At 35.6% G+C, this 57,671-nt stretch carries 63 protein-coding genes (2 of these 63 cut by a window edge); 15 read left to right on the top strand and 48 right to left on the bottom strand.

The annotated features are described in order from the left end of the window. The 33 genes from carA to rpsL all read right to left on the bottom strand — a co-directional run. Positions 1–580, bottom strand: partial view of a glutamine-hydrolyzing carbamoyl-phosphate synthase small subunit gene (gene carA, locus EYD45_RS13415; RefSeq protein ID WP_130965062.1) — the 5' portion only. It extends 545 nt beyond the left edge of the window; only the first 580 of its 1,125 coding nucleotides appear in the window; the start codon lies at positions 578–580; its stop codon lies beyond the left edge, outside the window. A 188-nt stretch (positions 581–768) separates the two neighbouring features. After that, positions 769–1,242 (bottom strand): 50S ribosomal protein L17, encoded by a 474-nt coding sequence (rplQ, locus tag EYD45_RS13410; RefSeq protein ID WP_130965061.1) that lies wholly within the window; start codon positions 1,240–1,242, stop codon positions 769–771. 71 nt (positions 1,243–1,313) lie between these two features. Then, entirely contained in the window at positions 1,314–2,306 is a 993-nt protein-coding gene (locus tag EYD45_RS13405) for a DNA-directed RNA polymerase subunit alpha (RefSeq protein ID WP_130965060.1), read from the bottom strand. A 100-nt stretch (positions 2,307–2,406) separates the two neighbouring features. Then, positions 2,407–3,012, bottom strand: a complete 606-nt coding sequence (rpsD, locus tag EYD45_RS13400; RefSeq protein WP_130965059.1) for a 30S ribosomal protein S4 — start codon at positions 3,010–3,012, stop codon at positions 2,407–2,409. Positions 3,013–3,241: 229 nt separating this feature from the next. Beyond that, complete coding sequence (rpsK, locus tag EYD45_RS13395) at positions 3,242–3,625, bottom strand: 30S ribosomal protein S11 (RefSeq protein ID WP_130965058.1); 384 nt, start codon at positions 3,623–3,625, stop codon at positions 3,242–3,244. A gap of 102 nt (positions 3,626–3,727) precedes the next feature. Then, positions 3,728–4,102 (bottom strand): 30S ribosomal protein S13, encoded by a 375-nt coding sequence (gene rpsM / locus EYD45_RS13390; protein ID WP_130965057.1) that lies wholly within the window; start codon positions 4,100–4,102, stop codon positions 3,728–3,730. 101 nt (positions 4,103–4,203) lie between these two features. Then, positions 4,204–4,320: a type B 50S ribosomal protein L36 gene (gene ykgO, locus EYD45_RS13385; protein ID WP_013305171.1), complete on the bottom strand. Its 117-nt coding sequence runs from the start codon at positions 4,318–4,320 to the stop codon at positions 4,204–4,206. A 95-nt stretch (positions 4,321–4,415) separates the two neighbouring features. Further along, a complete protein-coding gene (gene infA, locus EYD45_RS13380; RefSeq protein WP_007094967.1) occupies positions 4,416–4,631 on the bottom strand; it encodes a translation initiation factor IF-1 in 216 nt (71 codons plus the stop codon). A 10-nt stretch (positions 4,632–4,641) separates the two neighbouring features. Further along, complete coding sequence (gene secY / locus EYD45_RS13375; protein WP_130965056.1) at positions 4,642–5,994, bottom strand: preprotein translocase subunit SecY; 1,353 nt, start codon at positions 5,992–5,994, stop codon at positions 4,642–4,644. Between the two features lie 14 nt (positions 5,995–6,008). After that, positions 6,009–6,461, bottom strand: a complete 453-nt coding sequence (gene rplO / locus EYD45_RS13370) for a 50S ribosomal protein L15 (RefSeq protein WP_130965055.1) — start codon at positions 6,459–6,461, stop codon at positions 6,009–6,011. 16 nt (positions 6,462–6,477) lie between these two features. Continuing rightward, positions 6,478–6,657 (bottom strand): 50S ribosomal protein L30, encoded by a 180-nt coding sequence (gene rpmD / locus EYD45_RS13365; RefSeq protein WP_130937899.1) that lies wholly within the window; start codon positions 6,655–6,657, stop codon positions 6,478–6,480. Between the two features lie 12 nt (positions 6,658–6,669). Beyond that, a complete protein-coding gene (gene rpsE / locus EYD45_RS13360) occupies positions 6,670–7,194 on the bottom strand; it encodes a 30S ribosomal protein S5 (RefSeq protein ID WP_130937898.1) in 525 nt (174 codons plus the stop codon). A 6-nt stretch (positions 7,195–7,200) separates the two neighbouring features. Continuing rightward, on the bottom strand, positions 7,201–7,557 hold the full coding sequence (gene rplR / locus EYD45_RS13355) for a 50S ribosomal protein L18 (RefSeq protein WP_130965054.1): 357 nt from the start codon (positions 7,555–7,557) through the stop codon (positions 7,201–7,203). Positions 7,558–7,567: 10 nt separating this feature from the next. Continuing rightward, on the bottom strand, positions 7,568–8,110 hold the full coding sequence (gene rplF, locus EYD45_RS13350; protein ID WP_130965053.1) for a 50S ribosomal protein L6: 543 nt from the start codon (positions 8,108–8,110) through the stop codon (positions 7,568–7,570). A gap of 18 nt (positions 8,111–8,128) precedes the next feature. Next, a complete protein-coding gene (rpsH, locus tag EYD45_RS13345; RefSeq protein WP_130965052.1) occupies positions 8,129–8,527 on the bottom strand; it encodes a 30S ribosomal protein S8 in 399 nt (132 codons plus the stop codon). Between the two features lie 75 nt (positions 8,528–8,602). Beyond that, complete coding sequence (gene rpsN / locus EYD45_RS13340; RefSeq protein WP_130965051.1) at positions 8,603–8,872, bottom strand: 30S ribosomal protein S14; 270 nt, start codon at positions 8,870–8,872, stop codon at positions 8,603–8,605. Positions 8,873–8,875: 3 nt separating this feature from the next. Continuing rightward, a complete protein-coding gene (gene rplE, locus EYD45_RS13335; protein WP_130965050.1) occupies positions 8,876–9,427 on the bottom strand; it encodes a 50S ribosomal protein L5 in 552 nt (183 codons plus the stop codon). A 2-nt stretch (positions 9,428–9,429) separates the two neighbouring features. After that, positions 9,430–9,741: a 50S ribosomal protein L24 gene (gene rplX / locus EYD45_RS13330; RefSeq protein ID WP_130965049.1), complete on the bottom strand. Its 312-nt coding sequence runs from the start codon at positions 9,739–9,741 to the stop codon at positions 9,430–9,432. Between the two features lie 12 nt (positions 9,742–9,753). Beyond that, positions 9,754–10,122: a 50S ribosomal protein L14 gene (gene rplN / locus EYD45_RS13325; protein WP_130965048.1), complete on the bottom strand. Its 369-nt coding sequence runs from the start codon at positions 10,120–10,122 to the stop codon at positions 9,754–9,756. A 2-nt stretch (positions 10,123–10,124) separates the two neighbouring features. Further along, the gene (gene rpsQ / locus EYD45_RS13320; RefSeq protein ID WP_130937891.1) at positions 10,125–10,382 is read right to left on the bottom strand and encodes a 30S ribosomal protein S17; all 258 of its coding nucleotides are present in this window, start codon (positions 10,380–10,382) and stop codon (positions 10,125–10,127) included. An 11-nt stretch (positions 10,383–10,393) separates the two neighbouring features. Beyond that, a complete protein-coding gene (gene rpmC / locus EYD45_RS13315) occupies positions 10,394–10,582 on the bottom strand; it encodes a 50S ribosomal protein L29 (RefSeq protein ID WP_130965084.1) in 189 nt (62 codons plus the stop codon). Between the two features lie 12 nt (positions 10,583–10,594). Continuing rightward, a complete protein-coding gene (gene rplP / locus EYD45_RS13310) occupies positions 10,595–11,014 on the bottom strand; it encodes a 50S ribosomal protein L16 (protein WP_042245202.1) in 420 nt (139 codons plus the stop codon). Positions 11,015–11,034: 20 nt separating this feature from the next. Further along, on the bottom strand, positions 11,035–11,754 hold the full coding sequence (rpsC, locus tag EYD45_RS13305; protein WP_130965047.1) for a 30S ribosomal protein S3: 720 nt from the start codon (positions 11,752–11,754) through the stop codon (positions 11,035–11,037). 9 nt (positions 11,755–11,763) lie between these two features. Next, complete coding sequence (gene rplV / locus EYD45_RS13300; RefSeq protein ID WP_130965046.1) at positions 11,764–12,171, bottom strand: 50S ribosomal protein L22; 408 nt, start codon at positions 12,169–12,171, stop codon at positions 11,764–11,766. A gap of 6 nt (positions 12,172–12,177) precedes the next feature. Beyond that, the gene (gene rpsS / locus EYD45_RS13295; RefSeq protein ID WP_027880209.1) at positions 12,178–12,456 is read right to left on the bottom strand and encodes a 30S ribosomal protein S19; all 279 of its coding nucleotides are present in this window, start codon (positions 12,454–12,456) and stop codon (positions 12,178–12,180) included. Positions 12,457–12,459: 3 nt separating this feature from the next. After that, complete coding sequence (gene rplB / locus EYD45_RS13290; protein WP_130965045.1) at positions 12,460–13,287, bottom strand: 50S ribosomal protein L2; 828 nt, start codon at positions 13,285–13,287, stop codon at positions 12,460–12,462. 5 nt (positions 13,288–13,292) lie between these two features. Next, positions 13,293–13,583, bottom strand: coding sequence for a 50S ribosomal protein L23 (gene rplW / locus EYD45_RS13285; RefSeq protein ID WP_092579375.1), 291 nt, complete (start codon positions 13,581–13,583; stop codon positions 13,293–13,295). Positions 13,584–13,590: 7 nt separating this feature from the next. Then, the gene (gene rplD, locus EYD45_RS13280) at positions 13,591–14,220 is read right to left on the bottom strand and encodes a 50S ribosomal protein L4 (RefSeq protein WP_130965044.1); all 630 of its coding nucleotides are present in this window, start codon (positions 14,218–14,220) and stop codon (positions 13,591–13,593) included. Further along, complete coding sequence (gene rplC, locus EYD45_RS13275; protein WP_130965043.1) at positions 14,220–14,837, bottom strand: 50S ribosomal protein L3; 618 nt, start codon at positions 14,835–14,837, stop codon at positions 14,220–14,222. Before rplC ends, rplD begins: the two co-directional genes overlap by 1 nt. Positions 14,838–14,999: 162 nt before the next feature. Further along, entirely contained in the window at positions 15,000–15,305 is a 306-nt protein-coding gene (gene rpsJ / locus EYD45_RS13270) for a 30S ribosomal protein S10 (RefSeq protein ID WP_007650482.1), read from the bottom strand. An 11-nt stretch (positions 15,306–15,316) separates the two neighbouring features. After that, a complete protein-coding gene (gene fusA, locus EYD45_RS13265; protein ID WP_130965042.1) occupies positions 15,317–17,443 on the bottom strand; it encodes an elongation factor G in 2,127 nt (708 codons plus the stop codon). Positions 17,444–17,446: 3 nt separating this feature from the next. Further along, complete coding sequence (rpsG, locus tag EYD45_RS13260) at positions 17,447–17,923, bottom strand: 30S ribosomal protein S7 (protein WP_130965041.1); 477 nt, start codon at positions 17,921–17,923, stop codon at positions 17,447–17,449. Positions 17,924–17,943: 20 nt separating this feature from the next. Then, complete coding sequence (gene rpsL, locus EYD45_RS13255) at positions 17,944–18,318, bottom strand: 30S ribosomal protein S12 (protein ID WP_042245171.1); 375 nt, start codon at positions 18,316–18,318, stop codon at positions 17,944–17,946. Between the two features lie 177 nt (positions 18,319–18,495). Here rpsL and EYD45_RS13250 point away from each other — a divergent pair, with 177 nt between their 5' ends. The 5 genes from EYD45_RS13250 to rlmB all read left to right on the top strand — a co-directional run bounded on the left by EYD45_RS13250 (position 18,496) and on the right by rlmB (position 26,836). After that, positions 18,496–20,190, top strand: coding sequence for a POTRA domain-containing protein (locus EYD45_RS13250; RefSeq protein WP_130965040.1), 1,695 nt, complete (start codon positions 18,496–18,498; stop codon positions 20,188–20,190). A 233-nt stretch (positions 20,191–20,423) separates the two neighbouring features. Continuing rightward, entirely contained in the window at positions 20,424–23,738 is a 3,315-nt protein-coding gene (locus EYD45_RS13245) for a SusC/RagA family TonB-linked outer membrane protein (RefSeq protein ID WP_130965039.1), read from the top strand. Positions 23,739–23,755: 17 nt separating this feature from the next. Beyond that, positions 23,756–25,267, top strand: a complete 1,512-nt coding sequence (locus EYD45_RS13240) for a RagB/SusD family nutrient uptake outer membrane protein (protein ID WP_130965038.1) — start codon at positions 23,756–23,758, stop codon at positions 25,265–25,267. A gap of 42 nt (positions 25,268–25,309) precedes the next feature. Continuing rightward, positions 25,310–26,035 carry a hypothetical protein gene (locus EYD45_RS13235; protein ID WP_130965037.1) on the top strand — a complete coding sequence of 242 codons (726 nt, stop codon included), beginning with the start codon at positions 25,310–25,312 and terminating at the stop codon, positions 26,033–26,035. A 63-nt stretch (positions 26,036–26,098) separates the two neighbouring features. Then, on the top strand, positions 26,099–26,836 hold the full coding sequence (rlmB, locus tag EYD45_RS13230) for a 23S rRNA (guanosine(2251)-2'-O)-methyltransferase RlmB (protein ID WP_130965083.1): 738 nt from the start codon (positions 26,099–26,101) through the stop codon (positions 26,834–26,836). A 9-nt stretch (positions 26,837–26,845) separates the two neighbouring features. On the opposite strand, the gene EYD45_RS13225 is transcribed toward rlmB, so the two are convergent. Then, the gene (locus tag EYD45_RS13225) at positions 26,846–27,577 is read right to left on the bottom strand and encodes a rhomboid family intramembrane serine protease (protein WP_130965036.1); all 732 of its coding nucleotides are present in this window, start codon (positions 27,575–27,577) and stop codon (positions 26,846–26,848) included. A 186-nt stretch (positions 27,578–27,763) separates the two neighbouring features. On the opposite strand from EYD45_RS13225, the gene EYD45_RS13220 reads away from it, so the two are divergent. Then, complete coding sequence (locus tag EYD45_RS13220; RefSeq protein ID WP_130965035.1) at positions 27,764–29,047, top strand: replication-associated recombination protein A; 1,284 nt, start codon at positions 27,764–27,766, stop codon at positions 29,045–29,047. A gap of 10 nt (positions 29,048–29,057) precedes the next feature. On the opposite strand, the gene EYD45_RS13215 is transcribed toward EYD45_RS13220, so the two are convergent. The 6 genes from EYD45_RS13215 to radC are packed head-to-tail and all read right to left on the bottom strand — an operon-like array spanning position 29,058 to position 34,611. Next, entirely contained in the window at positions 29,058–29,921 is an 864-nt protein-coding gene (locus tag EYD45_RS13215) for a hypothetical protein (protein WP_130965034.1), read from the bottom strand. Further along, on the bottom strand, positions 29,911–31,326 hold the full coding sequence (locus EYD45_RS13210) for a DUF5723 family protein (RefSeq protein WP_130965033.1): 1,416 nt from the start codon (positions 31,324–31,326) through the stop codon (positions 29,911–29,913). Before EYD45_RS13210 ends, EYD45_RS13215 begins: the two co-directional genes overlap by 11 nt. Continuing rightward, positions 31,326–31,877 carry a hypothetical protein gene (locus EYD45_RS13205; protein ID WP_130965032.1) on the bottom strand — a complete coding sequence of 184 codons (552 nt, stop codon included), beginning with the start codon at positions 31,875–31,877 and terminating at the stop codon, positions 31,326–31,328. The genes EYD45_RS13210 and EYD45_RS13205 overlap by 1 nt, the downstream gene beginning before the upstream one ends. 36 nt (positions 31,878–31,913) lie before the next feature. Then, entirely contained in the window at positions 31,914–32,606 is a 693-nt protein-coding gene (locus EYD45_RS13200) for a YjjG family noncanonical pyrimidine nucleotidase (protein WP_130965031.1), read from the bottom strand. Further along, entirely contained in the window at positions 32,593–33,897 is a 1,305-nt protein-coding gene (locus tag EYD45_RS13195) for a polysaccharide deacetylase family protein (RefSeq protein WP_130965030.1), read from the bottom strand. Before EYD45_RS13195 ends, EYD45_RS13200 begins: the two co-directional genes overlap by 14 nt. 15 nt (positions 33,898–33,912) lie before the next feature. Continuing rightward, positions 33,913–34,611 carry a RadC family protein gene (gene radC / locus EYD45_RS13190; RefSeq protein ID WP_130965029.1) on the bottom strand — a complete coding sequence of 233 codons (699 nt, stop codon included), beginning with the start codon at positions 34,609–34,611 and terminating at the stop codon, positions 33,913–33,915. Positions 34,612–34,772: 161 nt separating this feature from the next. Between radC and EYD45_RS13185 the strand changes: the two genes are divergently transcribed. Both EYD45_RS13185 and EYD45_RS13180 read left to right on the top strand, forming a co-directional pair. Then, positions 34,773–35,408, top strand: a complete 636-nt coding sequence (locus tag EYD45_RS13185) for an MOSC domain-containing protein (RefSeq protein WP_130965028.1) — start codon at positions 34,773–34,775, stop codon at positions 35,406–35,408. After that, a complete protein-coding gene (locus EYD45_RS13180) occupies positions 35,401–36,561 on the top strand; it encodes an N-acetylmuramoyl-L-alanine amidase family protein (RefSeq protein ID WP_233702652.1) in 1,161 nt (386 codons plus the stop codon). The genes EYD45_RS13185 and EYD45_RS13180 overlap by 8 nt, the downstream gene beginning before the upstream one ends. On the opposite strand, the gene EYD45_RS13175 is transcribed toward EYD45_RS13180, so the two are convergent. The 3 genes from EYD45_RS13175 to EYD45_RS13165 all read right to left on the bottom strand — a co-directional run bounded on the left by EYD45_RS13175 (position 36,558) and on the right by EYD45_RS13165 (position 40,614). Beyond that, on the bottom strand, positions 36,558–37,949 hold the full coding sequence (locus EYD45_RS13175) for a hypothetical protein (RefSeq protein WP_130965027.1): 1,392 nt from the start codon (positions 37,947–37,949) through the stop codon (positions 36,558–36,560). The two genes, EYD45_RS13180 and EYD45_RS13175, sit on opposite strands and share 4 nt — an antisense overlap. 177 nt (positions 37,950–38,126) lie before the next feature. Further along, complete coding sequence (locus EYD45_RS13170) at positions 38,127–39,482, bottom strand: UDP-N-acetylmuramate--L-alanine ligase (protein WP_130965026.1); 1,356 nt, start codon at positions 39,480–39,482, stop codon at positions 38,127–38,129. A gap of 181 nt (positions 39,483–39,663) precedes the next feature. Further along, positions 39,664–40,614, bottom strand: a complete 951-nt coding sequence (locus tag EYD45_RS13165) for a tetratricopeptide repeat protein (protein WP_130965025.1) — start codon at positions 40,612–40,614, stop codon at positions 39,664–39,666. A 217-nt stretch (positions 40,615–40,831) separates the two neighbouring features. On the opposite strand from EYD45_RS13165, the gene EYD45_RS13160 reads away from it, so the two are divergent. The 3 genes from EYD45_RS13160 (at position 40,832) to EYD45_RS13150 (ending at position 49,137) form a co-directional block, all read left to right on the top strand. Continuing rightward, complete coding sequence (locus tag EYD45_RS13160; RefSeq protein ID WP_233702650.1) at positions 40,832–47,107, top strand: alpha-2-macroglobulin family protein; 6,276 nt, start codon at positions 40,832–40,834, stop codon at positions 47,105–47,107. A 156-nt stretch (positions 47,108–47,263) separates the two neighbouring features. Continuing rightward, positions 47,264–47,722 carry a hypothetical protein gene (locus EYD45_RS13155; RefSeq protein ID WP_130965024.1) on the top strand — a complete coding sequence of 153 codons (459 nt, stop codon included), beginning with the start codon at positions 47,264–47,266 and terminating at the stop codon, positions 47,720–47,722. Beyond that, positions 47,719–49,137: a T9SS type A sorting domain-containing protein gene (locus EYD45_RS13150; protein ID WP_130965023.1), complete on the top strand. Its 1,419-nt coding sequence runs from the start codon at positions 47,719–47,721 to the stop codon at positions 49,135–49,137. Before EYD45_RS13155 ends, EYD45_RS13150 begins: the two co-directional genes overlap by 4 nt. 2 nt (positions 49,138–49,139) lie before the next feature. Here the strand turns inward: EYD45_RS13150 and EYD45_RS13145 are convergent, their stop codons facing one another. Further along, a complete protein-coding gene (locus EYD45_RS13145; protein ID WP_394343501.1) occupies positions 49,140–49,862 on the bottom strand; it encodes an SDR family oxidoreductase in 723 nt (240 codons plus the stop codon). 87 nt (positions 49,863–49,949) lie between these two features. After that, positions 49,950–50,474 (bottom strand): DUF4136 domain-containing protein, encoded by a 525-nt coding sequence (locus tag EYD45_RS13140; RefSeq protein WP_130965022.1) that lies wholly within the window; start codon positions 50,472–50,474, stop codon positions 49,950–49,952. 47 nt (positions 50,475–50,521) lie between these two features. On the opposite strand from EYD45_RS13140, the gene EYD45_RS13135 reads away from it, so the two are divergent. Beyond that, positions 50,522–51,646 carry an alpha/beta hydrolase family protein gene (locus tag EYD45_RS13135; protein ID WP_130965021.1) on the top strand — a complete coding sequence of 375 codons (1,125 nt, stop codon included), beginning with the start codon at positions 50,522–50,524 and terminating at the stop codon, positions 51,644–51,646. On the opposite strand, the gene EYD45_RS13130 is transcribed toward EYD45_RS13135, so the two are convergent. Genes EYD45_RS13130 through EYD45_RS13120 form a run of 3 tightly spaced genes read right to left on the bottom strand, consistent with a single transcriptional unit; the run spans position 51,643 to position 54,590 of the window. Further along, positions 51,643–52,365, bottom strand: coding sequence for an ion transporter (locus EYD45_RS13130; protein WP_130965020.1), 723 nt, complete (start codon positions 52,363–52,365; stop codon positions 51,643–51,645). The genes EYD45_RS13135 and EYD45_RS13130 overlap by 4 nt on opposite strands. 60 nt (positions 52,366–52,425) lie before the next feature. Beyond that, the gene (obgE, locus tag EYD45_RS13125) at positions 52,426–53,424 is read right to left on the bottom strand and encodes a GTPase ObgE (RefSeq protein ID WP_130965019.1); all 999 of its coding nucleotides are present in this window, start codon (positions 53,422–53,424) and stop codon (positions 52,426–52,428) included. Positions 53,425–53,480: 56 nt separating this feature from the next. Next, positions 53,481–54,590, bottom strand: coding sequence for an adenylate kinase (locus EYD45_RS13120; protein ID WP_130965018.1), 1,110 nt, complete (start codon positions 54,588–54,590; stop codon positions 53,481–53,483). Between the two features lie 138 nt (positions 54,591–54,728). Between EYD45_RS13120 and EYD45_RS13115 the strand changes: the two genes are divergently transcribed. The 3 genes from EYD45_RS13115 to EYD45_RS13105 all read left to right on the top strand — a co-directional run. Beyond that, the gene (locus EYD45_RS13115; RefSeq protein WP_130965017.1) at positions 54,729–55,883 is read left to right on the top strand and encodes a 5-(carboxyamino)imidazole ribonucleotide synthase; all 1,155 of its coding nucleotides are present in this window, start codon (positions 54,729–54,731) and stop codon (positions 55,881–55,883) included. Between the two features lie 140 nt (positions 55,884–56,023). Then, positions 56,024–56,506, top strand: a complete 483-nt coding sequence (gene purE, locus EYD45_RS13110; protein ID WP_130965016.1) for a 5-(carboxyamino)imidazole ribonucleotide mutase — start codon at positions 56,024–56,026, stop codon at positions 56,504–56,506. 154 nt (positions 56,507–56,660) lie between these two features. After that, positions 56,661–57,671 carry the 5' end (the start) of a M3 family metallopeptidase gene (locus tag EYD45_RS13105; protein ID WP_130965015.1) on the top strand. 1,029 nt of this gene lie beyond the right edge of the window, so the window shows 1,011 of its 2,040 coding nt (coding positions 1–1,011); the start codon lies at positions 56,661–56,663; its stop codon lies off the right edge, out of view.

Below are 57,671 nucleotides of genomic sequence, written 5' to 3'. Positions count from 1 at the left end.
TATTCTTCTTAATCCCGATATCTAAAGCGGCCACTTTATAAGTAGCATTTTCGTTGCCAAAATAATAAGGCTCTTTGGTTGACACTTTACTTGCCAACTCTAAACCTTCCATACTCGGCACTTCGGCTAGTTGCTTTTTTAGACCTTCAATGTTATCAACTTCAGTAGAGATGACTGCGTTCATTGCACCGTGTTCTCTAATGTAGCTTACCAAAGCTCTTGTATCTACATCTGAAATCGCTAAAAGATTATTCTTATCGAGAAAATCTTCTAAAGAACCATCAGCTGCAGGACGTGAGTATTCGTAACTAAAGTTCTTTACGATTAAACCTGCTATTTTTATAGAATCTGATTCTACTTCATCAGCATTGGTACCATAATTACCAATATGCGCATTGGTGGCTACCATTAATTGCCCGAAATATGAAGGATCGGTAAAAATCTCTTGATATCCCGTCATACCCGTATTAAAACATACTTCCCCGAAAGCCGTTCCTTGCTTTCCTCCTACTGCTTTTCCATAAAAAATTGTACCATCTGCAAGTAGAATGATGGCGTTTTGTTTTTTCTGATATTTCATGTGTTTACGTTGTTTTCTTATGCGTTAGGGATTGAGGCATTTGTTGAAGCTCCTCGACGCAGGAGAGAGCGACTGCCGAAAGCCCGACCCGACCAAAGGAGGGTAACGCCAAAAGTTTTACAAAAATTCAAAAAAAAAGGATAAACTAAAAATAGTTTATCCTTTATATATTAAATGCTTATTAACATTTATTCTTCTTCGTTTGATGCGTTAGTTTCAACTGGTACTGCTGCTGCAGGTTTACTACCGCCTCTTCTACTTCTTCTAGTAGTTTTCTTAGCTTTTTTACCAGCGTTGTAGATTTCGTTGTAATCTACTAACTCTATCATCGCCATGTCAGCGTTATCACCTAATCGATTACCCAACTTGATAATTCTAGTGTAACCTCCTGGTCTGTCACCAACTTTAGTCGCAACGTCTCTGAACAACTCAGTTACAGCTTCTTTTTGCCTTAGCTTACTAAAAACAATACGTCTGTTATGTGTTGTATCTTCTTTAGATTTTGTTACTAGAGGCTCCACAAATTTCTTTAAAGCTTTTGCCTTAGCAACCGTCGTGTTAATACGTTTGTGCTCTATTAAAGAACATGCCATATTAGCCAACATTGCTTTTCTGTGTGCAGTTTTTCTCCCTAAGTGGTTGAATTTTTTTCCGTGTCTCATGACTTTTGTTTTAAACTTCTATCTTGCTACCAAACTCTTTTGAGGAGCAAATTATAGAAGAGTTGATTAATTTAATCTTTATCTAATTTATATTTGCTTAAGTCCATTCCGAAATTCAAACCTTTAACGTGTACAAGCTCTTCAAGCTCAGTTAAAGATTTTTTACCGAAGTTACGGAACTTCATCAAATCATTTTTATTAAATGATACTAAGTCTCCTAAAGTATCTACTTCTGCAGCTTTTAAACAGTTAAGCGCACGAACAGATAAATCCATATCGATAAGCTTTGTTTTAAGCAACTGACGCATATGAAGCGATTCTTCATCATACGTTTCAGTTTGTGCAATTTCATCCGCTTCTAAAGTAATACGCTCATCTGAGAATAACATGAAGTGGTGGATTAAAGTTTTTGCAGCTTCAGTTAACGCATCCTGAGGTGTAATTGAACCATCTGTGATGATTTCAAATACTAGCTTCTCATAATCCGTTTTTTGCTCTACACGGTAGTTCTCAATGCTGTACTTCACATTTTTGATTGGTGTGTAGATAGAATCTGTAAAGATTGTTCCCATTGGTGCAGAAGGCTTTTTGTTTTCTTCTGCTGGTACGTAACCTCTACCTTTTTCTATAGTGATTTCCATGTTAATGCTCACCTTAGGATCTAAATTACAGATAACCAATTCTGAATTTAATACTTGGAATCCTGAGATAAACTTCTGGAAGTCTCCTGCTAATATTTGCTCTTGCCCAGAAATTGAAATTGAGATAGACTCATTATCAATATCTTCTATTTGTCTTTTAAAACGAACTTGCTTTAAGTTTAAGATGATTTCTGTTACATCTTCAACTACCCCAGCAATCGTAGAAAACTCATGGTCTACACCTTCGATTCTTACTGATGTGATTGCAAATCCTTCTAAAGAAGATAATAATACTCTTCTTAATGCATTACCCACTGTTAAACCATAACCTGGTTCTAAAGGTCTGAATTCGAATTTTCCTTCGAAATCAGTAGAATCGATCATGATTACTTTGTCGGGCTTTTGAAAACTAAATACTGCCATTTGTGTGTTTCTTCGTTTTAATTGTTATTTGGTTGCGCGGTTTATAAGTTTGAAGAAGTACAAATAAACCCTTTGGCCAAATACCAATGTTGTTAATTTATTATTTGGAATATAATTCGACGATAAATTGCTCGTTGATATTTTCTGGAATTTGGATTCTAGCAGGAACAGAAACGTAAGTACCAGACTTAGTATCGTTGTTCCAAGTAATCCATTCGTAAACATGACTTGAATTCGAAAGTGATCTTTCGATAGCTTCAAGTGATTTTGATTTTTCTCTTACAGCAACAACATCTCCTGCTTTTAATTGGTAAGAAGGAATGTTAACGATTTCACCATTAACTGTAATGTGTCTGTGAGACACTAATTGACGTGCACCGCTTCTTGATGGAGAAACTCCCATTCTGTAAACTACGTTATCTAAACGAGATTCACAAAGTTGTAATAATACCTCACCAGTAATTCCTTGAGCAGCTCTTGCTTTCTTAAATAAGCCTCTAAACTGACGCTCTAAAATACCGTAAGTGTATTTTGCTTTTTGCTTTTCAGCTAATTGAATAGCGTACTCAGATTTTTTACCACGACGTCTGTTGTTTCCGTGTTGCCCAGGAGGGTAATTTCTTTTTTCAAAAGATTTATCTTCTCCGAAGATAGCTTCGCCGAATTTACGAGCGATTTTTGTTTTAGGACCAGTATATCTTGCCATTTTTAATTGTTTTTGAGAGTAGTTATGAATTAAGGTCTTAATCTTATCCTTCGATAACCATTAACCTCTCGTTGATACTTGTGTTAATATTGATTTTTTAGGTGTGCAAATTTATGCAAAAAATTAATACCATCTGACAAACAGATGATATTAATTTTATTTACGATTTATGAGTAACGATTTACGATTAAGAAATTCTAAAATCGTGATTCGTACATCTAAAATTTAGTTAGACTCTTCTACGTTTTGGTGGACGACATCCATTATGTGGTAGTGGCGTTACATCAATAATTTCAGTAACCTCAATACCTGCATTGTGAATAGAACGAATAGCAGATTCTCTACCATTTCCAGGACCTTTTACGTATACTTTTACTTTTTTCAATCCAGCTTCTAATGCTACACCAGCAGCATCTTCAGCAGCTAATTGAGCAGCATAAGGTGTATTTTTCTTTGATCCTCTAAATCCCATTTTACCAGCAGAAGACCATGAGATAACGTCTCCCTTCTTATTAGTTAATGAAATGATGATATTATTGAAAGAAGCGGTAACGTGTGCCTCTCCAACTGCATCTACTATTACTTTACGTTTTTTAGTACTTGACTTTGCCATTTATTTTTTAGTTTTTAGTTTATAGTTTATAGTCGCTAGAATCCTAAACCGTATCAATTTCAAACAGATTCTTTCCAACGTCTATAGACTAAAGACTATGTATTATTTAGTTGCTTTTTTCTTGTTAGCAACAGTTTTTCTTCTACCTTTTCTTGTTCTAGAGTTGTTTTTAGTACGTTGCCCTCTTAAAGGAAGACCCGCTCTGTGACGAATACCTCTGTAACAACCAATATCCATTAATCGCTTAATGTTCAATTGTGTTTCAGAACGTAATTCACCCTCAATAGTATAAGATCCAACAGCCTCACGGATTGCTCCTATTTCGTCATCTGTCCAATCTTGTACTTTAGTGCTTTCATCAACCTTAGCCGTTGCTAAAATTTCTTGTGCTCTACTTTTACCTATTCCGTAGATATAAGTTAAAGAGATAACTCCTCTTTTTTGTTTTGGTATGTCTACACCTGCAATTCTTGCCATATTGTTTTTAGTTTCTATTGTTAGCTTTTAGTTGTTAGAATCCTAAACCTTTCGATTTCGAACAGATTCATCTAACGTCTAAAAAACTAATGACTTAATTTTTAACCTTGTCTTTGTTTAAATCTAGGATTCTTTTTGTTTATCACGTAAAGTCTTCCTTTTCTACGCACAATTTTACAATCTGCGCTTCTCTTTTTAACTGATGCTCTTACTTTCATCTTAATTTTAGTTTAAAAGTTCAAAAGTTTAAAGTTTAAAAGTTGAATGACTTTACTTTACAACTTTCTACTTTATTACTTTACAACTTAATGTATTAATATCTATAAGTTATACGAGCCTTAGTTAAATCGTAAGGACTCATTTCTAATTTTACTTTATCTCCTGGTAATAATTTGATATAGTGCATACGCATCTTACCAGAAATATGCGCAGTCACAATGTGACCATTTTCTAATTCAACACGGAACATCGCATTAGATAATGCTTCTATAATTGTTCCATCTTGTTCTATTGCTGCTTGTTTTGCCATAATATCTTTATTAAGCTACTGCTTTTCTATTTTTACCAGTTTTCATCAAGCCATCATAGTGTCTATTCAGCAAATAAGAATTGATTTGCTGCATAGTATCAATCGCTACACCAACCATAATCAATAATGATGTACCTCCAAAGAATAATGCCCAACCTTGTGTTACGTTCATTAGTTTTACAATAAATGCAGGGAATACCGCTATTAATGCTAAAAATATTGAACCTGGCAAGGTAATCTGAGACATTATTTTATCTAGATATTCTGATGTTTCAGAACCTGGACGAATCCCTGGAATAAAACCACCACTACGTTTCAAATCATCTGCCATTTTATTAGTAGGCACTGTAATAGCTGTGTAGAAGTAGGTAAACACAATAATCAGTAAAGCAAAAATTACGTTGTACCAAAATCCAAAAATATCAGAAAAATTAGTCTGCATCCACAAACCAGCTGCTGTATCTTTTAAGAAAGATGATCCTCCAATTAATCCAGGCACAAACATGATAGCTTGTGCAAAAATGATTGGCATTACACCAGATGCATTTAACTTCAATGGAATGTATTGTCTTGATCCACCAGCTGCAGCTCGTTCATAACCACCAGAAGCAGTTCTTCTTGCATACTGTACAGCTATTTTTCTAACTGCCATTACTAACATTACTGATGCCAATATGATGACGAACCACACTACTAGTTCAATCAAAATCATGATTAAACCACCGTTAGATTCTGTTACCCTTGCAGCATACTCTTGCACAAACGACTGAGGCATAGTTGCAATAATACCCACCATAATTAAAAGTGAAATACCGTTACCGATACCTTTATCCGTAATCTTCTCTCCTAACCACATAGCGAAAATACACCCAGTTACTAAGATAATTACAGATGAGAAATAGAATAATCCACCTGTTCCTAATAGGAAAGCTGATTGTGGAATTCCTAGAGCCGGTAAACTTGCTAAATATCCTGGTGCCTGTACCAAACAAATAGCAATGGTTAACCAACGTGTTATTTGTGTAATTTTCTTTTGTCCACTAGCACCTTCCTTTTGTAGCTTTTGCAAATAAGGAATAGCGATACCCATTAACTGTACAACAATAGAAGCCGAAATGTAAGGCATGATACCAAGCGCAAAAACCGAAGCATTAGCAAAAGCTCCACCTGTAAAGGCATTAAGTAACCCTAACAAACCTCCATCAGTACTATCAGCTAAACCGCTTAACTGTGCAGCATCAATACCAGGCAATACCACTTGGGCACCAAATCGATAAACCAATAGCAGACTCAATGTAACGATGATTCTGTTTCTTAGTTCTTCAATTTTCCAAACATTTTTTATTGATTCTATAAATTTCATACGTTAATGTATTCTTATAAAGTTATCGCTTCTCCTCCTGCCGCTTCAATTGCAGCTTTTGCTGAAGCAGAAAACTTGTGAGCAGATACTTTTAATTTAGCTTTTAATTCACCTCTACCTAAAATTTTAACTAGATCATTTTTTCCAGCCAATCCATTTTCAAATAGAGCATTAAAATCTACTGTATCCTTTACTTTTTTATCTTCTACTAACGCTTGCAATGTATCAAGATTGATTGCTTGATATTCTACACGGTTAATATTTGTAAAACCAAACTTTGGCACACGTCTTTGCAATGGCATTTGTCCACCTTCAAATCCTAATTTCTTAGAATATCCAGAACGAGACTTTGCTCCTTTGTGACCACGTGTAGCAGTACCACCTTTACCTGAACCTTGTCCGCGACCTACTCGCTTGCCTTGTGTTTTTACCGATCCTTTTGCCGGTTGTAAGTTACTTAAATTCATTTTTCAGTATTATATGTTAAGCTTCTTCAACAGAAACTAAATGTGAAACTTTTGCTACCATACCCAAAATATTTGGTGTAGCCTCGTGTTCTTTTACTTGTCCAATCCTTTTAAGACCTAAAGCTTCTAAAGTTCTTTTTTGTCTTTGCGTACGATTGATAGCGCTTTTAACCTTTGTTACTTTAATTTTTCCCATCGTTGATAGTTATTAAGCGTTAAAAACTTTTTCAAGTGAAATACCTCTATCCTTAGCGATAGCATTCGCATCTCTTAATTGTAATAAAGCATCAAAAGTTGCTTTTACCACATTGTGAGGGTTAGATGATCCTTGAGATTTTGATAATACATCGTGTACACCAACTGCTTCAAGAACTGTTCTAACAGCACCACCAGCGATTACACCAGTACCAGGAGCTGCAGGAATAATGTTTACTCTTGCTCCACCGTATTTACCTTTTTGCTCGTGAGGTAACGTTCCTTTCCTAATAGGAATACGAACCAAGTTTTTCTTAGCATCTTCAACAGCCTTTGCAATTGCACTAGCCACGTCTTTAGACTTCCCTAAACCTTGGCCTACAACACCAGCTTCATCACCAACAACAACGATTGCTGAAAAACCGAATGCTCTACCACCCTTTGTTACTTTAGTAACTCTTTGCACACCAACTAAACGATCTTTAAGATCTAGTCCACCTGGTTTTACTAATTCTGCGCTTTTATATTTTTGATACATAATTTCTTAGAATTTAAGTCCGCCTTCTCTAGCGCCTTCAGCTAATGATTTTACTCTTCCGTGATATAAGTAACCACCTCTATCAAAAGAAATAGTTTCAATACCTGCTTTTAACGCTTTTTCAGCAATAGCTTTTCCAACTAAAGCCGCAACTTCAGTTTTATTTCCTTTTGCTTTAGCGATATCCTTATCTCTAGAAGATGCAGCGCTTAAGGTTTTACCAGAAACGTCATCAACTATTTGAGCATAGATCTCTTTATTACTTCTATAAACAGCTAACCTTGGTTTTGCTTCTGTACCAGAAACAACCTTACGGATTCTGTTTTTAATTCTTAATCTTCTTTGATTCTTTGTCAATGCCATAACTCAATTATTAAGCTGATTTACCTGCTTTTCTTCTTAATTCTTCACCAACAAACTTGATTCCTTTTCCTTTATAAGGCTCTGGCTTACGGAAACCACGAATCTTAGCGGCTACTTGACCAACTAATTGTTTGTCGTGAGACGTTAGTTTTACGATTGGGTTTTTACCTTTTTCAGAAATCGTTTCGATTTTTACTTCCGGTGCAATGCTCATAACAATATTATGAGAAAAACCTAAAGCTAAATCTAATTTCTGTCCTTGGTTTGATGCTCTGTAACCTACACCAACCAATTCAAGTTCTTTTGTCCATCCTTTAGACACACCTTCAATCATGTTGTGCATTAATGATCTGTATAAACCATGTTTTGCTTTTTGATCTTTAGTATCTGAAGAACGTGTTACCAAAACATTACCCTCTTCAACTTTGATTTCAATTGAATCAAAGTTTTGAGTTAATTCTCCTAATTTCCCTTTTACAGTTACAACGCCATCTTTAACGTCTACTGTTACACCTTCTGGAATTGCTACTGGATTATTTCCTATTCTTGACATTTCTTTCTGGCTTTAATATTAGTAAACGTAACATAAAACTTCACCACCTACATTGTCTCTTTGTGCTTGCTTACCTGTCATTACACCGTGAGATGTTGAAACTATGGCAATACCAAGACCGTTAAGTACTCTAGGTAGTTCCTTAGCACCAGCATACTTACGTAAACCTGGTGTACTAATACGTTGAATTTTCTTGATTACAGGTTCTTTAGTTTCTTTATTGTACTTAAGTGCAATTTTGATGGTGCCTTGTACAGTAGAATCATCGAACTTGTAGCTTAAAATATATCCTTGCTCGAATAATATTTTAGTGATGTCTTTCTTTAAGTTAGACGCAGGAATCTCTACCACTCTGTGGTTAGCTCTAATTGCATTTCTAACTCTCGTAAGATAATCCGCTATTGGATCTGAATACATATTTATTAATTTGCGGTAATGGTTTTCTCAACTGCCTCTCAGCCTTGAACCTTCTACCAATTTATAATTCGTTTTTTACCAGCTTGCTTTCTTAACACCTGGAATTAACCCTTGGTTAGCCATTTCTCTAAATGTAACACGAGAAATTCCAAATTGTCTCATATAACCTTTAGGTCTTCCAGTAAGCTTACATCTGTTATGCTGACGTATAGGAGAAGCATTTTTAGGCAACTTTTGCAATGCTTCATAATCTCCAGCTTCTTTTAAAGCCTTACGTTTTGCAGCATACTTAGCCACTGTTTTAGCTCTTTTTACCTCACGGGCTTTCATTGATTCTTTAGCCATATCTTAATTCTTTTTAAAAGGTAATCCTAATTCGCTTAATAATGATTTTGCTTCTTTATCAGTTTCTGCTGAAGTCACAAAAGTAATATCCATACCTGAGATTTTATTCACTTTATCAATGTTAATCTCTGGGAAGATAATTTGTTCAGTAACTCCTAAATTGTAGTTACCTCTTCCGTCAAAACCAGTAGCTCTAATACCGCTGAAATCTCTAACACGTGGAAGTGCTGAAGTTACCAAACGGTCTAAAAACTCATACATTCTCTCACCACGTAAAGTTACTTTTGCCCCAATTGGCATACCTTTACGTAATTTAAAAGATGCAACATCTTTTTTAGACATTGTAGCTATAGCTCTTTGTCCAGATATTGTGGTTAACTCTTCCACAGCGTGGTCAATTAACTTTTTGTCTGCAACTGCTGCCCCTACACCTTTAGATATTACTATCTTTTGTAGTTTAGGAACTTGCATTACATTTTTATATCCAAATTCGTCTGTAAGAGCTGCAATTACTCTGCTTTTATACTCTTCTTTAAGTCTTGGTGAATATGCCATAACTATATTACTTCATTAGATTTTACTGAAAATCTCACTTTCTTATCACCTTCCATTTTGTATCCTACTCTTGTTGTTTCTCCTTTTGAAGTTAACAATGACAAGTTAGATACGTGGATTGGTGCTTCTTTTTCTACGATTCCTCCTTGAGGATTTTGTGCACTAGGTTTGGTATGTTTCTTTACCATATTTACACCCTCAACGATCGCTTTATTCTTATCCTTAAATACCTGTTGTACTTTACCTTCTGATCCTTTGTGGTCTCCAGCAATTACTTTTACGGTATCTCCAGTTTTTATTTTAAGCTTTCCCATCTTATTAATGTATTAAAGCACTTCAGGTGCTAATGATACAATTTTCATGAATTGTTTATCACGAAGTTCTCTAGCAACAGGCCCAAATACACGCGTACCTCTCATCTCACCCGTTGGGTTTAATAAAACACATGCATTGTCATCAAATCTTATATAAGATCCATCAGGACGTCTTACTTCTTTTATAGTACGTACAACCACTGCCGTAGAAACTGCTCCTTTTTTAATGTTTCCATTAGGAGTAGCATCTTTTACAGAAACTACAATTTTGTCTCCTACAGAAGCGTATCTTCTTTTAGTACCTCCTAGCACACGGATAGTTAAAACTTCCTTCGCACCAGTGTTATCAGCTACTTTTAATCTTGATTCTTGTTGTACCATAATTATTTAGCTCTTTCAATTATTTCAACTAATCTCCAACATTTAGATTTACTCATAGGTCTTGTTTCCATGATCCTAACAGTATCACCTTCGTTGCAGTCATTTTGCTCGTCGTGCGCTACGTACTTTTTTGTTTTAAGTACGAACTTACCATACATAGGGTGCTTTACTTTTTTAACCTCAGAAACCACAATAGACTTCTGCATCTTGTTACTAGTAACAACTCCTATACGTTCTTTTCTTAAATTTCTTGTTTCCATATTCAGCAGAATTATTGTTCTCTTTTAGTTAATTCGGTTGCAATTCTTGCTACAGTTCGTCTCATCGAGCGCAACTGAATTGGGTTTTCTAAAGGAGATATTGCATGAGATAACTTAAGGTCTGAATAGCTCTTTTTTACTTCACCAAGCTTTTCTTGTAGCTCAGCTACTGATAATTCTTTAATTTCTGATTGTTTCATCATCTTAAATTATTATGCTTCGTAATCTCTAGCAATTATAAACTTAGTTTTAACCGGTAATTTTTGAGCTGCCAAACGTAATGCTTCTTTTGCAACGTCTAAAGGCACACCACCTACCTCAAATAAAACACGCCCAGGTTTAACCACAGCTGCCCAATATTCAACGGCACCTTTACCTTTACCCATACGTACTTCAAGAGGCTTTTTTGTGATAGGCTTGTCTGGAAATATTTTAATCCAAAGTTGCCCTTCTCTTTTCATGTAACGTGTAGCGGCAATACGTGCTGCTTCAATTTGACGCGATGTTAAAAAGTTCGAGTCTAATGATTTTATCCCAAAAGTCCCACTTGAAAGTTGGTGCCCTCTTCCGGCATTCCCTTTCATGCGTCCTTTTTGCTGTTTACGAAATTTTGTTCTTTTAGGCTGTAACATTTCTTGTTCTCTTTAAAAAATTACTTTCTACGACGTTGGTTTCTGTTGTCTCTTCCACCACGTCCACCTTTTCCTTTTTGCTTGGATAAACCAACCAAAGGAGAAAGCTCTCTTTTACCATATACTTCGCCTTTCATGATCCATACTTTTACACCTAATCTACCATAAGTAGTGTGTGCTTCAACTAAAGCATAATCAATATCGGCTCTAAAGGTTGATAAAGGAATACGTCCTTCTTTGTAATGCTCGCTACGTGCCATTTCCGCACCGTTTAAACGACCACTAATTTGAATTTTTATTCCTTCAGCATTCATACGCATTGTAGCAGCGATAGCCATTTTGATTGCACGACGGTAAGAGATACGATTCTCAATTTGTCTTGCAATACTTGATGCTACTAAAAATGCGTCAAGTTCAGGTCTTTTAATCTCGAAGATGTTAATCTGAACTTCTTTTCCAGTAATCTTTTTAAGCTCTTCCTTTAACTTGTCTACCTCTTGACCACCTTTCCCGATAATAATACCAGGGCGAGCAGTAGTGATAGTAACGGTTACAAGCTTAAGAGTTCTTTCTATAATTACTCTACTTACACTAGCTTTAGATAAACGTGCATGTACGTATTTTCTAATCTTATCGTCTTCGGCAAGTTTATCACCATAATCGTTTCCTCCGTACCAGTTAGATTCCCATCCTCTGATAATTCCTAAGCGATTTCCGATTGGATTTGTCTTTTGTCCCATACTTCTATCTTAGCTTTGTGTGTTATTGTTAGCACCAACCACTAATGTTACGTGGTTAGAACGTTTTCTAATTCTGTGTGCACGACCTTGAGGTGCTGGACGCAATCTCTTTAACATTGATCCACTATCCACCTTAATCTCCTTTACGAATAATTCCGCAGTTTCAACATCGGCATCTTCATTTTTAGCTTGCCAGTTCGCGATAGCTGATAATAACAACTTCTCTAAACGACCAGATGCTTCCTTATTGTTAAACTTTAAGATATTAAGTGCTTTATCTACCTTTTCACCTCTTACTAAATCGGCTACTAAACGCATTTTTCTTGGTGACGTAGGACAGTTATTAAGCTTAGCAAAAGCAACGTGCTTTTTTGCTTCCTTAATAGCGTCTGCCATTTCTTTTTTACGACTTCCCATAGCTTACTACTTTTTACCTTTATTTTTAGCACCTGCATGCCCACGGAATGAACGTGTTGGTGAAAATTCTCCTAATTTATGACCTACCATGTTTTCAGTAACATATACTGGTACAAATTGACGGCCATTGTGTACTGCTATAGTTTGTCCAACAAAATCTGGAGTAATCATACTAGCACGAGACCAAGTTTTAATTACAGTTTTCTTGTTAGCTTCAACATTTGCAGCTACTTTCTTTTCTAATTTATAATGAACGTAAGGTCCTTTTTTTAATGATCTTGCCATGTCTTATTTCTTTCTACGTTCTACAATATATTTATTACTCGCTTTTGTTTTAGAACGGGTTCTATAACCTTTAGCAGGTATACCATTTCTAGAACGTGGGTGTCCACCTGAAGCACGACCTTCACCACCACCCATTGGGTGATCAACTGGGTTCATTCTAACAGGGTTTGTGCGTGGTCTTCTACCTAACCATCTTGTTCTACCGGCTTTACCACCAACGATTAACTGGTGATCTGAGTTTGAAATAACCCCGATAGTTGCCATACAAGTAGTTAACACTAAACGTGTCTCTCCTGATGGTAATTTAATGGTAGCAAACTTGCCATCTCTTGCCATTAACTGAGCAAAAGCACCAGCACTACGCGCCATAACAGCACCTTGACCTGGGCGTAACTCTACACAAGAAATAATAGTTCCTAATGGAATTTCACTTAGTGGCATTGCATTTCCTATTTCAGGGGCAACACCTGTAGCACCAGATACTACATTTTGCCCAACTTGTAAACCATTTTGAGCAATAACGTAACGCTTCTCACCATCTTGATAATTCAATAAAGCAATAAACGCTGTTCTGTTTGGATCGTACTCAATAGTTTTAACTTCGGCAGGAATTCCAGCTTTGTCTCTTTTGAAATCGATAATACGATACTTCTTTTTATGACCGCCACCTTTATAGCGCATGGTCATTTTTCCTTGACTGTTTCTACCACCAGACCTTTTTTTCGGAGCTAATAAACTTTTCTCCGGCTTATCAGTAGTAATGGCGTCATACCCATTTACTACTCTAAATCGCTGTCCTGGTGTGATTGGTTTTAATTTTCTTACTGACATTCTAATTACATATTAGCATATAAATCAATCATCTCACCTTCCGCCAGTTGTACAATTGCCTTTTTAACAGCATTTGTTTTACCATGTTGTATACCAGTTTTTGTGTACTTGGTACTACGATCTGGACGGACATTTATAGTACGAACTTTTTCAACAGAAACACCATAAGCAGCTTCCACCGCTTTTTTGATTTCTACCTTGTTCGCCTTTGTGTTCACTGCGAACCAATAGCAGTTTTTTAACTCGCTATCTGCTGTCGCTTTTTCTGTGATTATAGGTTTAATTAAGATACTCATCTGTTTCTTATTTACTTAAGTTTGTTTCAATTCCTTCTAAAGCACCTTCTAAAAGCACCACTTGATTTGCATTTAAAATCTTATAAGTGCTTAATTCTGAATTAGTTATCACTTCAGAACCTTTTAAATTGCGCGATGACAAATATACGTTATTATTCGACCCACCCAACACAAACAAAGTTTTTTTGTTTTCTAGCTCTAAAGCCTTTAAAACTGCAGTGAAGTTTTTAGTTTTAGGAGCATCAAAACTGAAGTCTTCTAAAACTGTAATTGCTTTTTCATTTGCTTTGATACTCAATGCAGATTTACGAGCTAGACGCTTAACGTTTTTGTTTAATTTGAAACCGTAGTTTCTCGGTCTTGGACCAAACATACGTCCACCACCTTTAAACACACCACTCTTTATACTACCTGCTCTTGCAGTACCAGTTCCTTTTTGCTTTTTAATCTTACGTGTAGATCCAGTAATCTCTCCTCTTTCTTTAGATTTGTGAGTACCTTGTCTTTGGTTTGCTAAATATTGTTTAACATCCAAATACACAGCGTGATTATTAGGCTCAATAGCAAACACATCTTTAGAAAGGTCTGCCTTTCTACCTGTGTCTTTTCCGTTTATATCTAAAACTGCTACTTTCATTACTTCTGAATTGTTACATAAGCGTTTTTGTGTCCAGGCACACACCCTTTCACTACAAGTAGATTCTTTTCAGGAACTACTTTTAAAACTCTTAAATTTTGAACTTTCACTTTTTCACCACCCATTCTTCCGGCCATTTTCATGCCTTTGAATACACGTGCAGGATAAGATGCAGCTCCGATAGAACCCGGTGCTCTTAAACGATTATGCTGACCGTGAGTAGCTTGACCTACACCACCGAAACCATGACGTTTTACAACACCTTGAAATCCTTTTCCTTTTGAGGTACCAGCCACATCAACAAATTCACCTTCAACAAAGTGTTCAACTGTGATAGCATCTCCTAATTTGTACTCCTCATCAAAACCTTTGAATTCTACGACCTTGCGTTTTACAGAAGTACCCGCTTTTTTAGCATGACCTAAGTCTGCTTTAGTAGCGCTTTTTTCTGTCGCGTCATCGAAACCAAGCTGGATAGCTTCATAACCATCCACTTCTTCAGTTCTGACTTGGGTAACGATACATGGTCCAGCTTCGATTACTGTACAAGGAATGTTCTTCCCGTTTTCATCAAAGATGCTGGTCATACCGATTTTTTTTCCAATTAACCCAGACATATTATTTATTATTAATTATTACTATTTGGTTGAAACATAATTCAACCTTCTTATTTAAAAATTTCAGGGACGAAATACCTTTCGTCCCTGAAATGTATTTATCCGTTTTTCCCGCGACCACATCGGTGGGACATGTCTTTCGGTATAAAACCGAAATTATACTTATACTTTTATCTCTACTTCAACACCACTTGGTAATTCAAGCTTCATCAAGGCATCAATGGTTTTTGATGACGATGAGTAGATATCTAATAATCTCTTGTAAGAAGATAATTGAAACTGCTCTCTTGATTTCTTGTTAACGTGTGGAGAACGTAATACAGTGAAAATTTTCTTGTGCGTTGGTAATGGAATTGGTCCAGTTACTACAGCTCCAGTACTTTTTACTGTTTTTACAATCTTATCAGCAGATTTATCTACTAAATTGTGATCGTAAGACTTAAGTTTTATTCTGATTTTTTGACTCATTTTCTTAAATTTTAAGCTTCAACGCCTTTAGCTGCTTTAATTACTTCTTCAGATATGTTAGAAGGAGTTTCAGCATAATGTGAAAATTCCATTGTTGATGTCGCACGACCTGATGACAATGTTCTTAATGTTGTTACATATCCAAACATTTCAGAAAGAGGTACTATAGCCTTAACTACTTTAGCTCCAGCACGATCACTCATGTCACTTACTTGACCTCTTCTTCTATTCAAATCCCCTACAATATCACCCATATTTTCTTCCGGAGTGATTACTTCTAACTTCATCATTGGCTCCATAATCACCGCTTTTGCAGCTTTTGCAGCAGCTTTAAAACCAAGTTTTGCAGCTAACTCAAATGATAATTGATCAGAATCCACATCGTGGTAAGAACCATCAGTTAATGTCACTTTCATAGCATCAACTTCATATCCTGCCAATGGGCCATTTACCATCGCCATCTTAAATCCTTTCTCAACAGAAGGCACAAATTCTTTAGGAACGTTACCACCTTTAATTTCAGAAACGAATTCTAAACCTTGTTTACCTTCTTCAGCAGGCTCCAATGTAAATACAATATCTGCGAATTTACCACGTCCACCAGATTGTTTCTTGTAAACTTCTCTGTGTTCTGCACGTTGTGTAATTGCTTCTTTGTACTCTACTTGTGGCTGTCCTTGGTTTACTTCAACCTTAAACTCACGCTTCAAACGGTCCACAATAATATCTAAGTGAAGCTCACCCATTCCAGAAATAATAGTCTGTCCTGAAGCTTCGTCAGTTCTAGCAGTAAATGTTGGATCCTCTTCAGATAGTTTAGCCAACGCCATTCCTAATTTATCAACATCAGCCTTAGTTTTAGGCTCAACAGCGATACCAATTACAGGATCTGGAAAATCCATAGATTCCAACACGATAGGATGTTTTTCATCCGACATCGTATCACCAGTCTTAATATCTTTAAATCCTACCGCAGCTCCAATATCACCTGCTTCGATAAAATCGATAGCGTTTTGTTTATTAGAGTGCATTTGGTAAATACGTGAGATACGCTCTTTTTTACCTGAACGGTTGTTCAAAATATAAGAACCAGCATCTAAACGACCAGAATATGCTCTAAAGAATGCCAAACGACCTACGAAAGGATCGGTAGCAATCTTAAATGCTAAAGCTGCAAATGGATCCTTAGGATCTGGTTTACGTACAACTTCATCACCAGTATTAGGATCTGTTCCTACAATGTTATCTCTATCTAAAGGTGATGGCAAATAACGACAAACAGCGTCTAATAAAAACTGCACACCTTTGTTTTTGAAAGCAGAACCACAAACCATAGGAATGATAGCCATATCCATCACAGCAGCTCTAAGTGCAGCGTGCACTTCTTCTTCTGTAATAGAATCTTCATCTTCCATGAACTTCTCTAAAAGGTTTTCATCATAAGTGGCAACCTCTTCAATTAATAAGGCTCTATATTTTTGTGCTTCTTCTTTTAATTCTTCTGGAATATCGATAACATCAAAAGTTGCCCCTTGTGTTTCGTCATGCCATACAATAGCTCTGTTCTTAACTAAGTCAACGATACCTTTAAAATCTGCCTCATCTCCAATGTTCAATACAATTGGTACAGCGTTAGACTTCAACATATCTTTTACCTGTTGACAAACAGCCATAAAGTTCGATCCTTGACGGTCCATTTTGTTAACGAAACCGATTCTTGGCACTTTATAGTTGTCAGCCAGTCTCCAGTTAGTTTCAGATTGAGGCTCAACACCATCAACCGCACTAAACAAGAAAACCAACCCGTCAAGTACACGTAAAGAACGGTTTACCTCAACCGTAAAATCCACGTGACCCGGAGTGTCAATAATATTAAAATGATATCCTTTAGTTTCAGGAGTAGGCTCCCCATTTTCGATTGGGAATTTCCATGTACAAGTTGTTGCAGCAGAAGTAATAGTAATACCTCTTTCCTGCTCTTGCTCCATCCAGTCCATAGTTGCAGCACCGTCATGTACTTCACCTATTTTATGAGAAACACCCGTATAATAAAGAATACGCTCTGTAGTGGTAGTTTTTCCTGCGTCAATATGCGCAGCAATACCTATATTTCTAGTATATTTTAAATCTCTTGCCATGTTTTAAAATCTAAAGTGAGAGAATGCCTTGTTAGCTTCTGCCATTTTATGTGTATCAACTCTTTTCTTAACCGCTGCACCCTCTTCTTTAGCTGCTGCTAAAATTTCAGCTGCTAAACGCTGTGCCATTGACTTTTCGTTACGTTTTCTAGCATAACCAATTAACCATTTCATGGCAGTTGATATTTTTCTATCTGGACGAATTTGCATTGGAATTTGGAATGTTGCACCACCAACACGACGACTACGTACTTCTACGTGAGGCATCACATTACCTAAAGCATCTTTCCATATTTCTAAAGCTGATTTTTCTTCGTCAGTTTTCTTTGAATCTACAATATCAATTGCATCGTAGAATACTTTGAACGCCACAGACTTCTTACCATCCCACATCATGTTGTTCACAAAACGTGTCACCAACTGATCGTTAAATCTTGGATCTGGTAAAAGTGGTCTTTTTTTCGCTGCTCTTTTTCTCATGTCTTCTTCTTAAAGTTTAATTACTTTTTAGGGCGTTTAGCACCATACTTAGATCTACGTTGGGTTCTTCCAGCAACACCTGCTGTATCTAAAGCCCCACGAACAACGTGATATCTAACACCTGGCAAATCTTTTACCCTTCCACCTCTAACCAATACTATCGAGTGCTCTTGTAAATTATGTCCTTCACCACCGATGTATGCATTAACCTCGTTTCCGTTTGTTAAACGTACCCTTGCTACCTTTCTCATTGCTGAGTTTGGTTTTTTAGGAGTAGTTGTGTAAACACGAGTACATACACCACGTCTTTGCGGACAAGAATCCAAAGCAGCCGATTTACTCTTCTTGGTTATTTTGGCTCTTCCTTTTCTTACTAATTGTGAAATTGTTGGCATATATTTCTATATAAAATTTTATTAACCTCTATTTAGAGGCGTGCAAAGGTAGAAATTAAAATTAATTATTCAAACCCTAATTCATTAATTTTGAAGAGTTTTTGAAATTAAATTTTTAGAGCATATTAAAAGTGTACTTTTTCCGTTAGATTTACACTTAAATACACAGAAATTAGCGTGCGCAAAACTTCATTTCTTGTCCTTATTAGTTATACATTTTTTTCTTCTGAAGTATTTAGTCAAAATTTACAGCTGAATATTTATGGCGAAACTGAGGTTGAAACGAAAATAATTGACTCTGTTGGTTATCAAAAAAATCATAAAAATTTCCTTTCTGTTACATCTGAAGTTGATTCTTTAAGAAAACATCTTAACACTATTGGATATATCGAAAATAAGTTGATCGATATTAAAAAAGAAAATGATTCTTTATTTAACGCGAAACTTTACTTAAAGCAAAAATTCAACACCATATATATATACTATTCAAAAAATGACTTGAACACTTCTCTTTTGAATTCAATTTCAAAAGAAGTAACCGATACCTGTTTCATCATTGATATTTCATCAATTGAAAATAGCCTTAACTTTTTGAATTCTGAAATAGCAAATAGTGGCACTCCTTTCTCAAAATTGAAACTTTCAAACATTAAGCGAAAAGATAGCATCAACCTTAAAGCAGATTTAATTGTGAGCTCTAATAAAACAAAAAGAACCATTGATGACATCAAAATAGTTGGGTATGAAAAATTTCCAAAATCCTTTCTGAAACATTATTTGAAATTAAAAACCTCTCAAACTTTCGATTTGTCTGAAATTGAAAAGAAGACCGAACAACTCAACAACCTAAGATTTGCCAACCAAGTAAAATCTACCGAAGTTTTATTTCAAGAAGATTCCACGTCCTTATATATATATGTAGAAAAATCCAAAAGCAACACCTTTGATGGCTTTTTAGGTTTTGGCACAAATGATGAGACCAATAAATTAGAGTTTGATGGATTTCTCAATTTACGATTGATTAATAATTTGAATTATGGTGAAACTTTTAGCTTACTATACAAAAGCGACGAAATTGATCAGGATACATTTGATGCACGTTTAGAGCTACCCTATCTCTTTAGATCACCAATTGGTGTAGATTTGAATCTCAGAATATTCAAAAAAGATTCCTCATTTACCACAGTTGACCAGAAGGCAAGAATTAATTACCAAATAAACGCGTTACACAAAGTATCGGCTGGAATTTCTAGTACTGAATCGAGTAATTTGCGCTCCGACACTTCGATTATTTCTTTACAAGATTACAATACCAGCTATTTTACGGCTTTTTATGAATTTCTGAAACCTCAATTTTATGATGTGCTATTTCCGATAAAATCAAATTTCTATATAGAAACCAATTTTGGCAATAGAACTGCTTCAAACATTAAAACTGAGCAATCTTTAATCACACTAAAAGCGTTTAACAACTTTCAACTGAATAGAAAAAACAGTATTTATTTGAATGTTGATGCTTCAAATCTAATCTCCGACAACTATTTTGAAAATGAACTGCTACGCTTTGGAGGTATCAACTCCATTAGAGGTTTTGAGGAAAATAGTTTGTTCGCTTCTTTATTTGGTGTTTTAAATACCGAATATAGATACCGCTTGAGTAATTCTATATTTATACATTCCATAACTGATGTCGCATATTTCGAAAACAAATCCTCCAATCTAAAAGAAAAACTATTTGGTTTTGGTTTTGGTTTTGGGGTTCTTACCAATTCTGGACTTCTCAAATTCAATTATGCCAACGGCAAAAATGAGAATCAAAAATTTAAGTTATCAAATTCTAAGATTCATATTAGCTTGGTAGCTAATTTTTAATTATTTGTAATGATTCCGATAAAATAGAGACTATTACACGTAGTGGTCTCTTTTTTCTTGTCTATTTGTGAAATGATTTATAACCAGATTTGGCATTTCTCAACCAAAATAGACACGTGAAAGACTCATTTCGTAACTATTTTTTAGAAAAAACATCAATTTTAACGCAATTTTGTTGCTTTGTTAACTTTATTTTATGATTTTTGGCATTGACTAATTCAAATAATTATAACATGAAAACAAAGTTTAGTGGATTTTTAACGCTATTACTAGCGTTTGTTGTGCATTTATCTTTTGCACAAGAAAAGACAATATCTGGTGTTGTTAGTGACCAAAACGGGCTACCATTACCAGGAACTACTGTCTTAGTAAAAGGTACAACAAATGGTACCTCTGCCGATTTTGATGGTAATTACTCAATAAAAGCTAATCAAGGGGCTACTCTTGTCTTTAGTTTTGTTGGCTACACAACAAAGGAAGTTGCGGTTGGGGCATCAAATACAATTAATGTTACCATGGTTGAAGATGCGGAAGCTCTTGAAGAGGTACTAATTGTAGGTTATGGTACCGCAACAAAACAATCATTTGCTGGTACAGCAGCTTCTATAAGCACCGAAAATATAGAAGCAAAAAACTTTACCAACGTAACACAGGCTCTTGCTGGTGAGGTTGCCGGTGTTACAGTAATAAATACATCAGGACAACCAGGTACTATCGCAACGGTGCGTGTAAGGGGATATGGTTCTCCTCTTGGTAACAGAGCGCCTTTATATGTAGTAGATGGCGTGCCTTTTTCTGGCACATTCGAGTTAAATTCTATTAATCCAGCTGATATAAAAAGCACAACCGTATTAAAAGATGCCACAGCAACCGCTATTTATGGTTCTAGAGGTGCTAATGGTGTGATTTTGATTACTACAAAAAATGGGTCTGCATCTGAAAAAGGATCGATAGAGGTAGACTTAAAAACTGGTGTTAATGTACAGATAATACCGCGTTATGATGTTATCGACTCTCCTGAACAATATGTTGGTTTAGTATGGGAAGGTTTATTTAACAGAGGTGTTGTTACTGGAAATGCTGATCCTGTTGATTTTGCTAACAATACGCTTTTAGGCGATAATGGTATTGGAGCTGGTTATAACATGTGGGATGCAGCAACTGGAGCAGATTTAATTGACCCCGTAACTAGAACTGTAAGAAACGGAGTGAACAGATTATTTACTCCTGAACGTTATGCTGACGAGGCATTTGGTACTGGATTTAGAAGAGAGGCTAACCTAAGGTTCTCCGGTGGTTCTGAAAAAACTAGATATTTTGCAGCACTTGGATACTTAGATGATAATGGGTATTCAATAAATTCTGATTTCAAGAGATACTCTGCTAGAATCAACCTGAGTTCTGATGTGAAAGACTGGTTAAAGGTAAGTGGAAATTTAAACTATGCGAATTCATTAACAACTAACAATGGACAAATTGTTGGTTCTGAAAACCTTTTTGAGTTTGCTGATAAAATGGCCCCTATATACCCTGTATTTGCAAGATATCCAAATAGTGGAGAGTTAATACCTGATCCAATATATGGTGGTTTCCAATATGATTATGGTGCTCCAACTGGCAGTACAACTCCTGATCCTGCAAGGGCTTTTACAAGAAACAGGCCTAATGCAAACTTACTTAACCCTATAGGTTCTGCGATATTAGATTTTGATGGTAGAGATACTCATGCATTTAATGGTAACTTAAATATGACTATTAAAATAACTGAGGATTTAGATTTAGAAACGACTTATGGTGGGCAATATTCATTCTTTAGAAGAAACAATGCAAGTAATCATGTTTATGGTACTGGAGCAAATACCAAAGGTAACATTACTGTAACTGATCAAGTAAGATGGTCTCAAACTTTTCTTCAATTACTGCGTTACAAAAAATCTTTTGGACTGCATAACTTAGAGGCTTTAGCGGCTCATGAAACATTTGAGGCAAGTTTTACACAGTCTAGACAATTTAAGCAGAATGTTATTTTGCCAGGAGTGTACAACTTAAGTAATTATCTTGAAGAAGTTTCACCTTCTGATGGATATGAAAACGCTTCTGGTCTGGAATCTTATTTTGGGCAAGTAAACTATAATTATGCAGACAAGTATTTCTTTACTGGTTCTATTAGAACTGATGGTTCTTCTCGCTTTATAAATGATAAGTGGGGAACTTTCGGATCTGTTGGTGCTGCATGGGTAGTTAGTCAGGAAGACTTTATGACAGATAGCTTTCTGTCTTACTTAAAAGTTAAAGCTTCTTATGGTATAACTGGAGATCAACAAGGAGTTTCTACAACGCTTGCTTTTGATAGATTTAACACAAACTTAGTAGGTGGAGCATTAGCTATTGACCCTAGTAGTTTTGGTAACCCAGACTTAACATGGGAAACATCAAATATGATACAGGCTGGTGTGGAAATGAGTTTTGGTAACTTTTTAGACGTAAATGTTGATTACTATAGAAAGCTTACAGATAATCTGTTTTTTGATCAAAGAAGAGGTTCGTCAGCAGGTCTAGCATTCATTAGAGTTAATGATGGTGAAATCCTAAACGCAGGATTAGAATTTGATGTTACTGGACGCATTATAAATACACAAGACGTGAAATTGAGTGTATCGGTAAATGGAGAACTTTTACATAACGAGCTGAAAAGGTTACCTATAAACCCATCAACGGGGAGTGAAAGAATTATAGATTCAGGGTCTAGTTTGGATGGAAACTATGCTTATGCTGTAGGACGATCTATGTTCGACTTCTGGTTAAGAGAATATGCAGGTGTAGACCCATCTGATGGTGCTCCAATGTGGTATCAATACTATGATGATGCTAATAATAATGGAATTTTTGATTCAGGTGAGGATGACTTTTCTATTGATGATGGAAATGGTGGTGATGCAAATTCATCAGGAACACTTTATGAATACAGACAGTTGAGTTCTGATGCAAACATCAAAAGAACCATTACAAAAACTTGGGGGAATGCTACCCAGGTGTTTAATGATAAATCGTTTATACCAGATGTAAGAGGTGCTTTTAGAATAACAGGGAAAATTAAAAGTTTCGACTTTTCTACACAATTTACCTATAGTTTAGGAGGATGGGCTTATGATGGACAATATGCTGAATTAATGAGTGACCGTTTTGGAGCTGCAGGTAATAACTTCCATAAAGACATCTTGAGAAGATGGCAAAACCCAGGTGATGTTACGGATGTTCCTTTATTATCTGATAATGCAATTGTTAACTCAACTTCTGGATCTACTAGATTTATAATAAGTACAGATTATATAGCATTAAACAATGCTAGAATAGGATATACCCTATCAAGTGATTTTGTTGCAAAAGCAGGATTGGATTCAGTAAACTTATGGGTGTCTGGAGATAATATTTTTATCAAATCAGCTAGAGATGGTTTTAACCCGTCTGTAAGAGAAGTTGGTAATTCAGCACGTAGAATCTATGCACCTGCAACAACTATTACTTTAGGAGCTAGAGTTAAGTTTTAATTAAAAAAAAAGAAATTATGAAAAATTTATTGAAAATTACATTTGTAACAGTTTTAGCACTTAGTGTTACTGGCTGTGCGGATGATTTGCTAGACAACAGTGGTGTTTCTGGAACGAGTCAGCCAACACAATTTATCACTGCAGAACAATTAAGTGAAGGAGCCAAAACTAACCTGGAAATTCCAGCCGCATTTGTTGGCGGTATTTATGCGCAAATGATTCAGACAGGTACTGGTGGTACCAATTTAAGTCATGATGACTTTGGCCAAAAAGGTTATGACATATATGGAGATATGCTTTGTGGAGACATGGCATTAAGTGTGAGTACCTATGGGTGGTATCGTTCTGATATCACAGAATTTCAAGCACCTTTAGATTTTGCACGAGGAAGAAACAGAATGGTATGGAGGTATTACTTCAGAATTTTAAGATCTGCAAATACCGTGATTCAAAGTTTAGGTGGAAATGATGCAATTCCTGACAACCCAGATAGTCAATATGCTATGGGTCAAGCAAAGGCTATGCGCGCACATTCATATTTTTATTTAACGCAATATTTTCAAAAGGAATATAATGCTTCTGAAGAGATATTGCCATTGTATGATACACCTGTTAACACAAATGTTGCCAAAGCAACTGCTGGTGAAATATATGACCTAATGGAAAGCGATTTGCGTGATGCTATTAGCCTGCTAAATGGTTTTAACAGAACAGCGAAAAACGAAATTAACCAAGACATAGCGAGAATGCTTTTAGCCTATGTTCTAGGTGCGAAAGGAGGCAACGATACTGAAGTAGCAACACTAACACAACAAGTAATCAATTCTGGGAGCTACACTATAATGCCGATGGGTGATGTTGCGACTACAGGATTCAATGACGTTAATGATGCTAGTTGGATGTGGGGTATTGATATTACCGCTAATAATGGGTTAGACTTAGTATCCTGGTGGGGACAAGTTGATGCTTTCTCTTATAGCTATGCTTGGGCTGGAGATTACAAATCAATAGATGCCTCATTGTATGACGCTATTCCTGCCGATGACGCAAGAAAAGCACAATTCTTTAACAACCCTGCCAGCGGTAGACATTTACAACCTTTATTTAAGTTTTTTGCGTCTAATCAAATTGGAGGTACGTCTCAAACAGTAACAGCTGATTATGTTTACATGAGAATTGAAGAGGCTTATTTATTAAATGCTGAGGCTAACGCAAGAGCTGGTAATGAGCCTGCTGCAAGAACAAGCCTTAAAACATTTTTAGCTAATAGAGTACCTGATGTTTCCTATGTAGATGGATTAAGTGGATCTCAATTACAAAATGAAATCTATACACAAACACGAATTGAGTTATGGGGAGAAGGTAAAAGTTATTTAGCCATGAAGCGTAACAAAGCCACAACAGTTAGAGGTGCTAACCATCTATCTTTTGTTGGAGAAGCTATCCCATATAATGATGAAAGAATGCAATTTGAAATTCCACAGCTTGAAATTCAAAACAACCCATTTATTTCATCGCAAAATGACTAATAAGTTGTTGGATTAATAAACAACCAAATAAAATTAATATTCATGAAAAAAATAGTATATAATATTTTAATATTAACACTAGTTGCATGCTTTCACAGCTGTGATGAATCCATAGTTGAAGAAGTGGAATATGTAACCTTTGGTGCTGATTCTTATTCTACAGGTGTAGATGTTGGCGGTAGCGCAACATTTGATATTCCTGTTTATACAACTAATATCGCTGGATCTGATAGGTCTTACGGTGTTGTTATAGACATGGAGAACTCTAATGCTGCGTCTGGTTCTTACACTGTACCAAGTGCTATTACAATTCCTGCTGGTTCTAATAAAGCAATGTTGTCTATAGCATTAACGGATAACAACTTAGGTATTGGTGTAAATAACTTGGTTCTTAACTTTGCTGATAGCGAAGGATATTTCTCGGGAGAATCTACTACATTAGGTTATATCCAAAACTGTGAAGAAGTTACTGGTTCAGTAGACTTTGCTTTTGATGGTTACGGTAGTGAAGTAACTTGGGAAATTTTAGATGCACTTGATGGTGTAGTAGCTTCTGGAGGTCCTTATGCTGATGGTCAAGCTTCTTCTTCTGATGCAGTTGTATTATGTTCAGGAAGAGATTATACTTTTATTGTAAAAGATGCTTTCGGCGATGGTTTAAGTTTTCCAAACAATGGAACTTATACACTTACAGTAGGTGGTGTAGTTAAAGCCAGTGGTGGTGGAAATTACGGTGCTGAAGAATCGACTGCATTCGATACGAAATAGTAATAATTTTATTTTACAAATTTTAAAAATAGATTGCCTAAATTGGCAATCTATTTTTTTATGATGCAAAACCAAACCCAAATATTCGGTATTAGAGCCATTATTGAAGCTATACATTCTGGAGAAAGTATAGACAAGGTGTTTTTACAAAAAGGACTTAGAGGTGAGCTTTTTACAGAATTGGAACAAATCCTTAGAAAAAACTCAATAAACACCTCTTATGTTCCTGTTGAGAAGCTCAATAGATTGACTAAAAAGAATCATCAGGGAGCAGTGGCTCAAATTTCGCCTATTGATTTCTATGATTTGGAAGATTTAGTTTTAAACGTAATTGAATCTGGTAAAACACCTTTATTTTTATTATTGGATCAACTAAGTGATGTGCGTAATTTTGGCGCTATTATTAGAACTGCCGAATGTACTGGTGTTGATGGTATTATAATACAGAAAAAAGGTGGCGCCCCTGTAAACGGAGATACCATTAAAACAAGTGCCGGTGCTGTTTTTAAAATCCCTATTTGTAAAGTAGACCATATCAAGGACGCTGTATTTTACATGCAAGCTTCTGGAATAAAAGTGGTCGCTGCTACCGAAAAGACGGATAGTTTGCTTTATGACGTCTCATTTAAGACACCAACGGCCATAATAATGGGTTCTGAGGGCCGTGGCATAAACCCTTCTACCTTAAAAATTGTTGATGAAAAAGCGAAACTCCCTCTACTAGGAGACATTGAGTCCTTAAATGTTTCAGTTGCTTGTGGTGCTTTTTTATATGAAGTTGTTCGGCAAAGACAAAATTAGACTCCTAGTTTATTCTTTTTTGTCTTCCTTAAATTCATATTTAATTTTTGGAAATTGTTCTGCTTCCATTTCGGGTTCTATTTGTTCAATAAAATTCCCATCTTCATCAAAATGTTTTAAAAATGGGTCGTCGTCTTCGTTGTAGTTCTCTTGCTCCCATACATATTTTTTAGGTTTGGCAATTTGCCTTTTAAAAATTAAAGCAAAAACAAGTCCTGTTATCAATCCTGAAAGATGACCTTCCCATGAAATACCTTCTTCAATAGGAAGCGTGTACCAAATCATACTACCATAGAGGAATACTACAAGTAATGATAACGCAATAAGCCTATAATGTTTTGCGAAGACACCTTTGAAAAATGTAAAACTTACTAGCACATAAATTAGTCCGCTTGCTCCAATATGATAGGATGATCTGCCAATGCACCATGTTAAAAAACCTGATAATAAAACACCCCAAAGCATAACTTTCCAAGCTATGGGCTTATAGAAATAAAACAATGCCATGGACAATACAAACAACGGAATAGTATTATGATACAGATGCTGAATATCTCCATGGATAAATGGACTTAATATAACGCCCTTTAAACCTGAAAAAGTCTGAGGGAGCACGCCATATTTGGAAAAATTAAATCCGAACCTCACCTCGAACCAAAACACCAACCAAATAATGAGCACAAATAGTATTGGATATGCTATAACTCCCGTGGAATATTCAAAATGTTGTTTTTGTTTCACGCACTTAATATAGCAAATAGTTAACCAGCTTTGGTTTTTGTGCTAAATTGGCAGATAGGTGCGTGAGGGATTGAGGCATTTGTTGAAGCTCCCCGACGGAAGAGGGAGCGACTGCCGAAAGCCCGACCCCGATTTTTTATCGGGGGCACGCCCAAAACTTTAATAAATTCATGTAATTTTACATTAATGAATACAAATGCACCCTTGGCGGAACGGTTAAGACCAAAGACCTTACAAGACTATGTAAGTCAAGAACATTTGGTAGGCAAAAATGGCGCTTTGACACAGCAATTGAAGCACGGGTTGATTGCTTCGATGATTTTTTGGGGCCCTCCTGGGACTGGAAAAACCACCTTAGCAAACATTATTGCCTCGGAATCTGGGAGACCTTTTTATACGCTGAGTGCCATAAATTCTGGTGTGAAGGATATAAGGGAAGTAATTGATAAGGCAAAACAAAGCGGTGGTTTGTTTACTACTAAAAATCCTATTCTGTTTATTGACGAGATACACAGGTTTAGCAAATCGCAGCAGGATTCTTTATTACAGGCCGTAGAGAAAGGTTGGATTACTCTAATTGGTGCTACAACTGAAAACCCAAGTTTTGAAGTGATACCTGCCTTGTTATCGCGCTGTCAGGTATATATTTTAAATGCCTTTTCTAAAAACGATTTAGAAACGCTTTTAAACCGTGCTATCGAAATTGATGACATCTTTTCTAAAAAAAGCATTGCACTTAAGGAAACCAATGCGCTATTAAGACTGTCTGGTGGAGACGCTAGAAAATTGCTTAACATTTTTGAGCTAATCGTAAATTCTAGCGATACTGATAAAGTGACGATTACTGATGACCTTGTTTTAGAGAAAGTGCAGAACAATACCGTGAGATATGATAAGACTGGTGAGCAACATTATGATATTATTTCGGCATTTATAAAATCTATTCGTGGTAGTGATCCAAATGGTGCGGTGTATTGGCTTGCGCGAATGATTGAAGGTGGAGAAGATGTTAAATTTATTGCCCGCAGGCTTTTAATTTCTGCTAGCGAAGATATTGGTAACGCAAATCCTACGGCTTTAGTTATAGCTAACAATACATTTCAAGCTGTTTCTACCATTGGTTTTCCTGAATCTAGAATTATATTAAGCCAGTGCGCTACGTATTTGGCTTGTTCACCAAAAAGCAATGCAGCTTATAAAGCTATTGGTGATGCCCAACAATTGGTGAGGGAAACTGGTGATTTGTCCGTGCCTCTGGAAATCAGAAACGCACCTACAAAACTAATGAAAGAGCTAGGTTACGGTAAGGATTATAAATATGCACACAACTACGATAATAATTTTGCTGACCAAGAGTTTCTACCAGAAGAAATTAAAGGCACAACGCTTTACGAACCTAGTAATAACGCTCGAGAAAATGCGCAACGTGAGTTTTTAAAAAAACGTTGGAAAGATAAATATGGATACTGAAGATTAAAGCCTAAAACTTTATATTTAATTCTTCAACAATTTTAGTATTTTGAGTATGGTACTCTAGTATCCAACCATTACCATTTTTGTAAACTATTGCAGATTTGCCTTCCACTAAAAATACATCTTTTACTCCTGTATTTTTAATCTTATAAATTACCTTAGGTGAACTATCCACTAATTGAAAACCATTATCAATTGCCTGTGCATACAACACGTTAGATGGCGATATATTTGAAGTGGTATTTGGTGCGTCAACCTTATTTTCATTAGGTATAACCAGCGGTGTTTCATTTACCTCAACCCTCTTTTCTTCAACCTTTTCAGGTTCTTTTTTTAGTGTCTCTATCTCTTGTTTTAACTTTTTAATTTCTTCTTGTGTTTGGGCTTTTACCTCTTCTGCAACTTGGTTTGGTTGAGACGCCATAGAAGTATTCTTTGGCTCGTATTTATAATTTAAAGCTTTAAAAGAGTCAAATGCAGCTCTTAACGCTATATTATAGGCTGTTTTAAATTCTTTTTCCCTGCTCTCCCCTACTTCTGATGTGTAAACCACCCTATCATTACAATCCTTTAAAACTACATTTAACTTCGTTTTAAACATCCCTGTTCCTTTAATAACATTCGAGCGCAAAGCCAAACATCTATCCATTGTGAGATCCTGAGGGTAATCACTCCCTTCCATTAATGCAGAAAACCCATGTTTTTCGAATAAAAATTGAGCTAGTTCGTTTAAACGATATTTATTTTCTTCTTTTAAAAAATCAAATTTATTGGGTACAATTACGTATTTGTACTGGTTAAGATTTGATTGCGCAAACGTATTGGAAACCAATAAAAAAGTGATTAAGGAAACGATTATTTTAGTTTTCATTTTTAAAAATATAATTAAGTCCTAGTTGTAAAGATACATGTTGCGCATCATATATATTTCGATATGCTAATAAATTATCAGCCATAAGATACAGGTTTAAACCAAAAATATTAGCCGAAACCCCTAAACCAATATTACTAAAACTATATGTATCTACCGTATAGGTTGCTTTGGCACTAAACCCACTAAAAATACGTCGGTAATAGTATGCCGTAAGTGCTGCTTGTAAGCCTTTAGGTCTTTTTATGGCATATAACTGCGCTCCTATTCTATTTAAATAGCCATCGTCTTCTGCAGAACAATCACAATCCTTTAATTTTTTTTTGCCAAAGGCATAATTAAGAGAGCTATTAAACTTTACTGGTCGTGATGTTGTATACCGAGATGTTGTAGAATCTAAAGTGAATATCTCCTCAAAATCTTCTTCAATTTGACTCCAATATTCATCGGCAGTTAGATTATCATTATTCTCTGGAAAAATTGGGTCTATTCCTTCAAATTCTAAATCTCCTTTTACTTGATATCTCTTGATGTCTTTTGAATGTGTTATGAAACCAACATCTAATATGCTCGCATCTACAAACCACTGGTCCGTTATATGGTAGGTAAAACCTAAATCTATCCCAACACCTAGACTACCTCCGAACAGTAAGCGACGTCTTAAATCTTTAATAGCCTCTTGAGAATCAGTATTATCATCTAAGAATCCATCTATTCCAGAAGTTTTTACCTCAAGATTTAAATCAAAAAAATGCTTGTAGATATTGTTATCTCCCTGAAGCGTTATAAATCTTCCGCTATTTGCGTTGGAACTTATATCAGCTACGTTAGAGTAGATCTTACCTCTAACACCATAGGTGAATTTAGAATTCACCCTTTTATTGTATCCAATATGTAACACTGAAACTACATTCGCTGAAAAATTTAAATGTTCTAATAAAAAAGGGCGACCAATATTTCTTTGATTGCCTTCCAAAGCCAAAATAGCGTAGTCCTTTGGAAAATAACTTATAGCATCAAACTCTTGATACAAGCCAAAACTTAAATATTCATTTTTATCGTATGAAGGTCCTAATGCAAAACCTCCTGAGATAATTTCCAATTGTTGAGTTGCAGTTAAAAAATCTGTTGGTCTCAATGTATTAACGGTATTTCGCAGTTTCAAATTGAAATCTCTACCATCTTCGGCAAAAAGGTCATATAATGAAATACCTGAAGAGCTTCCATTTACGTGGACATGGGACAAAAGTGATATTCCAAAATAGCCTTTGTTGTCTATTTGCATTCCAGGGTTTAATAGTAAGGATTGAGGTACTTCAGAAAATCCATAAAGCACTTGTTTATTTTGCCCAAAGGAAAAACTAGCCAAAAAAACCATGAGAATGAAAAGTTGTTGAGAACGCATTAATCGATATTTAAAGAAAAAACGCCTTTGGATTTTACACTAATTTCCCCCGGAGTGTCCTGATTAATGGCTTCACCTGGTTGCATTACAAGCGTAAAAGCAATGATTCTAGATTGTTTTAGACGCTCTAGTGCATCTCCTTCAAAAACTTCCATATGTGTTGATGCTATAACTTCATTGTTTGGCGATGCATCGGTATTAACATTGAAACTTTCTAATAACTGATTATTTTCATCAAGAAAATTTAGACGCAGCTGATATGCTCGGTTAATAGAGTTTTCAATTTCAAAAACAAACTCCACTCTTACGAGATTATCTTGAATAAAACTTCCACCAAATAGATCAATTTCAACAAAATCCTCTGCTGTACTTTGCTCGCTTCCACCAACAAAAAAGTCTGATGCCGAAGCTGAGTAAAATATTAAACTAGATTCTATTACAGGTTGCAACACTAAATCATTAGCCTGATCAAAATCAATTGGCTTAGTGCAACCACATACTAACAAAGTAACAAGCGCGAGGTATAAATATTTAGTTCTAGTTACCATCATTAGTCTAAAAACGTCGCGTTTTGGTCAAGTATTGCTTTATAAAAACTGTTTCAGCTCTATTAATTTTGAAACACCTTTTATTTTTCCGTTTAAACGGGTTGTATCTTGGCTAAAAAAAATAGCATCCATCCCAATGTTTAAAGCACCTTCAATGTCAGCCTCCAAACTATCTCCTATCATGATACTTTGTTTTGGTTTTGTTTTTGCTAAATTCAATGCGAAATTGAATATTTTGGGGTTTGGCTTTTTTACACCAGCAATTTCCGAATTGGTTATAGTCTCAAAATAAGGTGTGATGTTTGATCGGTCCATTTTCTTGTACTGCACCTCGTTGAAACCGTTGGTAATTATGTGTAATTTGTATTTAGATTTTAGATACTGAAGTATACTTGTAGTATCCTCTATCAAAAAATTAAAAGTTGATAAATATTTGATGTAATCGTCAGACAGTTTACGAATCATACCGTCCTCAACAGATAAGTTTAGTGTTTGAAACGTTTCATTTAAACGCGCAAACCGTAAATCTTCTTTTTTAATGCGCTCCTCTCTATATAATTTCCAATATTTGAAGTTAATAGGAATATATTTTTCCAGAAAATCATTTAAGCCTACTTCAATAGTATTAAGCTCAAAAATCTTTTTAAAAGTTAGGGCAGAATTCTTTTCAAAATCCCACAGTGTATGGTCTAAATCGAAAAACACATCGGTAATACCGTTAATTTTTTTCATTCGCTGAGGCTAAAATAATATTAAACAGTTCTTTAAAACCGCTCCATCGTCCAGAATTAATAAACGTATAATTATGAAATACAGGTACAAATTCTCCATTTACATGCTTTACTTCGTCGATAATCGTATTCAATACTTTCTTTTTATCTAATAGTGAAGTCGTTTTTAACAATGCGAAGTCCATAAGGTGAAATGGACACACCATAAGAGGTGTTTGCACCTCATAGTCTAAATCATAAAATAAAAATGGTGTACAAGAACCTGCTCTAAATCCTATATGGTTTACATAACCCATGGTATAATCCTCTTTCACCTCCAATTGTACCAAGTTTCTATAGGATTCTGGAAGGTTTAATTTCGAAAACGAAAATCGGGATGCACTCAATGCAGTGTTCAATACGTCTTCCATTTGACGTTTTTCTTTTTTTAGCAGTTCAACATCTTTAACTGAAAAGTATGACGCTTTTAAGCCCACCTTACAATAATCGGCTATATGCTTTATAAGAGACACATACTTACGCTTGTTGATATTAATGCCTTTATCAAAAGTAGAATAAGAGCCAATAAAGAAGAATACCAAAAACTTAAACTGCGTTTGTTTTTGCTTGTTAATAATATACTTGAATGTATCAAAAGGGTCATGCTTTAGGCCAAAAAGCACTGCATACCTTATATACAAATCCCTAAATCGAAATCTAAAAAAATCCTTAATAGTACCACCTAGAGATCGCATCACCCCTTTTAGCTTGTAGTTATATGGACTAGGAACATCAATAATGGGTTTGATACGATATTCTTTCTTGGGAAATTCAAATTCTGGAAACTGTTCTTGCAGTGCAGTTTTAAATTTATATGCCCAAATATCTACAACTGGTTGATGCAGAAAACCATGTTTATATCCCAAACTTTCGGTTGCCATAAATCTCCCGTATTGGTCTTTGCGTTGCGGTAAATATTCTTCATATCGAGATAGCATATAAAAAGACGCAGCAAAAATATCAAATGGCATTGCACTCTTGTCGCCGTTGAAGAAAAAGCATTTGGTGTTTTCCCATTTTTGAACATTTATTTCTATATCCGAAAGTCCCTGTTCAAATAAAATCTCATGGCTCTTTATAAAAAACTCATTGCCCAAATGCTGTTTTGTATACGACATTTTTATGCTGTCGTGCGCAATAAAATCTTCTATTTTAGTTGTAAAATCTACTTTAACGCCCAATACACGCGTACAAATATGCTTGAAAACATATTTTAATCGTGGTGTTATTTTATGGGTGTAAACTAGTAGCATTTAGGTTCTCAACTTTTACAAAATATTCTCATCAGCAAAACTAAAATAGGCTTTTTCGGTAATTATAAGATGATCTAAAACCCGAATGTCCAAACTTAATGCTGCCGACTTTAATTTTTGTGTAATCTGTTTGTCTGCTTCACTAGGTTTTAACGTTCCCGATGGATGATTATGGGCTAAAACCAATCCTGTTGCGCCAACTTCAAGTGCATTTTTTAATACTAGTCTTACATCAACCAAAGTGCCAGTGATGCCTCCTTTGCTCAATTGATTTTTCTGAATAACTTTATTGGAATTGTTCAAATAAATAATCCAAAACTCTTCATGTTCCAGCTCCCCAATTACAGGTTGCATCAACTCAAATACCGATACACTAGATGTAATTTTTTTCTTTTCAAGTGCCTCTTCTCCCCTACGCCTTCTCCCTAATTCCAAAGCAGCAGCAATGGTTATTGCTTTTGCTTCACCAATGCCTTTAAACTCCATAAGCTGTTTGATGGAAAGTTTTCCTAATTCACTTAAATTATTGTCAACACTGGCCAAAATACGTTTGCACAATGCCACGGCACTTTCTTCTTTATTGCCCGAACCTATTAAAATAGCCACCAATTCGGCATCACTAAGGGCAGATTTCCCTTTATACAGTAATTTTTCACGAGGTTGATCGTCCTGACTCCAATTTTTTATTGAAAACGAAGATGGTTTCTCTTGCATTGGTTAAAGATAAATATTGTAATGATAACCCTGTAAAATTTTATGGCAAAAAGTTTAAGCGTGTTTTGATGATTCGTTAATCTATTGCTAAGTATGTTTACCTACAGTAATTACCACAAAAATTTTGCTACTTTTAAGTACAATTTATAGGCTAACAATCTATGTACATAAAATCTACCAATATCTCTGAACCCAAAACCATCTTATGGCAAAACAAAGAAGTGTCCACTGGCATTTTTAAAATACCAACACAAAACCCCATTTATTTAGGAAAGCAAGGTGTTAACAATGACTTTATAGCCGATAAAAAAGTTCATGGTGGTACTTTTAAAGCCTGCTATTTATTTTCAGCAGACCATTACCCCTATTGGAAGACCTTGTATCCTGATTTAGATTGGAATTGGGGCATGTTTGGAGAAAACCTCACCGTAAACGGGATGAACGAAACACAAATGATGGTAGGCGATATATACAAAATTGGAGAAGCCTCAGTGCAAGTTACCCAACCTAGAGAACCTTGTTTTAAATTTGGTGCGAAATTTGGATCTCAAAATATTTTAAAACAATTTATTGACCATGGTTTTCCGGGAACCTATGTTAGTGTTATTGAAGAGGGTTTGGTTCGTACCAAGGATAAATTGACATTAGTTGATCGTTTAGAGGAAAGCCTTACCGTGGCAGAATTGTATAACTTGATATTTTCAAAAGTAAAATCTCAAAACCTACTAAACATAGCGGTGTCTTTAAATATTTTACCAGAACGCAAACGAGAAAAATTGAAGCAATTTATTGTTTAAGGTATTTCGGTTTAAGCCATCAAAGAATAATTTAAAACTAAAGCCGTTTTCATTCAAGCGATTATTAACATTAAGTCCTAAAATTATAAAAACACTACTGTACGTTATACTTCTGATGACCTTTTCTGCTGGGGCACAAACTTCAGAAAAAGAAGTTATTGCCGAAAAAGGAGACGGTATTTATGTCTTACTAAGGAAACACGGTCTAGAGCCTACTGAAAATTTTAGGGCTTTTATTAAGTTGAATAAAGACAAGTTAAAACCAGACAATGGCTTGTTGATTGGTAAAACATATCTACTGCCACTTATAAAACGAGACACTGTTGTTACTGCAAAAGATATAAGTATAAAAGATAGTATCCCGATTATTCTAGTGTCCAAGCCAAAAGATTCTATTGTTGTTCCAGAGATTGAAACGATTACCAATTCGCTTTTTGGTGAAAAACACAAAGTGTTTCCAAAAGAAAGTGAAACCTTAAAAGGTGCTGTATATTATTTAATTTCCGGACATGGCGGTCCAGACCCTGGTGCTATTGAAACCTACGCAGGCAAACTTATTTCAGAAGATGAATATGCTTATGATGTTACCTTAAGACTTGCCCGAAAACTCCTTGCCAATGGTGCTAAGGTTTACATCATCATTAAAGATAAAAATGATGGCATTAGGGATAAACGTGTTTTAGAGGTAGATTATGATGAAGTGTATTATCCAAATCATTCTATTTCACTAAATCAAAAACTGCGACTTCGTGAACGTACCAAAGTGGTAAATAAACTCTATCTAAAGCACAAAGGTGCCTACCAAAGACTAATTGTTACACATATTGATAGCAGAAGCAAGGGTAAAAATATTGATGTTTTCTTTTACCATCATCAAAAGAGTAAAAGCGGTAAAAAGCTTGCTCAAAACATTCACAACACGTTTAAAAAGAAATATGCCAAACACCAACCCAACCGCACCTATTCTGGCACCGTAAGCTCCCGAAGCCTCTATGTTATTAAAAACACCCTACCAGCCATGGTTTATATTGAATTAGGCAATATTAAAAACAAAAAAGACCAAAGACGTATTTTGAATTGGGAAAACCGAGAAGCCTTGGCAAAATGGTTTTATGAAGGGCTTTTGGTGGATTTTAAGGAGCGTAATAATTAATCAAACGTTTCAATTATCCGTATTGGAAATTGTTGTTTTAGCTTATTCTGCTCCTCCAGATAAGCCTCACGGTCATTATAGCTATGTTCTTTAAAAATTGTTTGATTCTGTTTACGCAACTCAAACGCAGCTTTATATTGAGATGATAATACATTAATGTAATCTTGATATGATGTGTTTTTTTCATAAGAATATTCAAAAAGTATATTCTTAAGAATATACTTTTTGAATTCTTCTACCAAGATTTCTTTAGGAGTTATAATACCGTTTACTTTAATAACACTACCAATATCTACTTTTATAATACTCATAAGGTTTTTAGACCTATCAAAATACCACCATTCAGGTAAAGGCGGGGTTTGAATATCTATATTTGATTGTAATTCTATAATTGTTGGGGTAATCTTAAATTTAATACCCCTTCTCTCAAATCTATGGGTTAATAAATCATCATTATAGACATCATAAACAACATATAGTTGAGCAATAGTGTATAATATCTTTTCAACCTGTTTAATATATTCTATATTTAAAGCTTTATCTGCTATAATTCTAACGTGAAGAAATGGTACCATTTCTTCACGTAGCGATGCTCTTTCAGCCGCAATAATGTCTGGAATATCATTGACAACTGCTCTTTTTCCTTGATATAATATCAATAATTCATTGTCATCTTCTAATTCCAAAGTAAGCACTACTTCTCTGTGATAAGCCGAATGAAATTCATGATAAAAGTTAGAGTAAGGTAACTGGTAAATAGGACTTGATTTTATTGCTGTATCATCAATAGATTGATAGTCGATTGTATTTATTTTGCTCAAACCAAAGGTTAACAATATTAGAACAGTAAAATGAATTATTTGAAATTTGAATCTGTTTTTTCGAAAAATTCTGCTCAACCCTTTCCATGAATCTAAATATAATACCAAAAGTAATAATGAGGATAGAACACCAACATATGGAGAAAAATCAAAATCCAAACAACACATTGAAAATATAAAGAAGCATAAGCCCATTTTTGTGAACCAATAAGAAAAATTAAAGTTTAAGAATACCTGATCGTTTAATATTCTTCTCCTAATTGGATTTCTCCAATACAGAATACCAGAAGGTCGACTTAATAACATATTAATGGTGATCGAATTTGCAAAAACCACTGACAAACCTGCAAAAAATAAATTATAAGAATTTCTATCTTCCTCAGTTAAAACATAAGGTAAATTAGCAAATCCAAAAGTCATCACTCTAAAAGATTCTCTAATCACATAAAAGAAATTGTAAATTGTTAAAGCCGATAATAAACCAATCACAACAGAAATTATAATCCAATTGATTGAAATTTTTGTGAAGCTTACCCTTGAATCATAAAAAAGCCTACTAAATTTCATTTGTAATTAGTTTATAATAAATCAGTAGAAATTTAAAGGTAATTGTTACATCTTTAAAAACTAAAACCCTTAAGATAAATCATGCAACCTACTTCTAACCTGTTGTATCTGTCATTCCGCACTTGATGCGGAATCCATCAAAAGTGTTGAGATCCTGAATCAAGTTCAGGATGACAGCTAGTTTATTAAACCTTCTACCTCCTCAAAATCCAAACCACCATAATTCCCAGAACTCATCAATAATAATGCTTTGTTATCAAAGTTTTGAGCAAACAAAAAGTCTTTAAAATCGTCTGGGTTGGTGTAAATAATTAAATCGTCTCGTTGAAAAGCTTCAGCAATTTGTTCGTGCGTTACTTTTTCTAGCTTTTTAATCTCAACCGCGTGTGGTGAATAAAATACTACGGCTACATCTGCAGCATCTAATGCGCCTTTGTATTCTTTTAAAAATTCAGCATTTAAACTGCTATAAGTATGAAGTTCTAAACAGGCTACCAAGGTTCTGTTTTGGTATTGTTCTTTTACAGCTTTTGTGGTGGCCTCTACCTTACTTGGTGAATGCGCAAAGTCTTTAAAGGCTACACTTGTTTGGCCTTCTGCTATTTTTTCCAAGCGTTTGCTTGCACCCTTAAATGTAGAAATGGCTTCATAAAAATCGTCCTCATCAATGCCCATGTGTTGGCAAATCCATTTGGCTCCTGCTAAATTGTTTAGGTTATGTTTCCCAAATACTTCAATGGGTAAATCGCCTTCGGGTGTTTCTAAAAGTGTTTGTCCGTTTTCAACAGTGTACGCGGGTGTTCGGTATGGTAATTTTCTAATGGTATTTTCACTAGCCTCTACCACTCGCTTTACTTCGGCATCTTCTTCATTATAATTGATACTGCCGCCTGAAACAATAGAATCCACAAAAATACTAAACTGCTCTACGTAGTTTTCGTAAGTTGGAAATACATTAATATGATCCCATGCAATACCGCTTAATAGGGCGATATTCGGTTTGTATAAATGAAATTTTGGACGTCTATCAATAGGTGAACTCAAATATTCATCACCTTCTAAAACAATAAAGTCATTGTCCTCCGTAAGTTTTACCATCACATCAAAACCTTCTAATTGTGCGCCAACCATGTAATCTACATCTCTATCATGATAATGCATCACATGCAAAATCATAGAAGTAATTGTAGTTTTACCATGGCTACCACCAATAACAACTCGGGTTTTGTGTTTGGATTGTTCATACAAAAACTCCGGGTAACTGTAGATTTTAAGTCCTAAATCCTGAGCTTTCAATAATTCAGGATTATCAGATTTGGCGTGCATACCTAAAACAATAGCATCTAAATCCGAAGTAATTTTTTCGGGATACCACCCAAATGTTTCAGGCAATAAGCCTTTTGCTTCCAATCTGGATTTTGAGGGTTCAAAAATTGTGTCGTCACTTCCCGTAACGTTGTAACCTTTGTTATGTAATGCTAGTGCTAAATTGTGCATCGCTGCACCGCCAATGGCGATAAAATGTACGTTCATAAAGCAAATATCAAACTCTATGTTTAAAGTTCAAAGCTTAATGCTTAAAAGTTGAATACTTTAGGGCTGTGAACGGATGTTTCTTTCCGCGTTAGGGATTGAGCGATTGTTGGAGCTCCTCGCAGAGAGCGACTCGTGAAAGCCCGACCGGCGCTCAAGCGGAGGGAACGCCAAAAAAAGATTAAAGGTCTAAAATCTTCTCTTTTTGTGCCTTGAACGGTTTAATTTTTGGCAACTCAGCAATGGCAATTTCTATATGTGCCAGAGCCTGCGTTTTATTATTTTTATACGTGTGTATTTGTGCCAAACGGTAGTGCGCCCAAGCCTTGGGAACGCCGTCTTTAGCAGAATAATTAGCAAGATAGGTTTGCAGGCATTTTTCGCCCTTATCCAGTTCTATATTGTACTCTGCGGCTACTTTACCTATTTGATAGTGCAATGCATTTCGCTGGTGTTTTTTATGGGCACTCTCAATGGTTCTTATGGCTTTTTCTGGTTGGTTTTTGTTCTCGTAAAATCTAGTTAGCTTATTAAAACAGGTTAAAGATCCGCCTTCTTGTATGGCCATTTTATAATATTTTTCGGCAAGTTCTGGCTCGTCATCGTACTCGTAAACATACCCCTTAGCGAGGTAGCCATCTACCTTAGAAAGCGCTTCTAGTTCCTCAGCATATTTCAATGATTTTGATTTGCTACCGCCAAAAATTCCTGGAAGCTGCATGTATAATTCTACCAAAGCCCAACGCGCTTCAATATGGTTTTTATCAAGTTCTGTAGCCTTGGTAAACGATGATTTTATATCACCAATAAAACTTATGGCCTTAAATTTATTTTGCAGTGCCTTCATACCCAAAACGCCACCATATTTGTAATGGTAATTGGCAACTTGGGGTTTTGCATTTACTAATTTTTTGTAGGTATCAATAGCTTCTTCCCATTTTTCTTGGTGGCCATAGGCATCTCCCAAAAGCTCTAAGGCTTTTAAATTTTCGGGGTGATCTTCTAAAAACGTTTGAACTACGGTTTCCGCTTTTTTATACTTTTTTTGCGCGAAAAGTGCATCTACTTCTTCCAATGATTGCTGGGAGAAACACAAAACGGGACACAATAAAAGTAACAATAGGCGTTTCATAAATTTTGAGGTAATTGCAGCAAAAATAACTTTTTTGAACGAGTTTGTTTTCCGATTAAGATAATCTTAAGATTTAGCACTTCGTTTGTTATTTAAAAATGTGTTTTACTCTTAAAATGATTAACTTCCCTCATCGAACGGAAGTATTCCCTCTTTTATTGTTTTTTTGGAATGGCTTTTGAACATAGTTTAGGGATAAATTAAAAAAGATACTGAAATGAATTCAGCTCAAGTGAAATCCTTTGTTTTATTAGTTATGATCGTATTATTTTCAACACTTTCACAAGCTCAAAATTCTAATTATGAAGATCTTTGGAGCAAAGTGGAAAGCCATGAGCTTGAAGGTTTGCCCAAATCTGCTTTAAACGTGGTAGAACAAATTTCAAAAAAAGCCACAGTGGATAAAAACCACCCACAAGTTGTAAAAACCATGCTCTTTAAGAGCAAGTACGCACTAACTTTAGAGGAAGATGCGCAGCTTAAAATTATAAATGATTTTAAAACTGCCATTGCTGGCAGTGAGTTTCCAACTAAAAATGTGTTGGAGAGTATTTTGGCTAATTTGTATTGGCAATATTTTCAGCAAAATCGCTATAAATTTTACAATCGTACAAAAACCTCTGAAAAAGTAGATGCTGAAGATTTTAGAACTTGGGATTTACAGACCTTGTTTGATGAAGTGCATTTACATTTTCAAAACTCCTTGGAAAACGGACTACTGTTACAGCAAGAGCCATTAAAGCATTATAATGTACTGCTAACCGAACAAAAGGGCTCTAAGATTTACAGACCAACGCTGTTTGATTTTTTGAGCCATACCGCTCTGGAGTTTTACAAAACCAACGAAACACACATTACCAAACCTGCTTATACATTTGAAATTGATAGTGCTGCATATTTAGACGACGCTGAAACATTTTCGGTTTTGAATATTGAATCGAAAGATACCTCAGCATTGCAGTTGCATGCGTTAAAAATTTATAAATCCTTAATTAGATTTCACTTAGATGACGATGCGCCTTTTGCCCTAGCGGATGTGAATATTAACCGTTTGAAGTTTGTGCGAGAGCATGCCACTTTTGACGATAAGGAAAATCTGCTTTTAGCTACTTTGACATCTGAAAGTGAGCGCGTAAAAACACATGAAGTTTCTGGACTTTATGATTATGAAATTGCTGCGTTGTACTTTGAACAGAGCAAACAGTACATTCCTAAAAAGCAAGAGACGAATCGCTGGAAAGCCAAGGAGGCTGTAGAGATATGCGAACGTATTATTAGCACTTTCCCTAAAAGTCGTGCTGCAGAAAAATGTAAAGTTTTAAAATCACAAATTTGCCACGAAACGCTTCAGATTACCGCAGAAGCATATCTACCAACTCAAGAGCATTCCCGCATTTTGGTTCGCTATAAAAATTTAAACACCATAACGTTTAAAGCGTATCAACTTTCCGAAAAACGACATAAGGGTTTTGGTAAAATATACAGACAGGATGAACAATGGGCGTTTATTGAAAAGTTGGATGCCACAACATCTTGGAACTCCAAATTAAAAAATGAAGGCGATTATCAAACACATACTACCGAAGTTTTAGTCCCAAAACTTGATAATGGCAGATACTTAATTGTAGCTACCGCAGGAGAAAATAACGCCAACAACTTTGCATTTGCGCACCTGCAAGTAACAGATATGGCTTTAGTGGAAAGCGAAACCCAAGATGATAAAATATTTCAAATTATAGATAGAAATAATGGCACGCCCATCTCTGGAGCAAAAGTTGAACTGTCTTATTACAAACGCAATAACAGAAACAAGCAATTTGAAAATTACACATCAAATGATTTAGGAGAAATTCGACTTAAAAAATTAGGCAGTGGTTGGTATAGAAATATCAATCTGAAAATAAAAAAGGGCAACGAACTCGCTTATTTTGGGGATTTCTATTTAAATCAACGTTATAAAAATCAGAAGATAAAAACACAATATAAATCATTTTTATTTACAGACCGAAGTATTTACAGACCAGGGCAAACCGTTTATTTTAAAGCAATTGCGATGAAAACTGACGATGGTAAATCTGAAGTGTTATCAAACCATGAAGTAGAACTTACACTTCACAATACCAATGGTGAATCTGTTAAAACACTTAAACTTAATACCAATGATTTTGGTTCTGTATCGGGAGAGTTCATACTACCGAATACTGGATTGAACGGTCAATATTGGATTGATTTAAGCTCTAGCGACGGTTATTTCGGTAGAAATCGTCATTATTTTTCTATTGAGGAATACAAACGTCCAAAATTTGAAACCTCCTTTAACCCTGTTACCGAAACGTTTAAAATTAACGATTCCATCACCATAAAAGGTAACGCTTTGGCCTATGCTGGCAGCAATATTACAGATGCCAAAGTGGTATATCGTGTACATAGAAAAGTGCAATATCCTCGCTGGTATTTTTGGTATCGTCCTTATATCAATAGCGAACCTCAGGAAATCGCTCATGGCGAAACCACTACCGATGATTCTGGGAATTTTGAAATTACCTTTAAAGCTATACCAGATGCAAGTGTAGATAAAAATAGTTTGCCAATTTTTAAGTATGAAGTGACAGCCGATGTTACCGATTTAAATGGCGAAACCAGAAGTGCAACCACAGTAGTTAATTTAGGTTATCATGCCTTAACCGCTAACATTGCCGTAGATGAGCGTTTAGATAAAACTAAAAAAGACAACACGTTAACCATTAGCACTAAAAACCTTAATGGTGAAACTGTTCCTGCAAAAGGCACCATAAAAATTTATAAGTTAAAGGCTCCTGAGGCAGTATTGAGGTCAAGACCATGGCCAGCACCAAATTATCAAGACATTTCAAGAGAACAATTTAAAACCTTATTCCCACACGATGCTTATAGTGATGAGCATCTTCCTAGTAACTGGAAAAAGGGAAATCTTGTGTTGGAGAAATCTTTTAATACCGGAACATCCGAAACTTTAGAATTAGGTAAAATGAAAAAGTGGGCATCTGGAGCATACCTCATCACCTTGGAAACCAAGGATAAATTTGGACAGCTGGTGAAAGATGAAGCTCGAACAATGGTATTTAGCCCTAAAGATGAAACGCTTCCAGACCAAGAATTGTTCAGTATTACAACTGATAAGCCCTCATATACCATAGGTGAAACAGCTCAAATCACCATTGCATCTTCTGCAAGAAACATTGCGGTAACCGTAGTTGTTGAAAAAGATAGAGCTATTGTAAAAAAAGAAGTTATCACACTAAACAATAATAAAAGGATCATTAGTGTTCCTGTAACGCCAGCAGATCTTGGCGGTTTTGCTATTCGCTATAGTTTTGCTGCATTCAATAGTTTTCAATCTGGTAATGTTGCCATAGCTGTACCTTACCCAAGCACAGATTTAAACATTGAAACATTGACCTTTAGAGACAAGCTACAACCAGGAACCGATGAAACTTGGCAGTTTAAAATTAAAGGCCCTAAAGGTGATAAGGTAAGCGCAGAATTGTTGGCAAGTATGTACGATGCGTCTCTAGACCAGTTTAAGACACATAACTGGAATTTTAACCCCATCAGCAAACCGACATATCATTCCTATGGTAATACAACTGCCCATAACAGCTTTGGCACGCAGTATTTTAGGGTGTATCAAGAGCGCTTTTCCCATAACCTAAAACCTCAAGGCTATGATAGATTGAATTGGTTTGGGTTATATTTTAGTAATACCTTAAAAAATAAACTTCGAGGCAATTTACCTGGTGTTACCGCAATACAAGGTAGTGTCACTAAAGAGGTAAACGATGAGCAAATTTACATACGTGGGCAAGCTAATTGGAACAATAACAAAAAGCCTTTAGTTCTAGTGGACGGTGTACCAACTAATTTTGATGATTTTGACATGAGCGATGCTGAGCATACAACCGTATTAAAGGATCAATCTGCTATTAACAAATATGGCGAGAAAGGTGCCAATGGTGTTATTCTAATTACTACAAAATCAGGCGCAAAAAAACTAAACCAGATAAAGGTTAGAAAAAACCTGCAAGAAACAGCATTTTTCTTTCCTCAGTTACAAACGGATACAGACGGCAATATCAGTTTTAGCTTTACAACACCAGAAGCTTTAACGCAGTGGAAATTGCAACTATTGGCACATACCAAAACCTTAGAGAGCGCTACAACAAGCTTAAGTGCGGTGACCCAAAAAGAATTGATGGTGATTCCCAATGCGCCACGTTTTTTACGCGAAGGTGACGACATTGTTATCAGCACAAAAATTGCAAATCTTACAGATACAGCTCTTAGCGGACAAGCTAAATTAATGTTAACCGATGCTATTTCAGGAGAAGATATTTCCAATATTCTGTTGACTCAGGCTCTCGAAGTCATTAATAATAATGATAAAGAAAATAATGTGGCTTCGAGTGCCTCAGCCACCAAGGTTTTTTCTGTAGACGCAAAAGGTAACACTCAAATCTCATGGAAACTATCAATTCCCGATGGTATTCAGGCGGTGCAATACAAAATAGTAGCCACCACGGGCGATTATAGCGATGGCGAGCAAAATGCCTTACCTGTGCTATCCAACAGAATGTTAGTTACCGAAACCTTACCGATGTGGGTAAAAAGTAATGAAACCAGAACATTTACTTTGGATAAATTGGCTTCGAGCGCCTCAGCCACCACTCTAAAAAACCATAGGTTGACTTTAGAGATGACCTCAAATCCTGCATGGTATGCGGTACAGGCGTTGCCTTACTTAATGGAATACCCTTATGAATGCAATGAGCAAACTTTTTCCCGATATTATGCCAATGCTTTGGCAAGTCATATTGCAAATTCTAACCCTAGAATTCAAGAGGTTTTTAATCAATGGAGAAACACTGATACTTCGACAGGCTCAGCAACTGCACTACTTTCAAACTTGGAAAAAAATGAAGAATTAAAATCGATTTTAATTCAAGAGACACCTTGGCTACGTGATGCGCAAAGCGAAACGGAGCAGAAAAAACGCATCGCACTGTTATTCGATTTAAATAAAATGAACAATGAACTGCAATCTGCAATCAATAAATTAAAATCCAATCAAATGTCTTCAGGAGGTTGGTCTTGGTTTAAAGGCGGGCGTGAAAATCGATACATTACACAACATATCATCGCTGGTTTTGGACACTTAAATAAATTGAATGTCATTTCGACAGAGCGAGGAAAGAGCGACGAGAAATCTCATTTTCAAATGATTTCAAAAGCAATAAAATATTTAGATGCACAATTTATAAAAGAATATAAAGACATCAGAAAATACAATGCTAAGGTAGATTTAAGCAAAGACCATTTAAGCTACACACAACTACATTATTTGTATATGCGCAGCTTCTTTCCAGAGATGAAAAAATCTAAAGAGGTTGAAAAAATAAGTGCGTACTACCAATCGCAAATTGAAAAGTATTGGTTAAAACGCTCATTGTATGCAAAAGGTATGATGGCACTAGTCTCATACAGAACTAATGATAACGGCACTACTGCTAAAATCTTGAATTCTCTCCAAGAAACAAGTATTACCTCTGATGAATTAGGCATGTATTGGAAATCTAACACCAACTCCTGGTATTGGTATCAAGCACCTATAGAAACACAAGCATTGATGATTGAAACGTTTTCAGAAGCAGGAAATGTTATTGAGCCTGAGAGGGTAAATCTAGAAACCATTGACAATCTAAAAATCTGGCTACTAAAAAACAAACAAACCAATAAGTGGAAAACCACAAAAGCCACTACCGAAGCAGTGTACGCTTTATTGCTTCAAGGTAGCGATTGGCTATCTGTTACAGACATGGTTGACGTGGTTTTAGGTGGACAACACATAGACCCTAAGAAACTTGAAAATGTAAAAGTTGAAGCTGGTACAGGTTATTATAAAACCTCTTGGTCTCCATCCGAAATACAACCTGAAATGGGAGAAGTAAAAATCACCAAAAAAGGAAAAGGCATTGCTTGGGGTGCTCTATATTGGCAGTATTTTGAGAATTTAGATAAGATTACTTCAGCCGAAACACCGTTAAGTCTCAAGAAAAGATTATTTCTAAAACAAAATACCGATAAAGGCGAGCAAATTTCAGAAATAACTTCTGAAACCAAATTGAATATAGGTGATTTAATCAGAGTTCGAATCGAATTAAAAAGTGATAGAAACATGGAGTTTTTACATATGAAAGATATGCGGGCTGCAGGCTTAGAACCTGTAAACGTATTGTCGAAATACAAACGGCAGGATGGTTTGGGCTATTATGAAAGCACAAAGGATGCCTCGACAAATTTCTTTTTTGATTATTTACCAAAAGGCGTTTATGTATTTGAATATGATTTACGCGTAAACAATGCTGGAAGCATGAGCAACGGGATTACCACAATTCAAAGTATGTATGCGCCAGAATTCAGTAGCCATAGTGAAGGAACAAGGCTAATAGTAGAATAACCAATAGTAAATTTCCAATACCACAGAAAGGAGGCTTTTCAAAGCCTCTTTTTTATTTCTTATCTTTACGTCGATATAAATGTGCTTTAATTAAAAGTCATGAATCACAGATGCCCCAAAAAATATCTTGTTTCTCATGTTCTCATAATTGCTGTCATGGTCTCCATTCTTGTTTCCTGTGGAGGCAACCGAACAGCTACATCTTCGAACAGTCTGGATGACATCAAACAAACACCTAAAATCGTATTCTTAAATTACACCATTAAAAAAGATAACAACGGTAAAAAAACCATAGATTTTATCAGTTCGAAAAAAGTTGATGGTAAACTCAAAAATCAAAAGAAATTCTTAGATAAAAATGGTCATGCTGAAGATTTAATCTGCTCACAATTTGATGCCTCCTCAGCTACACTATCGCAGCAATTGATTAAAAACCCTTTACTAAAACATGTGGAATATGTAGATGAAACCAAGAACTTTAGAATTGTAAAAATGGAATTAGATAGTGCCGACTTTACGGTTAGACTACAATTATATCCCGAAACCAAATACATCGCAATTAACTATAATAATGAAAAACGCCCTCTTATCCTAACCAAAGTAAGTGAGTTATGAAACAGTATGTTACTTTATTGATTAGCCTTATTTGTGTTGCTCTGGGTTCTGCGCAAACTTTTGATGTGGAAACTATTAAGTATGAAGGAGATGATGATAAACGTATTAATTTGGTCATTCTTGGTGATGGTTATCAAGAAAGTGAATTAGACCAATTTGTAACCGATGCCACAAGTTTTACCACCGAACTGTTCAGTCAGTCGCCATTTTTAGAATACAGCGATTATTTTAACGTATATGCCATTAAGGTGCCCTCAAACGAAAGTGGTGCAGATCATCCAGCTACAGCTACTGATGTTACTGAGCCATTGACCCCCATAACAACAGCCGACACCTATTTTAACTCAACTTTTGATGGTTTTGGATTTCATAGGTTACTGTTTTATGGTATTGACTGGCCAAGTTCAAATGTAGCAAGATCAAAAATCATTTCTGTACTAGCAGACAATTTCCCCGCTTACGACTCTGCATTGATTCTGGTAAACTCAACTGTTTATGGTGGCAGTGGTGGCGAATTCCCCATGTCGTCTATGGCAACAAGTGCTAATGAAATTGCTATTCACGAGTTAGGACATTCGCTATTTAATTTATTAGACGAATATTATCCCGGAGATGGTAGGTTAAGAGAAGATATTAATGCCACACAAGAATCTAACCCAAGCTTGGTAAAATGGAAAAACTGGTTGGGCGAAAATGGCGTAAACATCTATCCTTATGGAACTTCTGGAGAAGCTGCAACTTGGAATAGACCTCACCAAAATTGTAAAATGCGCTATTTAGGGCGTGACTTCTGTGCAGTATGTAAAGAAGGAATGATTGAAAAAATCCACGATTTGGTATCTCCCGTAGATGGCTTTAGTCCAGATAACGCTAGTCCTGTTGAGAACCCAAGTTTTCCTCTGGATTTTGAATTAAACTTGATAAAACCAAACCCTAATACTCTAGAAAGTATTTGGACTTTAAACGGTGCTAATGTTGGCACCAATGTAGATATGCTTTCACTATTAGAAACAGATTTAATGGATGGGAATAACACCTTAACTGCTGTTGTTACTGATGAAAGCCCTATGCTTAGAGTAGACAACCACGATACAGTTCACGTGAATACTGTTACATGGAGCATAAATTACTCATCCTTAAGTATTTATGATATAGAAGGAAAAACAAATAGTTATACCATTTCTTTATACCCTAATCCTGCAACTTCAATACTCAATTTCAAATTTCAAAGTAGAACTGACACTACCATTAAAGTGAACATTACTAGTTTAGATGGCAAACAATTGCACTCTTTAACGCTTTCAAACTACGAGCCAAAAGAGATCGATATTAGTAATTTAAGCTCTGGAATTTACATTGCTAATTTTTATACAAACAATACACTATTAAATAGCAGAAAGCTAGTTAAAAATTAAACTTATTTTTTTGAAGGAGGCATCGTAGGACGCACCTCTATTTTACTTGGTAAGGTTCTTGGATGCATTTCTAAAAGATCAACCACAAGTTTTCCAATATCCTCAATTTGAATTTTCCAAGCATCTTTTTCATTAGGTTCATTTCCATTAAAATGTGTAGAAACAGACCCCGGCATTATGGTACTTACTTTTACGCCATGTTGTCTTAAGTCTAACATTATGGCTTGCGTAAAACCAGTAACACCAAATTTACTGGCATTATAGGCAGCTCCTCCTGCAAAAAAATTGGTGCCTGCCAAACTTGATATGGAAATAAAATACCCTTTTGATGCTTTAAGTGCAGAAACCCCAGCCTTTATTGAATAAAATACGCCTGTTAAATTGGTATCAATGACATCATGCCAATCTTCAAGTGACAAGTTTTCAATACTTCCAAACCGTCCCAATCCAGCATTTGCAATGATGATATCCAGTTGTCCAAATTGACTCAATACGGCTGCTACCGCTCTTTCCTGACTTTCAAAATCTCTTACATCCGCAGCAATACCAATAGCTTTGGCTTCAGTTGAAACACTTTCATTTAACTTTTTTGCTGCGTCTTTTGCAGCTCCTTCACTCCTGCTCGTCACCGCCACGTATACACCTTTTTGCATTAAAGCTTGGGCTACACCATAACCTATTCCTTTTGAACCTCCTGTGATTAGTGCTACTTTATTTTGAATCATATCTATATTTCATCGATTTAGGTAAAACTACAAAAGATGGAAATATATGAAGAATTTAAAATGTTAGGATAATTATAAAATTGAGCGTTATTTCGAAAGCGTTGGATACTTCTTAAACACCTTCTGTACAATCGCAGCAAACCTTTCTTCGCGTTTTATAGGTTCGGCTCTCGGATTAAAACCCGACTCGCTTTTTGCTTGCCAAAATAATTGCTTGTTGGAAGCATCTACAAAATCAAAAACAATTTCGCGTGTCATTTTAGATTGACCAATGGGCAAACCAATAGAAATACCACCCCCTACATTTCCACTTCCACCGCCAACACCAACACCTACCGTTTCCCGTTGAGCATTTCGAAATTCAACACTTTTAATATCAATTAAAAAATCTGGGTTTTCAGAAATTGAAAATCCATTTGCTTTTAATTCGGTATCCAAAGCATCCAATAAACGTTTTGTATCCAAGTCGCTTAGTCCTGTTTCCATATCACCAAAATATTGATATGTCTTAAATTTTGAGAAGTCTGTGCCTTTTTCGTAATCGTAATTAACATAGATGGGCGCACAAGAAAATATGGTTAGTAACGCAAAAAATGCTAGAAGTCGTTTCATAATGGCTATTTTTAAATAAATTTAGTCAAAAATTATTCCATTTATACATGAATAATAGTATTCTTTCAAAAAAGCAATTGTTTCAGCTTTTAATAGTATTATTTCTTAACACACATTTTGCTTTCAGTCAGAATGAAAGACCTCAAGAACCACAACTTCCTCTTGATTATCCTTCTGAAAATGTAACATTTACAAATCCAAAGGCTGACAACATCAAATTATCTGGAACACTTACACTTCCAAAAGACGTCAAAAAACCTCCAGTTGCAGTTTTAATTAGCGGCTCTGGACCTCAAAATAGAGATGCGTTTTTAAAACCTTTTAACCATAAGCCTTTTTTAGTTCTATCGGATTATTTAACAAAACAAGGCATTGCGGTGTTACGATATGACGATAGAGGTATTGCAGCATCTGAAGGTGATTTTAAAAGTGCAACATCTTTCGACTTTGCATCGGATGTCGCCGCAGCAATAGCCTTTCTGAAGAAACGACAAGACATTGACATCTCGAAAATTGGACTTATTGGCCATAGCGAAGGCGGACTTATTGCACCGATAGTAGCATCAAAAAACAAAGACGTAGCGTTTGCTATTTTATTGGCTGGAACAGGCGTTGACGGTGGTAAAATCCTCCAAACACAATCACGAAAAATGTTGGAATTAAGAGGTACACCACCAATGATGCTGGACGAAAATGAAAAACTGACTACCATTATTTATGGAGCGATTAAAAACCATAAAAATATAGATACGCTTAAAACTGTAATTAGAAATGGTTTAAATGATTTTAAAGCGAAGAACCCTATGTCGGTTGTTGCGCCATCCATAACACCAACTTTAATTGAGCAACAGTTTAAAATATTAGATTCAAAATGGCTTTTAGAATTTATTAGAATTGAACCAAAAGATTACCTAGAAAAAGTTTCCTGCCCTATTTTGGTATTGAATGGCAGTAAAGATGTTCAGGTTTTACCAGAAGTAAATTTACCAGCAATTGAAAAAGCTTTAGCAACTTCTGGAAATAAAGATGTTACCATTAAAGAATTAAAGGGTTTAAATCATCTGTTTCAAACTGCTGACACAGGTAATATTGACGAATACAAAACAATTGAGGAAACCTTTTCTACTGACGCTTTAGAATTGATTGTAGATTGGATTAATGAACGGTTTTAGTTCTCCTCAGAATCGTGGTGTTTTTTATCTACAGATTTTGTCAAGGCAGAAGAAATAATCCCCGTTGGTATAGCCACAATACCCAAACCAATCATTAAAATAATAAACGTAAATACCTTTCCCCCAACCGTAATTGGATACACGTCTCCATAACCAACGGTAGTTAACGTAATTATAGCCCACCATAAGCTATCAAAAACCGATGAAAAATGTTCGGGTTGTGCTTCATTTTCAAAATAGTAAATACCTACTGCCGAAAAGTAAATGAGCATTAATGTGATGAATATAAATAGAAGGATTTCTTCTTTGGCCGATTTAATTGCCGTAGTAAAATGGTTCATTGCCCGATTGTACCGTACCAATTTTAATATTCTGAATAAACGCAAAAAACGCAGCGCTCTTAAAGATCTCAAATCGATACCAAAAGATAGATAAAACGGTAGAATAGCTAGAAAATCGATGATACCAAAAAAACTGAAGATAAATTTAGGTTTGCTGTCCGACACGTAAATTCTCAACAAATATTCCAACGAAAACATAATAACACAAAACCATTCAATAACTTGAAGTATGAACTTTGTTTGAGGTTTTAAATTTGGAATAGTTTCTACAGAAAATGAAATTACTGAGACTAAAATCAATCCTTGGATAAAAAAAGCAAAATACCTGCTCTTTTTATTATCATTAATTTCTACAATACTTTTAATTTTTTCTTTCATAAGAAACCGCTTTTCTATCGTAAAAAAACAAAAAAATATTGGTATTGAAATGATAAGTACCTAATCATTCAACATTCCCCAAAGCTTGTCCTTAAGCTGGGTAATACCTTGTTGCGCAACTGAAGAAATAAATACGTACGGAATAGGTAGTTCGCCTTCCAGTTCTGCATTTAATTCTGACTTTAGCTCCTCATCCAGCATATCACTTTTTGAAATGGCGATTAGGCGCTCCTTGTCCAACATTTCTGGATTGTAGCGACGTAATTCGTCTAGTAGAATATCGTACTGTTTTTTAATATCATCTGCATCTGCAGGAATTAAAAACAATAGTACAGAATTGCGCTCTATATGGCGCAGGAAGTAATGCCCTAAGCCTTTACCTTCAGCCGCACCCTCGATGATACCGGGAATATCAGCCATTACAAATGTTTTAAAGTCGCGATATTCCACAATACCAAGATTTGGCTTTAGAGTGGTAAACTCATAATCTGCTATCTTAGGCTTAGCTGAAGTAATTACAGAAAGCAAGGTAGATTTACCAGCGTTAGGAAAGCCAACTAATCCAACATCTGCCAACACCTTAAGCTCCATAGTAATGTATAACTCTTGCATGGGTAACCCTGGTTGCGCGTATCTTGGTGTTTGATTTGTAGAGGATTTAAAATGCCAGTTACCTAAACCGCCTTTACCGCCTTCAACAATAATTTTCTCTTCACCGTGTTCCGTAATTTCAAAAATAATAGTGTTGGTTTCAGTATCCCTTACAACCGTACCCAAGGGTACATCGATGTAGGCATCTTCGCCATCGGCTCCTGTGCTACGGCTACTACTTCCATGAGCGCCATGGCCCGCACGAACGTGCTTTTTGAACTTTAAATGATGAAGCGTCCAAAGATTAGAATTTCCTCGTATAATCACATGTCCACCGCGACCACCATCACCACCATCTGGTCCGCCTTTGGTAATATATTTTTCGCGATGTAGGTGTGCAGAACCTTGGCCACCTTTACCAGAGGCAACATACATTTTCACATAATCGACAAAATTTCCTTCAGTCATAATCGAGTTTAAAGTTCAAAGTTTAACATATAAAGTTTAAACTCTTAGGAAGTAAGTTAGAGCTTATCTATTACTGCACTCAATCGCTCAGTAATTTCCTCAATACTACCAACACCATCAACACCAAAATATTTATTTTGAGCGGTGTAGTAATCTTTAAGTATAGCCGTTTCGTTATAGTATACTTTAATTCTGTTTCTAATTACAGATTCATCAGCATCATCAGCTCTTCCACTGGTTTTTCCGCGTTCTAGCAAGCGTTTTACCAAAACTTCATCATCTACTTCAAGAGCAATCATCGCATTAATTTGAGAATCCTTTTCATCCATCAACGCATCCAAAGCATCAGCTTGTGCATTTGTTCTAGGAAATCCATCAAAAATAAATCCGTTGGCATCAGCATTTTTTTCAACTTCAGCATTTAGCATATCAATAGTAACTTGGTCTGGCACCAATGCACCTTTATCAATGTAAGATTTGGCAAGCATCCCCAAAGCCGTTTCATTTTTAATATTATATCTAAAAACATCTCCTGTTGAAATGTGTACTAGATTATATTTTTCTTTTAAAAAATTTGCTTGTGTGCCTTTACCTGCTCCCGGAGGGCCAAATAATACTAAGTTGGTCATGTGTTGTGTTTCTTTAATTTGGTAAACTTCTGGTAAATCCCTACCTAAATTATCATAGTCCAAACCATAGCCTACGATAAATTTGTTGGGAATTTTTATTCCTATGTAATGTAATTTAAAATCTTTCTTGTATGCCTCGGGTTTGTAAAATAGTGTCGCAATTTTTAAAGCTTTTACCTTTTCATTTTTAAAAATGCGATGTACTTCAGCAAGTGTTTTTCCGGTATCAATAATATCCTCCAGAATAATTACGGTTCTTCCTGTTAAATCTTGGGTTAACCCTATTAAACGCTGGATATCCTCACTAGATTTTACACCTTCATAAGAGGCTAGCTTAATAAAAGTAACTTCACAGGGCTTAGGGTATTTCTTAACAAAATCACTCGTCAACATAAACGACCCATTCAAAATCCCAACAAACACAGGAACCTCATCACCCAAATCATTGGCAATTTCAGCAACCATTCTATCTATTGCTTCTTCAATTTCAGCAGCAGATATAAATGGCTTAAAGTATTTGTCGTGAAGCTTTATCACTCTTATTTAAGTTTGAAAAACGCAAAGATAATTAAATGATTTACGATTTACGATGTTTTGATTTATGATTTGGTTACAGAATTTGTTATTTAAGTGTATTTTTGTGCATCTTTAACTCGTATTCTTTAAATTTTAAGAATGAATTATTTTTCCTCAGATTTTAAATTAGGCATCCTTGGTGGTGGGCAATTGGGTAAAATGCTACTTTACAACACGCGTAAGTTTGATATTTACACTTGCGTGTTGGAATCTAGTAAGGAAGCTCCTTGTAAGACGGCCTGTGATGAATTTCATTTAGGTGATTTAATGGATTATGATGCGGTTTTTAACTTTGGAAAAAACGTTGACGTGCTAACGATTGAAATTGAAAATGTAAACGTTGACGCGCTAGAAGCCTTGGAGAAAGAAGGTGTTAAAGTATATCCCGCTTCTAAAACCTTGCGCACCATTCAAAACAAAGCAAAGCAAAAACTGTTTTATATTGATAACGAATTACCAACGGCACCTTTTTCAAGGTTTGCTTATGTATCTGAAATTGAAGATGCCGTAAATAATGGTGGATTAGAATTGCCATTTGTCTGGAAAGCAGCACAATTTGGTTATGATGGCAATGGTGTAAAAGTTGTAAGACAGCTTTCGGATTTAGAAAATTTACCAAAAGGCGAATGTATTGCTGAGGAATTGGTGCCATTTAAAAATGAGCTTGCTGTAATTGTAGCTAGAAACCCATCGGGCGAAACCAAAACATTCCCTGTGGTAGAAATGGAATTTCATCCAGAAGCAAACCAAGTGGAATATGTGATTTGTCCTGCGAGAATTTCTGATCACGTTGCAAAAAAAGCTAGACAGGTTGCCTTAAACGTTTCTAAAGCCTTTAACCATGTTGGATTGTTGGCAGTTGAAATGTTTCAAACCGAAGATGATCAAATTTTAATAAATGAAGTAGCTCCCAGACCGCATAATTCTGGTCATCAAACCATAGAAGCAAGTTATACATCGCAATTTGAACAACATCTAAGGGCTATTTTAGACTTGCCTTTGGGAAGAACAGATAATAAAGTTGGTGGTGTGATGGTAAACCTAGTAGGTGCTGAAGGTTACACGGGCAATGTAGTTTACGAAAATATTGAAAACATCATGACTATGGATGGCGTAACCCCTCATATTTATGGAAAAAAGCAAACGCGCCCTTTCAGAAAAATGGGGCATGTTACCATTGTGAATGCCGATTTAGATGAAGCACGTCGTGTGGCAGAAGACGTGAAAAAATCTATTAAAGTAGTTAGTGAATAAATTTGTATCCTCGAGCATTATCGAAAACAAAAATATATTTTTGTTTGAAGATAGAGACGCAGTTTTCGAGGGGTCTTTTTGTATTTTAAATTGATAATATTAGGTCTCGACTGCGCTCGACCTAACATAATAAAAAATCTATGGGTAAAGTAGGCGTAATTATGGGAAGTAAAAGTGATCTTCCCGTGATGCAAGATGCGATAGACATCTTAAAAGGTTTTGATATTGAAGTAGAAGTTGATATTGTATCAGCACACCGTACTCCAGAAAAATTATTCGATTACGGAAAGCATGCACATACCAATGGTTTTAAGGTAATTATAGCCGGAGCTGGTGGTGCGGCGCACTTACCCGGAATGATTGCTTCGCTGTCTCCGCTTCCTGTTATAGGTGTCCCAGTAAAGAGCAGCAATTCTATTGATGGCTGGGATTCTGTCTTGTCCATTCTACAAATGCCTGGTGGTGTTCCTGTAGCTACTGTTGCCTTAAACGGAGCAAAGAATGCAGGGATTTTGGCTGCTCAAATTATAGGGTCGCACGATTCATGTGTACTGGATAAAGTAGTGGCTTACAAAGAGGGCTTAAAGCTTAAAGTACACGAATCTGCTAAGGATTTAAAATAGAGAAACCCCGACAATTAAGCCGAGGTTTCATTAGCTATTAACAATAATTCTTACGAGTTAAATCGTTAACTCCTTTGAAAAATCTGCGCGAAAATATAAATAATTTACTGTGCGTGCATAATAAAATTGAATTTTAACATTTTTTTACCAAACAATGATTGAATACTCATCGATAAACGGTTTCAACACACCATACAATACCCCTCCGTTTTCTAAAATAAATAACGAAGATTATCTGTCAGCCTTTAAAGAAGCAATTATTGAAGCTAAAGCTGAAATTGATACTATTGTAAATAATGTAGCATCACCAACATTTGAAAATACAATTGAAGCCTTAGAGTTTTCAGGGGAAAAGTTAGATAGAATCTCTAGTATTTTCTTTAATATAAATTCTGCTGAAACTAATGAAACCATTCAAAAAATTGCTCAGGAGGTGTCCCCTATGCTATCGGAGTTCAACAATGACATCACTTTAAATGAAGATTTGTTCAAAAAGGTTAAAACGGTTTATGATAGTAAGAACAAACTGGACTTAACCACAGAACAAGAAACCTTATTAGATAAAAAATATAAAAGTTTTTCAAGAAATGGTGCTAATCTGTCAGAAGATAAAAAAGAGCAACTTAGGGAGATTGATAAAAAATTAAGTAAACTAAAGCTGAAATTTGGCGAAAATGTATTAGCTGAAACTAACAAATTTGAAATGCTAATTACCAATGAAGCTGATTTATCTGGATTGCCCGATGGTTCTAGAGAAGCTGCAAAACAATTAGCGGAATCAAAAGGTAAAGAAGGTTGGTTGTTTACGCTGGATTATCCAAGCTATATACCGTTTTTAACCTATGCCGATAATAGAGAATTACGAAAAAAAATGTCTTTGGCAGCTGGTGCAAAAGGGTTTAAAGGAGACGATTTAGATAATCAAGCTATTGTACTCAACATAGTAAAACTGAGACATGAGCGTGCAAACTTATTGGGATATAAAACCCATGCACATTTTGTTTTAGAAGAACGTATGGCTGAAACGCCTGAAAACGTTCAAAAGTTTTTGAATGAATTGTTGGAGAAGGCAAAACCTGCGGCACAGCGCGAGTTTAAGAACTTGGGAAATTTCGCAAAAAATTTAGATGGCATAGAGCAACTTCAAAAATGGGATGGGGCTTAC

It is taken from the genome of Hyunsoonleella flava (assembly GCF_004310325.1).
GTDB classification, from domain to species: Bacteria; Bacteroidota; Bacteroidia; order Flavobacteriales; family Flavobacteriaceae; genus Jejuia; species Jejuia flava.
Note: the sequence above shows the minus strand (reverse complement) of the source record. Positions and strands in the feature narration are given on the sequence as shown.

Coding starts and splice junctions, on each gene's coding strand:
- rplQ (WP_130965061.1), bottom strand. CDS start 1,242: ATGAGACACGGAAAAAAATTCAACCACTTAGGGAGAAAAACTGCACAC.
- EYD45_RS13405 (WP_130965060.1), bottom strand. CDS start 2,306: ATGGCAGTATTTAGTTTTCAAAAGCCCGACAAAGTAATCATGATCGAT.
- rpsD (WP_130965059.1), bottom strand. CDS start 3,012: ATGGCAAGATATACTGGTCCTAAAACAAAAATCGCTCGTAAATTCGGC.
- rpsK (WP_130965058.1), bottom strand. CDS start 3,625: ATGGCAAAGTCAAGTACTAAAAAACGTAAAGTAATAGTAGATGCAGTT.
- rpsM (WP_130965057.1), bottom strand. CDS start 4,102: ATGGCAAGAATTGCAGGTGTAGACATACCAAAACAAAAAAGAGGAGTT.
- ykgO (WP_013305171.1), bottom strand. CDS start 4,320: ATGAAAGTAAGAGCATCAGTTAAAAAGAGAAGCGCAGATTGTAAAATT.
- infA (WP_007094967.1), bottom strand. CDS start 4,631: ATGGCAAAACAAGCAGCAATAGAACAAGATGGAACAATTATAGAAGCA.
- secY (WP_130965056.1), bottom strand. CDS start 5,994: ATGAAATTTATAGAATCAATAAAAAATGTTTGGAAAATTGAAGAACTA.
- rplO (WP_130965055.1), bottom strand. CDS start 6,461: ATGAATTTAAGTAACTTACAACCGGCAAAAGGATCGGTAAAAACACAA.
- rpmD (WP_130937899.1), bottom strand. CDS start 6,657: ATGGGAAAAATTAAAGTAACAAAGGTTAAAAGCGCTATCAATCGTACG.
- rpsE (WP_130937898.1), bottom strand. CDS start 7,194: ATGTATCAAAAATATAAAAGCGCAGAATTAGTAAAACCAGGTGGACTA.
- rplR (WP_130965054.1), bottom strand. CDS start 7,557: ATGGCATTGACAAAGAATCAAAGAAGATTAAGAATTAAAAACAGAATC.
- rplF (WP_130965053.1), bottom strand. CDS start 8,110: ATGTCAAGAATAGGAAATAATCCAGTAGCAATTCCAGAAGGTGTAACA.
- rpsH (WP_130965052.1), bottom strand. CDS start 8,527: ATGTATTCAGATCCAATAGCGGATTATCTTACGAGAGTTAGAAATGCA.
- rpsN (WP_130965051.1), bottom strand. CDS start 8,872: ATGGCTAAAGAATCAATGAAAGCCCGTGAGGTAAAAAGAGCTAAAACA.
- rplE (WP_130965050.1), bottom strand. CDS start 9,427: ATGGCATATTCACCAAGACTTAAAGAAGAGTATAAAAGCAGAGTAATT.
- rplX (WP_130965049.1), bottom strand. CDS start 9,741: ATGGGAAAGCTTAAAATAAAAACTGGAGATACCGTAAAAGTAATTGCT.
- rplN (WP_130965048.1), bottom strand. CDS start 10,122: ATGGTACAACAAGAATCAAGATTAAAAGTAGCTGATAACACTGGTGCG.
- rpsQ (WP_130937891.1), bottom strand. CDS start 10,382: ATGGAAACAAGAAATTTAAGAAAAGAACGTATAGGAGTTGTTACTAGT.
- rpmC (WP_130965084.1), bottom strand. CDS start 10,582: ATGAAACAATCAGAAATTAAAGAATTATCAGTAGCTGAGCTACAAGAA.
- rplP (WP_042245202.1), bottom strand. CDS start 11,014: ATGTTACAGCCTAAAAGAACAAAATTTCGTAAACAGCAAAAAGGACGC.
- rpsC (WP_130965047.1), bottom strand. CDS start 11,754: ATGGGACAAAAGACAAATCCAATCGGAAATCGCTTAGGAATTATCAGA.
- rplV (WP_130965046.1), bottom strand. CDS start 12,171: ATGGGAAGTCGTAAAAAAGAAATGGCAGACGCTATTAAGGAAGCAAAA.
- rpsS (WP_027880209.1), bottom strand. CDS start 12,456: ATGGCAAGATCATTAAAAAAAGGACCTTACGTTCATTATAAATTAGAA.
- rplB (WP_130965045.1), bottom strand. CDS start 13,287: ATGTCAGTAAGAAAATTAAAACCAATCACACCAGGACAGCGATTTAGA.
- rplW (WP_092579375.1), bottom strand. CDS start 13,583: ATGAGTATCTTAATTAAACCTATAATCACAGAAAAAGCGACAGCAGAT.
- rplD (WP_130965044.1), bottom strand. CDS start 14,220: ATGAAAGTAGCAGTTTTAGATATAAACGGAAAAGACACAGGTAGAAAG.
- rplC (WP_130965043.1), bottom strand. CDS start 14,837: ATGTCTGGGTTAATTGGAAAAAAAATCGGTATGACCAGCATCTTTGAT.
- rpsJ (WP_007650482.1), bottom strand. CDS start 15,305: ATGAGTCAAAAAATCAGAATAAAACTTAAGTCTTACGATCACAATTTA.
- fusA (WP_130965042.1), bottom strand. CDS start 17,443: ATGGCAAGAGATTTAAAATATACTAGAAATATAGGTATTGCTGCGCAT.
- rpsG (WP_130965041.1), bottom strand. CDS start 17,923: ATGAGAAAAAGAGCAGCGAAAAAAAGACCACTTTTACCAGATCCAAGA.
- rpsL (WP_042245171.1), bottom strand. CDS start 18,318: ATGCCAACAATTTCACAATTAGTAAGAAAAGGAAGAGCCAAAATAACC.
- EYD45_RS13245 (WP_130965039.1), top strand. CDS start 20,424: ATGAAAACAAAGTTTAGTGGATTTTTAACGCTATTACTAGCGTTTGTT.
- EYD45_RS13240 (WP_130965038.1), top strand. CDS start 23,756: ATGAAAAATTTATTGAAAATTACATTTGTAACAGTTTTAGCACTTAGT.
- EYD45_RS13235 (WP_130965037.1), top strand. CDS start 25,310: ATGAAAAAAATAGTATATAATATTTTAATATTAACACTAGTTGCATGC.
- rlmB (WP_130965083.1), top strand. CDS start 26,099: ATGCAAAACCAAACCCAAATATTCGGTATTAGAGCCATTATTGAAGCT.
- EYD45_RS13220 (WP_130965035.1), top strand. CDS start 27,764: ATGAATACAAATGCACCCTTGGCGGAACGGTTAAGACCAAAGACCTTA.
- EYD45_RS13215 (WP_130965034.1), bottom strand. CDS start 29,921: ATGAAAACTAAAATAATCGTTTCCTTAATCACTTTTTTATTGGTTTCC.
- EYD45_RS13210 (WP_130965033.1), bottom strand. CDS start 31,326: ATGCGTTCTCAACAACTTTTCATTCTCATGGTTTTTTTGGCTAGTTTT.
- EYD45_RS13205 (WP_130965032.1), bottom strand. CDS start 31,877: ATGATGGTAACTAGAACTAAATATTTATACCTCGCGCTTGTTACTTTG.
- EYD45_RS13200 (WP_130965031.1), bottom strand. CDS start 32,606: ATGAAAAAAATTAACGGTATTACCGATGTGTTTTTCGATTTAGACCAT.
- EYD45_RS13195 (WP_130965030.1), bottom strand. CDS start 33,897: ATGCTACTAGTTTACACCCATAAAATAACACCACGATTAAAATATGTT.
- radC (WP_130965029.1), bottom strand. CDS start 34,611: ATGCAAGAGAAACCATCTTCGTTTTCAATAAAAAATTGGAGTCAGGAC.
- EYD45_RS13185 (WP_130965028.1), top strand. CDS start 34,773: ATGTACATAAAATCTACCAATATCTCTGAACCCAAAACCATCTTATGG.
- EYD45_RS13175 (WP_130965027.1), bottom strand. CDS start 37,949: ATGAAATTTAGTAGGCTTTTTTATGATTCAAGGGTAAGCTTCACAAAA.
- EYD45_RS13170 (WP_130965026.1), bottom strand. CDS start 39,482: ATGAACGTACATTTTATCGCCATTGGCGGTGCAGCGATGCACAATTTA.
- EYD45_RS13165 (WP_130965025.1), bottom strand. CDS start 40,614: ATGAAACGCCTATTGTTACTTTTATTGTGTCCCGTTTTGTGTTTCTCC.
- EYD45_RS13160 (WP_233702650.1), top strand. CDS start 40,832: ATGAATTCAGCTCAAGTGAAATCCTTTGTTTTATTAGTTATGATCGTA.
- EYD45_RS13155 (WP_130965024.1), top strand. CDS start 47,264: ATGGTCTCCATTCTTGTTTCCTGTGGAGGCAACCGAACAGCTACATCT.
- EYD45_RS13150 (WP_130965023.1), top strand. CDS start 47,719: ATGAAACAGTATGTTACTTTATTGATTAGCCTTATTTGTGTTGCTCTG.
- EYD45_RS13145 (WP_394343501.1), bottom strand. CDS start 49,862: ATGATTCAAAATAAAGTAGCACTAATCACAGGAGGTTCAAAAGGAATA.
- EYD45_RS13140 (WP_130965022.1), bottom strand. CDS start 50,474: ATGAAACGACTTCTAGCATTTTTTGCGTTACTAACCATATTTTCTTGT.
- EYD45_RS13135 (WP_130965021.1), top strand. CDS start 50,522: ATGAATAATAGTATTCTTTCAAAAAAGCAATTGTTTCAGCTTTTAATA.
- EYD45_RS13130 (WP_130965020.1), bottom strand. CDS start 52,365: ATGAAAGAAAAAATTAAAAGTATTGTAGAAATTAATGATAATAAAAAG.
- obgE (WP_130965019.1), bottom strand. CDS start 53,424: ATGACTGAAGGAAATTTTGTCGATTATGTGAAAATGTATGTTGCCTCT.
- EYD45_RS13115 (WP_130965017.1), top strand. CDS start 54,729: ATGAATTATTTTTCCTCAGATTTTAAATTAGGCATCCTTGGTGGTGGG.
- purE (WP_130965016.1), top strand. CDS start 56,024: ATGGGTAAAGTAGGCGTAATTATGGGAAGTAAAAGTGATCTTCCCGTG.